At 65.5% G+C, this 55627-nt stretch carries 58 protein-coding genes, 1 tRNA gene and 2 pseudogenes (2 of these 61 only partly in view); 19 read left to right on the top strand and 42 right to left on the bottom strand.

The window, feature by feature from the left end; all coding sequences use genetic code 11:
* The 3 genes and pseudogenes from AC50YA_RS04705 to arfA all read right to left on the bottom strand — a co-directional run.
* Positions 1-479, bottom strand: the start of a protein-coding gene (locus AC50YA_RS04705; protein WP_494981195.1) for a LacI family DNA-binding transcriptional regulator. The gene continues 526 nt to the left of window position 1, outside the view; only the first 479 of its 1005 coding nucleotides appear in the window; its start codon is at positions 477-479; the stop codon falls past the left edge of the window.
* 6 nt (positions 480-485) lie between these two features.
* A complete protein-coding gene (locus AC50YA_RS04700; RefSeq protein WP_494981361.1) occupies positions 486-1070 on the bottom strand; it encodes an HhH-GPD-type base excision DNA repair protein in 585 nt (194 codons plus the stop codon).
* A gap of 106 nt (positions 1071-1176) precedes the next feature.
* A pseudogene (gene arfA / locus AC50YA_RS04695) lies at positions 1177-2704 on the bottom strand (arabinosylfuranosidase ArfA).
* Positions 2705-3151: 447 nt separating this feature from the next.
* On the opposite strand from arfA, the gene AC50YA_RS04690 reads away from it, so the two are divergent.
* Positions 3152-4069, top strand: coding sequence for an ANTAR domain-containing protein (locus tag AC50YA_RS04690; protein ID WP_494981194.1), 918 nt, complete (start codon positions 3152-3154; stop codon positions 4067-4069).
* 6 nt (positions 4070-4075) lie between these two features.
* Here the strand turns inward: AC50YA_RS04690 and AC50YA_RS04685 are convergent, their stop codons facing one another.
* The 5 genes and pseudogenes from AC50YA_RS04685 to AC50YA_RS04665 form a co-directional block, all read right to left on the bottom strand.
* A complete protein-coding gene (locus tag AC50YA_RS04685) occupies positions 4076-5065 on the bottom strand; it encodes an Lrp/AsnC family transcriptional regulator (RefSeq protein ID WP_494981193.1) in 990 nt (329 codons plus the stop codon).
* A 98-nt stretch (positions 5066-5163) separates the two neighbouring features.
* A pseudogene (locus AC50YA_RS04680) lies at positions 5164-6422 on the bottom strand (amidohydrolase).
* 13 nt (positions 6423-6435) lie between these two features.
* Positions 6436-7215 carry a hypothetical protein gene (locus AC50YA_RS04675; protein ID WP_494981192.1) on the bottom strand — a complete coding sequence of 260 codons (780 nt, stop codon included), beginning with the start codon at positions 7213-7215 and terminating at the stop codon, positions 6436-6438.
* 23 nt (positions 7216-7238) lie between these two features.
* Positions 7239-7973, bottom strand: a complete 735-nt coding sequence (locus tag AC50YA_RS04670; RefSeq protein ID WP_494981191.1) for a DUF5058 family protein — start codon at positions 7971-7973, stop codon at positions 7239-7241.
* Between the two features lie 207 nt (positions 7974-8180).
* Positions 8181-8253: transfer RNA gene (locus AC50YA_RS04665), tRNA-Lys, on the bottom strand.
* A 203-nt stretch (positions 8254-8456) separates the two neighbouring features.
* On the opposite strand from AC50YA_RS04665, the gene AC50YA_RS04660 reads away from it, so the two are divergent.
* The 3 genes from AC50YA_RS04660 to AC50YA_RS04650 all read left to right on the top strand — a co-directional run bounded on the left by AC50YA_RS04660 (position 8457) and on the right by AC50YA_RS04650 (position 11017).
* Positions 8457-9116, top strand: a complete 660-nt coding sequence (locus AC50YA_RS04660) for a hypothetical protein (RefSeq protein WP_494981190.1) — start codon at positions 8457-8459, stop codon at positions 9114-9116.
* Positions 9117-9384: 268 nt separating this feature from the next.
* Positions 9385-10002, top strand: a complete 618-nt coding sequence (locus tag AC50YA_RS04655) for a DUF47 domain-containing protein (RefSeq protein WP_494981189.1) — start codon at positions 9385-9387, stop codon at positions 10000-10002.
* A 1-nt stretch (position 10003) separates the two neighbouring features.
* Positions 10004-11017, top strand: coding sequence for an inorganic phosphate transporter (locus tag AC50YA_RS04650; protein WP_494981188.1), 1014 nt, complete (start codon positions 10004-10006; stop codon positions 11015-11017).
* 158 nt (positions 11018-11175) lie between these two features.
* On the opposite strand, the gene pstB is transcribed toward AC50YA_RS04650, so the two are convergent.
* The 4 genes from pstB to pstS all read right to left on the bottom strand — a co-directional run bounded on the left by pstB (position 11176) and on the right by pstS (position 15303).
* Positions 11176-11955, bottom strand: a complete 780-nt coding sequence (gene pstB / locus AC50YA_RS04645) for a phosphate ABC transporter ATP-binding protein PstB (RefSeq protein WP_494981187.1) — start codon at positions 11953-11955, stop codon at positions 11176-11178.
* Positions 11956-12034: 79 nt separating this feature from the next.
* Positions 12035-13147 carry a phosphate ABC transporter permease PstA gene (gene pstA / locus AC50YA_RS04640; protein ID WP_494981186.1) on the bottom strand — a complete coding sequence of 371 codons (1113 nt, stop codon included), beginning with the start codon at positions 13145-13147 and terminating at the stop codon, positions 12035-12037.
* The gene (gene pstC / locus AC50YA_RS04635; RefSeq protein ID WP_494981185.1) at positions 13148-14080 is read right to left on the bottom strand and encodes a phosphate ABC transporter permease subunit PstC; all 933 of its coding nucleotides are present in this window, start codon (positions 14078-14080) and stop codon (positions 13148-13150) included.
* 101 nt (positions 14081-14181) lie between these two features.
* Entirely contained in the window at positions 14182-15303 is a 1122-nt protein-coding gene (gene pstS, locus AC50YA_RS04630) for a phosphate ABC transporter substrate-binding protein PstS (RefSeq protein WP_494981184.1), read from the bottom strand.
* Positions 15304-15537: 234 nt separating this feature from the next.
* Between pstS and AC50YA_RS04625 the strand changes: the two genes are divergently transcribed.
* Positions 15538-16665 (top strand): FUSC family protein, encoded by a 1128-nt coding sequence (locus AC50YA_RS04625; RefSeq protein ID WP_494981183.1) that lies wholly within the window; start codon positions 15538-15540, stop codon positions 16663-16665.
* Between the two features lie 69 nt (positions 16666-16734).
* On the opposite strand, the gene AC50YA_RS04620 is transcribed toward AC50YA_RS04625, so the two are convergent.
* Positions 16735-17421 (bottom strand): phytanoyl-CoA dioxygenase family protein, encoded by a 687-nt coding sequence (locus tag AC50YA_RS04620; RefSeq protein WP_494981182.1) that lies wholly within the window; start codon positions 17419-17421, stop codon positions 16735-16737.
* 123 nt (positions 17422-17544) lie between these two features.
* Here AC50YA_RS04620 and AC50YA_RS04615 point away from each other — a divergent pair, with 123 nt between their 5' ends.
* Positions 17545-18381 (top strand): AraC family transcriptional regulator, encoded by an 837-nt coding sequence (locus AC50YA_RS04615; protein ID WP_494981181.1) that lies wholly within the window; start codon positions 17545-17547, stop codon positions 18379-18381.
* 101 nt (positions 18382-18482) lie between these two features.
* Positions 18483-19856 (top strand): DNA repair protein RadA, encoded by a 1374-nt coding sequence (gene radA, locus AC50YA_RS04610; protein ID WP_160676896.1) that lies wholly within the window; start codon positions 18483-18485, stop codon positions 19854-19856.
* A 24-nt stretch (positions 19857-19880) separates the two neighbouring features.
* Here radA and AC50YA_RS04605 read toward each other — a convergent pair whose 3' ends face one another.
* Both AC50YA_RS04605 and AC50YA_RS04600 read right to left on the bottom strand, forming a co-directional pair.
* On the bottom strand, positions 19881-21110 hold the full coding sequence (locus AC50YA_RS04605; RefSeq protein ID WP_494981180.1) for a beta-ketoacyl-[acyl-carrier-protein] synthase family protein: 1230 nt from the start codon (positions 21108-21110) through the stop codon (positions 19881-19883).
* A 6-nt stretch (positions 21111-21116) separates the two neighbouring features.
* Positions 21117-22730, bottom strand: coding sequence for a peptide chain release factor 3 (locus AC50YA_RS04600; protein WP_494981179.1), 1614 nt, complete (start codon positions 22728-22730; stop codon positions 21117-21119).
* 359 nt (positions 22731-23089) lie between these two features.
* Here AC50YA_RS04600 and disA point away from each other — a divergent pair, with 359 nt between their 5' ends.
* Entirely contained in the window at positions 23090-24166 is a 1077-nt protein-coding gene (gene disA / locus AC50YA_RS04595) for a DNA integrity scanning diadenylate cyclase DisA (protein ID WP_494981178.1), read from the top strand.
* Positions 24167-24182: 16 nt separating this feature from the next.
* Here disA and AC50YA_RS04590 read toward each other — a convergent pair whose 3' ends face one another.
* On the bottom strand, positions 24183-24866 hold the full coding sequence (locus AC50YA_RS04590; RefSeq protein WP_494981177.1) for a hypothetical protein: 684 nt from the start codon (positions 24864-24866) through the stop codon (positions 24183-24185).
* Between the two features lie 154 nt (positions 24867-25020).
* Between AC50YA_RS04590 and AC50YA_RS04585 the strand changes: the two genes are divergently transcribed.
* From AC50YA_RS04585 to AC50YA_RS04565, 5 genes are all read left to right on the top strand, one after another.
* A complete protein-coding gene (locus AC50YA_RS04585) occupies positions 25021-25995 on the top strand; it encodes an HhH-GPD family protein (protein ID WP_494981176.1) in 975 nt (324 codons plus the stop codon).
* 65 nt (positions 25996-26060) lie between these two features.
* The gene (locus tag AC50YA_RS04580; RefSeq protein WP_494981175.1) at positions 26061-26492 is read left to right on the top strand and encodes a DUF3592 domain-containing protein; all 432 of its coding nucleotides are present in this window, start codon (positions 26061-26063) and stop codon (positions 26490-26492) included.
* 3 nt (positions 26493-26495) lie between these two features.
* Positions 26496-26927, top strand: coding sequence for a DUF3592 domain-containing protein (locus AC50YA_RS04575; protein ID WP_494981174.1), 432 nt, complete (start codon positions 26496-26498; stop codon positions 26925-26927).
* 66 nt (positions 26928-26993) lie between these two features.
* Positions 26994-27455, top strand: coding sequence for a hypothetical protein (locus AC50YA_RS04570; protein ID WP_494981173.1), 462 nt, complete (start codon positions 26994-26996; stop codon positions 27453-27455).
* Between the two features lie 165 nt (positions 27456-27620).
* A complete protein-coding gene (locus AC50YA_RS04565; protein WP_494981172.1) occupies positions 27621-27914 on the top strand; it encodes a DUF3040 domain-containing protein in 294 nt (97 codons plus the stop codon).
* A 68-nt stretch (positions 27915-27982) separates the two neighbouring features.
* On the opposite strand, the gene dhaM is transcribed toward AC50YA_RS04565, so the two are convergent.
* The 5 genes from dhaM to AC50YA_RS04540 all read right to left on the bottom strand — a co-directional run bounded on the left by dhaM (position 27983) and on the right by AC50YA_RS04540 (position 32010).
* Positions 27983-28690 carry a dihydroxyacetone kinase phosphoryl donor subunit DhaM gene (dhaM, locus tag AC50YA_RS04560; protein WP_494981171.1) on the bottom strand — a complete coding sequence of 236 codons (708 nt, stop codon included), beginning with the start codon at positions 28688-28690 and terminating at the stop codon, positions 27983-27985.
* Positions 28687-29319 (bottom strand): dihydroxyacetone kinase subunit DhaL, encoded by a 633-nt coding sequence (gene dhaL, locus AC50YA_RS04555; protein ID WP_494981170.1) that lies wholly within the window; start codon positions 29317-29319, stop codon positions 28687-28689. Before dhaL ends, dhaM begins: the two co-directional genes overlap by 4 nt.
* A gap of 2 nt (positions 29320-29321) precedes the next feature.
* A complete protein-coding gene (dhaK, locus tag AC50YA_RS04550; RefSeq protein WP_494981169.1) occupies positions 29322-30323 on the bottom strand; it encodes a dihydroxyacetone kinase subunit DhaK in 1002 nt (333 codons plus the stop codon).
* Positions 30324-30564: 241 nt separating this feature from the next.
* Positions 30565-31080, bottom strand: coding sequence for an amino-acid N-acetyltransferase (locus AC50YA_RS04545; protein WP_494981168.1), 516 nt, complete (start codon positions 31078-31080; stop codon positions 30565-30567).
* Between the two features lie 417 nt (positions 31081-31497).
* On the bottom strand, positions 31498-32010 hold the full coding sequence (locus tag AC50YA_RS04540) for a VOC family protein (RefSeq protein ID WP_494981167.1): 513 nt from the start codon (positions 32008-32010) through the stop codon (positions 31498-31500).
* A 73-nt stretch (positions 32011-32083) separates the two neighbouring features.
* Here AC50YA_RS04540 and AC50YA_RS04535 point away from each other — a divergent pair, with 73 nt between their 5' ends.
* Positions 32084-32899, top strand: coding sequence for an AraC family transcriptional regulator (locus tag AC50YA_RS04535; protein ID WP_494981166.1), 816 nt, complete (start codon positions 32084-32086; stop codon positions 32897-32899).
* 175 nt (positions 32900-33074) lie between these two features.
* Here AC50YA_RS04535 and AC50YA_RS04530 read toward each other — a convergent pair whose 3' ends face one another.
* The gene (locus AC50YA_RS04530) at positions 33075-35567 is read right to left on the bottom strand and encodes an ATP-dependent Clp protease ATP-binding subunit (protein ID WP_494981165.1); all 2493 of its coding nucleotides are present in this window, start codon (positions 35565-35567) and stop codon (positions 33075-33077) included.
* A 153-nt stretch (positions 35568-35720) separates the two neighbouring features.
* Between AC50YA_RS04530 and AC50YA_RS04525 the strand changes: the two genes are divergently transcribed.
* Complete coding sequence (locus AC50YA_RS04525) at positions 35721-36200, top strand: anthrone oxygenase family protein (protein WP_494981164.1); 480 nt, start codon at positions 35721-35723, stop codon at positions 36198-36200.
* Positions 36201-36222: 22 nt separating this feature from the next.
* On the opposite strand, the gene AC50YA_RS04520 is transcribed toward AC50YA_RS04525, so the two are convergent.
* From AC50YA_RS04520 to lysS, 5 genes are all read right to left on the bottom strand, one after another.
* Complete coding sequence (locus tag AC50YA_RS04520) at positions 36223-36624, bottom strand: PxKF domain-containing protein (RefSeq protein WP_494981163.1); 402 nt, start codon at positions 36622-36624, stop codon at positions 36223-36225.
* Complete coding sequence (locus AC50YA_RS04515) at positions 36585-37184, bottom strand: hypothetical protein (protein WP_494981162.1); 600 nt, start codon at positions 37182-37184, stop codon at positions 36585-36587. Before AC50YA_RS04515 ends, AC50YA_RS04520 begins: the two co-directional genes overlap by 40 nt.
* A 257-nt stretch (positions 37185-37441) precedes the next feature.
* Positions 37442-37771: a histone-like nucleoid-structuring protein Lsr2 gene (locus AC50YA_RS04510; protein WP_494981161.1), complete on the bottom strand. Its 330-nt coding sequence runs from the start codon at positions 37769-37771 to the stop codon at positions 37442-37444.
* 145 nt (positions 37772-37916) lie between these two features.
* Positions 37917-38096, bottom strand: coding sequence for a hypothetical protein (locus tag AC50YA_RS04505; RefSeq protein ID WP_160676808.1), 180 nt, complete (start codon positions 38094-38096; stop codon positions 37917-37919).
* A 2-nt stretch (positions 38097-38098) separates the two neighbouring features.
* The gene (gene lysS, locus AC50YA_RS04500; RefSeq protein ID WP_494981160.1) at positions 38099-39631 is read right to left on the bottom strand and encodes a lysine--tRNA ligase; all 1533 of its coding nucleotides are present in this window, start codon (positions 39629-39631) and stop codon (positions 38099-38101) included.
* Between the two features lie 156 nt (positions 39632-39787).
* Here lysS and AC50YA_RS04495 point away from each other — a divergent pair, with 156 nt between their 5' ends.
* Genes AC50YA_RS04495 through AC50YA_RS04485 form a run of 3 tightly spaced genes read left to right on the top strand, consistent with a single transcriptional unit; the run spans position 39788 to position 42446 of the window.
* Entirely contained in the window at positions 39788-40678 is an 891-nt protein-coding gene (locus AC50YA_RS04495) for an alpha/beta fold hydrolase (RefSeq protein ID WP_494981159.1), read from the top strand.
* 39 nt (positions 40679-40717) lie between these two features.
* Complete coding sequence (locus AC50YA_RS04490; protein ID WP_494981158.1) at positions 40718-41581, top strand: alpha/beta fold hydrolase; 864 nt, start codon at positions 40718-40720, stop codon at positions 41579-41581.
* Between the two features lie 34 nt (positions 41582-41615).
* Complete coding sequence (locus AC50YA_RS04485; RefSeq protein ID WP_494981157.1) at positions 41616-42446, top strand: alpha/beta fold hydrolase; 831 nt, start codon at positions 41616-41618, stop codon at positions 42444-42446.
* Between the two features lie 159 nt (positions 42447-42605).
* Here the strand turns inward: AC50YA_RS04485 and AC50YA_RS04480 are convergent, their stop codons facing one another.
* Complete coding sequence (locus tag AC50YA_RS04480) at positions 42606-44093, bottom strand: DHA2 family efflux MFS transporter permease subunit (RefSeq protein WP_494981156.1); 1488 nt, start codon at positions 44091-44093, stop codon at positions 42606-42608.
* A 197-nt stretch (positions 44094-44290) separates the two neighbouring features.
* Entirely contained in the window at positions 44291-44923 is a 633-nt protein-coding gene (locus tag AC50YA_RS04475) for a TetR/AcrR family transcriptional regulator (protein ID WP_494981155.1), read from the bottom strand.
* Positions 44924-45051: 128 nt separating this feature from the next.
* On the opposite strand from AC50YA_RS04475, the gene AC50YA_RS04470 reads away from it, so the two are divergent.
* Positions 45052-45333 carry a hypothetical protein gene (locus AC50YA_RS04470; RefSeq protein ID WP_494981154.1) on the top strand — a complete coding sequence of 94 codons (282 nt, stop codon included), beginning with the start codon at positions 45052-45054 and terminating at the stop codon, positions 45331-45333.
* A 42-nt stretch (positions 45334-45375) separates the two neighbouring features.
* On the opposite strand, the gene AC50YA_RS04465 is transcribed toward AC50YA_RS04470, so the two are convergent.
* The 13 genes from AC50YA_RS04465 to tilS form a co-directional block, all read right to left on the bottom strand.
* Positions 45376-45624, bottom strand: coding sequence for an ANTAR domain-containing protein (locus AC50YA_RS04465; protein WP_494981153.1), 249 nt, complete (start codon positions 45622-45624; stop codon positions 45376-45378).
* 82 nt (positions 45625-45706) lie between these two features.
* Positions 45707-46633: a 4-phosphopantoate--beta-alanine ligase gene (locus AC50YA_RS04460; protein WP_494981152.1), complete on the bottom strand. Its 927-nt coding sequence runs from the start codon at positions 46631-46633 to the stop codon at positions 45707-45709.
* A gap of 1 nt (position 46634) precedes the next feature.
* Complete coding sequence (locus AC50YA_RS04455) at positions 46635-47525, bottom strand: Rossmann-like and DUF2520 domain-containing protein (RefSeq protein WP_494981151.1); 891 nt, start codon at positions 47523-47525, stop codon at positions 46635-46637.
* Positions 47518-49155 (bottom strand): PH domain-containing protein, encoded by a 1638-nt coding sequence (locus tag AC50YA_RS04450; protein ID WP_494981150.1) that lies wholly within the window; start codon positions 49153-49155, stop codon positions 47518-47520. The genes AC50YA_RS04455 and AC50YA_RS04450 overlap by 8 nt, the downstream gene beginning before the upstream one ends.
* Complete coding sequence (locus AC50YA_RS04445) at positions 49152-49664, bottom strand: PH domain-containing protein (RefSeq protein WP_494981149.1); 513 nt, start codon at positions 49662-49664, stop codon at positions 49152-49154. Before AC50YA_RS04445 ends, AC50YA_RS04450 begins: the two co-directional genes overlap by 4 nt.
* On the bottom strand, positions 49645-50178 hold the full coding sequence (locus tag AC50YA_RS04440) for a DUF3180 domain-containing protein (RefSeq protein ID WP_494981148.1): 534 nt from the start codon (positions 50176-50178) through the stop codon (positions 49645-49647). Before AC50YA_RS04440 ends, AC50YA_RS04445 begins: the two co-directional genes overlap by 20 nt.
* Positions 50179-50181: 3 nt before the next feature.
* Positions 50182-50721: a 2-amino-4-hydroxy-6-hydroxymethyldihydropteridine diphosphokinase gene (gene folK / locus AC50YA_RS04435; protein WP_494981147.1), complete on the bottom strand. Its 540-nt coding sequence runs from the start codon at positions 50719-50721 to the stop codon at positions 50182-50184.
* On the bottom strand, positions 50718-51107 hold the full coding sequence (gene folB / locus AC50YA_RS04430) for a dihydroneopterin aldolase (RefSeq protein ID WP_494981146.1): 390 nt from the start codon (positions 51105-51107) through the stop codon (positions 50718-50720). The genes folK and folB overlap by 4 nt, the downstream gene beginning before the upstream one ends.
* A gap of 11 nt (positions 51108-51118) precedes the next feature.
* A complete protein-coding gene (gene folP / locus AC50YA_RS04425) occupies positions 51119-52039 on the bottom strand; it encodes a dihydropteroate synthase (protein ID WP_494981145.1) in 921 nt (306 codons plus the stop codon).
* A gap of 10 nt (positions 52040-52049) precedes the next feature.
* Positions 52050-52694: a GTP cyclohydrolase I FolE gene (folE, locus tag AC50YA_RS04420; RefSeq protein ID WP_252601775.1), complete on the bottom strand. Its 645-nt coding sequence runs from the start codon at positions 52692-52694 to the stop codon at positions 52050-52052.
* Between the two features lie 10 nt (positions 52695-52704).
* Entirely contained in the window at positions 52705-54771 is a 2067-nt protein-coding gene (gene ftsH, locus AC50YA_RS04415; protein ID WP_494981144.1) for an ATP-dependent zinc metalloprotease FtsH, read from the bottom strand.
* 269 nt (positions 54772-55040) lie between these two features.
* A complete protein-coding gene (gene hpt / locus AC50YA_RS04410; protein WP_463918294.1) occupies positions 55041-55592 on the bottom strand; it encodes a hypoxanthine phosphoribosyltransferase in 552 nt (183 codons plus the stop codon).
* Positions 55593-55622: 30 nt separating this feature from the next.
* Positions 55623-55627 carry the 3' end of a tRNA lysidine(34) synthetase TilS gene (gene tilS / locus AC50YA_RS04405; RefSeq protein WP_494981143.1) on the bottom strand. It continues 1066 nt past the right edge of the window, so 5 of the gene's 1071 nt are visible here — the last part of the coding sequence; the start codon falls outside the window, past its right edge; it ends in the stop codon at positions 55623-55625.

The following is a 55627-nucleotide window of genomic DNA, read 5'->3' as shown; positions in this document are numbered from 1 at the left end:
TTTCTCATGGTGACCAGATCCAGCCGGGGATCCCGAATGTGCTCCCCCAGCAGCACCACGGGCTTGGTGCCGCGGTGGGAGGCGACGGCGTCGGCCCCCATCACCAGGGGCGTGAACAGCAGGCCGTCGGTCAGCTGCCGCAGCGGACCCTGCAAGGCACCCAGTTCGTTGGCCTCCAAAGCGCCGGACTGTTCCACAAACACCCGGTAGCCGCGCCGCTGTGCCGCCGTCATCACCCGGGAGGCCAGCTCCGCGTAATACGGCGCGGCGAGGTCGGACAGCACCAGGCCCAGCATGTGTGTCTTCCCCGAGCGCAGGCTGCGGGCCGCCAGGTTCGCCTCGTAGCCCAGTTCGGCGATGGCGTCCTGTACCCGCTGCCTCGTAGCCGGCCGGATGAACTCGTAGTCGTTGAGCACGTTGGACACGGTCTTCAGCGACACCCCGGCGGCGCGCGCAACATCGTTCATGGTCACTGCCATGCGCGGTCAGCCTTTGGCAGCCTTGGCCGCCGCCTTTGCTGCCTGCTTGCTGGCCCGCACCTTGGCGAGCGATTCAGGACTTACGATGTCCGCAACCGAAAGGAAGGCATCCTCCTGGCCGTAATGGCCGGCGGCCTCGCGCCAGCCGGGCGCCTCCAGCCCGCGCTGCTTCCCCAGGAGCGCAAGGAAGATTTTTGCCTTCTGCTCCCCGAATCCTGGCAGTGCCTGCAGCCGGCGCAGCACCTCTGGGCCGTCGGGGTCGCCTTTGGTCCAGATCAGCGTCGCGTCGCCGTCCCAGTCGTGCTGGACGGTTTCCGCGAGCGCCTGGACGCGCCCCGCCATCGAGCCGGGGAACCGGTGCACCGCGGGGCGTTCCTTGAACATCTCGACGAAGGCCTGAGGTTCATACGCGGCCACCGCGGCCGGTTCGATGGACCCGATCCGGGACCGGATCTTCTCCGGCCCGGCAAAGGCTGATTCCATGGTTACCTGCTGGTCCAGCAGCATGCCTGTCAGCAGCGCAAACGCGTCATCGGTCAGCAGTTGGTCGGCGGCCGGGTCACCGGTGATGTGCAGTTCCATGGCCCTCATCTTTCCACCTCCCGCGGCTTGCGTCATGACCTGGAGTTTTTGTCCACTTATTGGGACTTTGCCGGTGGTTTACGCGCATTATCTGGACAAAAACTCGGCGGTCGGCCTAGGAATCGAGGGCCAGCCGGATCATGGTCCAGGACACCGCCGGGAGTTCTGCGGTGAGCCGGCCGCCGTCGGCCTTGACGCTCACGTTGGCGGCGGGCAGGACCGACGTCGAATCCTCCACCGTTGCCTGCCAGTACGGGTCCTTGTTCGCGTAGGTGACCGCCTCCACCACGCGGACGCGGCCGAGGCCCGCGACGGCGGCGTCCAGCGTCAGGGTGTCTGTGGCCGAGCGGTTCACGGCGAAAATGACCGCCTCGCCCGCTGCGGCGTCCAGGGTTGCGACAGCCGACAGGGCAGAAAAGTCCGTTGTGGTGCCGCCACTGACCAGCGGGGATTCGACGGCGAGCTGCAGCACAGTGCCGGCGGCGTGGCGGCTGGCGAGGGCAAAGGGGTGGAAGGTGGTCTGCTTCCAGGCCCGGCCTCCCGGTTCGGTCATGATGGGGGCAATGACGTTGACCAGCTGGGCCAAGCTGGCGGCGTGCACGCGGTCGGTGTTGCGCAGCAGGGTGATCAGGAGATCCCCGACGACGACGGCGTCCGCCACCGTGTATTTGTCCTCCAGCAACACCGGGGCAACGGGCCAGCCGGCGCCGGTCGGTGCCTTTGATTGGGCGCGGCTCATGTGCCAGACATTCCACTCGTCAAAGGAAATGTTGACCTGTTTGGTGGATTTCCTGACGGACTTCACATGCTCGATATGGCTCACGATGTCCCGGATGAAGGACTCCATTTTGTGCCCGGCGGCCAGGTGTCTCCTGCAGGTCACCGGTGTCCTCAAAGTACTGGTGGGCGGAGATCAGGTCCACGACGTCGTACGTCTCAGTCAGCACCACGCGCTCCCACTCGCCGAAGGTGGGCATGGTGGGCGCCGAACTGCCACAGGCCACAATCTCAAGGTCGGGATCGATCATGCGCATGCCGCGGGCGGTGTCTGCGGCGAGCCGGCCGTATTCGAGGGCGCTTTTGTGCCCGATCTGCCAGGGTCCGTCCATCTCGTTGCCTAGGCACCACATTTTGATGCCATAGCCGTTTTCCGCTCCGTTGGCCTTGCGCTGGTCCGAGAAGGCCGTGCCGCCGTCGATATTGCAGTATTCAAGCAGGTCCAGCGCCGCCTGGATCCCGCGCGTGCCAAGGTTGACCGCCATCATCGGTTCCACGCCCGCTTTGACCGACCACTTGGCGAACTCGTCAACGCCCATGAGGTTGGGATCGGTGGAGTGCCAGGCGAGGTCAAGCCGTGCCGGGCGCTGCTCTAACGGGCCCACGCCGTCTTCCCAGCGGTACCCGGACACAAAGTTGCCGCCCGGGTACCGGACCGTCGAAACGCCGAGTTCGCGGGTCAGTTCCAGGACGTCCGTGCGGAACCCGTCCCCGTCCGCTTGAGGGTGCTCCGGCTCGAAGATTCCGGTGTAGACGCAGCGTCCCAGGTGTTCCACGAAGGCCCCGAAAGTTCGGCGCCGGACGGGTCCCACGGTGAACGCCGGATCGATGGTGATCTTGCCGGTGGCGGTCTTTGCTGTGCTCATGGTCAGTCCTTTGTTCCAGGCATCTACAACGTTGTAGATAATCATTCTTGGCGCTGGCGGCGTGGGAGTCAAGGAGTCTGGCGGAGGAGAATTCTTCCGCGCAGATTTGAGTAATCGTCCGAAAAACCAAGTACTACCTAATTTGAAAAACAAGTACCGATTACGCGGTTGCCCGGGACCACGCCAGAAGTACCTTCGACTAAGGGCAAAGACTCGCAAATCGCACTGGATTTGGAAGTCTCACTAGGGGGTTGTGAGAAGGATGAATACACGACTCGGCAGCCGCATTTTCCCGTCCCAAAGGGTCCGGGAAGTAAGCGGGGCCGGCGACGAGGAGGTCTTCGAGACCAAGGCCTCTCCCCCAGCCGTCGCCGGCCCTCTAGACTCCACAGTTCGCATTCATCGAACTCCACCAGCCAGATCCCGGCGGCCCATGGGGAGACGGGCATGAAGTCTTCCCGCGCCGAGGCTTCCCAGGCACACGCGTCGGCGGGCAGGCGGCCAGCGCCCGCTCATCAGACCCAACATGTCACCCAGCATGCAGTCCCCCATCCGGGGCCGGCAGCAACTCCGGACCGCAGACCCAACCCGGCTCCGGGCGATCGTCCGGGCCTGGTGCCGGCGGCGAAAGCGGTCACCATCGGGATGGTCGGCGCCGACGGGCTCATCCCCGATTTGGTCACCGGTGCGGAAGAGCTGCCTGACTCCCTGGAGATCCTGGTCCACCTCGCGGCAGCCGTGGTGAGCCGGCTCTCGGGTGTCCCCATCGAATGTGCCCTGGTCCTGAGCCGGGTCAAACGCGCCAGAGCCATCGCTGGAACCGGCACGCCGACCGCAACGTTGGTCCGGCTGGAACAGGAGGTCGGCGAAGGCCCCCTGACGGAAGCCCTCACCGGCACAGGTACCGCGGCCATGAACCATGTGGCCACCGACTTCCGCTGGGCACGCTACAGGCCGTACCTGCAGGACGCCGGGTTCAGCAGTGTCCTGGGCCTCCGGCTTTCCCTGGACGAAGGAACCGAGGCCGCCCTCGCCTTCTTCGCAGCCAGCCCCCAGGCGTTCCCGCTGCAGGTGATCGCCGAGGCCCGCAGCTTCACCGACATCGCGGCCCGCGGCCTCAGGCTGGTCCTTGAGCTACAGTCGGCCAGCACCAGGGCGTCGGATCTGCAGTCAGCCCTGGAAAGCCGCACGTCCATCGACATTGCCTGCGGCGTCATCATGGCGCAGAACAGGTGCTCCTACAACGATGCGATTGCCATCATCTCCAAGGCATCCAGCCACCGGAACATCAAGCTCCGCAAGGTGGCTGAGGGCATCCTGGCGAACCTGCCAGGCGGTGCACCGCATACTCATTTCGAGCACTGACATGGCTCAGGCTGCTGCCGGCACTTCCGGAATCCCGCGGTGGTACCGCACGGTGCTTCGCTTGAAAATCTCGGCATAGATGGACGACTGGACTGAGGCCACGCCGCCCCGTCCCTGCAGATCGGCGAGCAGCGGCCGCAGGTCATCCAATGCCGCCACCGCCACCTGCGCCAGCACCTGCTCGCCGGACGCGGCGACCCACCGCGTGACCGAAAGACCTGCCAGATACTCCGCGGGACCTGCGGTCCCTGCCTGCGCACAGGTGATGCTGATCAGGGATTCGACCGGGAATCCCAACATCGCGAGGTCCGCAACCGCCCGGATGAACAGGACACCAGAGCCCATCATGGCCTCAAGCCTGCGGCTGACCGTCGCCTTGGACACGGACACTTCGGAAGCAAGTTCGTCCACTGTCGCCCGGCCGTTGCGGTGCAGGAGACCGGCCAGCATCCGGCTGGTGTCATCGAACGGTGCGTGGCCGGTCGCCGTCCCGGCCAGACGGCCATCCTCATCTGGGTGCAATGCGGCATATTGTTCTTTATCCAGGACGTCCGGCGTCCAGCCGGAGGGCGTCCGGAAGTATTCGAGCAGCGGCACCATGGTGAAAGACTGCACGCCGTCCACTTCAGCGAGGCGCCGGTAGAGCAACCCGGCCAGGTCCTCGGGGGCGACGAACATCTCCGCCACGCCCTCGTTCGATCCGGACAGCGCGCTGACCCACGAGGACTCTTCCTGGTCGGCGAGCCACGAACAGACCTGCCGCAGCTCCCTGGGAGCCGCCTGCACGCGCAACAGGAAGGCGGCGCGCAAACTTACTGCGGCCGGATTAATGAAGGCGTTGATGCGCACGGCGCCGGATTCGAGCAGTTTATTGCCGCGGCGTGCCACAGTTCTTTCCTGCTGGCCCAGGACCTCGGCGATCAGCCTCCAGGGGGCGCGGCCATTTCGCACGAGCGCGGCCATGATCTGCCGGTCCAGCGTGTCAAGCTGCTCCATCCCGGGTCCTTTCAGCTTCGCTGCCCACCGTCCGGCGCCAGCGGGCGTCGGTCCCGGAACGAACCGGGGCGGCAGTTCGCCTGCCGCCCCGGGGAAGATCAGTTCCGGCCCAGAAAGGCTAGCACTCCGGAAAGCGCGGCCCCTGTTCCACCAACGACGGCGGCGCGTGCGTCCGGCGCAAAGAACGGCGAGTGGTTTCCGGCCGGCGCTGCTCCGTCCTCGAAGAGTTCCTGCTCGAAGGCCCCAAAGGCCCAGAAAACACCGGGAACACCAATCGCGTCGCTGAGCCAGCCGGCGTCTTCAGAACCCATTCCGAGTGGGGCATCAGTCAGTGCAGCCGCGCCGAAATCCGCAGTAAACGCGTCAACCACCCGGCGGGTGGCCGCAGGATCGTTGAAGCAGCGGGGAAAGTTGTTCAGTTCCTCGATGCTCGGTTCCGGCGCAGCCGAAGCAGCGGCCTCGGCGGAGACGATCCGTTTGATAGCGGCGAGAACGGTGGCGCGGGTGCCTTCATCCGGGGTCCGGACGTTGACCGTGAACTCCGCAGAGCCGGGGATGATGTTTTCCTTCAGGCCCGCATGGAAGGTGCCCACGGTGACGACGGCCGGGGTGGACGGCGACAGTTCGCGGGAGACGATGGTCTGGAGCCGCATGACCATGGCTGCCGCGGCAACGATCGGGTCGATCGACTTCTCTGGCTGCGATCCGTGGGCCTGCTGGCCGTGGACAGTAATCTTCCAGGAGTCGGCCAGACTGGTCATGTGGCCTTCCCGGACAATGAGTTTGCCCTGGCCCACCGGCATCACATGCTGTGCCAACACCACCTCCGGCTTGGGGCCCGGCCCCACAGCCCGTCGTCGACCATGGCCCTGGCACCGTACGCCGTCTCCTCGCCGGGCTGGAAGATCAGGACCAGGGTCCCCTGCCACAGGTCCCGGCGTTCGGTGAGGAGAGACGCGAGTGCCAGCGCGGCGGTGATGTGCGTATCGTGACCGCAGCCGTGCATCACCGGGGCCGTGCCGCCGTCGGGCAGTGTGCCCGTGGCCTCGCTGGAGTAGTCCAGGCCGGTCTGCTCGGCGATGGGCAGGCCGTCAGTGTCGGCCCGGAAGCCGACGACGGGTCCCGCACCGTTCTTCACGACGCCCACCACGCCCGTGGTGCCGCAGCGGAAGGACTCGATCCCCAGCCCTGCCAGCCGGGATTCGATGTACGTTGCGGTCTCGAATTCCTGGGCTGAGAGCTCGGGGTGGGCGTGCAGGTGTTTGTAGACGTCGACGTACTCGGCCACAAAAGATTCAGGAACGTCGACGGCGGCGGTCAGCCGGACGCCCGTGGTGGCGGTAGCAATGGTGGTCATTTTTGTTTCCCTATCAGCGGGTGGGTTCGGAGATCCGGGCGGCCGGGGCTGTTTCGCCGGGCGCCGCTTCATCAGAGACGGCGGCGGGACCGGACGGCGGGGTCTTGGACCGGGCGAACCAGGACACGGCGATGGTGATGACGACGGCCAGAGCGGTGGCGTAGTAGGTCAGTGCCGGTACGAGCGGAACGACCACAAACACGATGACGGCCGCAACAATGACGGCCACGATGGTGGTGCGGCGGCTACGCATAGCCATCACACTCTGCAGGACCACGGCGCCGAAAACTGCCGGCAGGATGTAGCCGCGGGCGGTGGCGATGAGCGGCGCCGGGAGCATACCCACCAGCCAGGTTCCCAGGAAACCTACGAAGAGGATCAGTGTGGTGATGTGGATGAGCACCGCGCCGATGATGGCGCTGCCGGCGATGAGTTCCGCCCGGCGCGTGCCCGGCCGCTCGCCGAGATTGGCCTGGGCAACGACGGCGGCGGGAAGAAGCTTGTTGGCGATGTTGCCGATCAGGAACGCCTGGTACATGGCCGAGCGGCCCAGGATGGGGAAGTAGGAGATGGGCTCAATGATGGCGATGACGCCGAAGGTGGCGAGCACGGCCACAACGGCGGTGATCAGTTCCACCGGGGTGATGCCCATGCCCGAGCCGAAGGCGGCATACAGGGCGGCGGCCAGGGAGATGAGCAGCCCGAGCGCCAGGGTTATTGGCCCCCAGATGGAAGTGGTGCGGTCGAATGCTGCAAGTCCCGCGGTTGTGTCAGCGGAAGTCGTTGTGGACATCAGAATGGCTCCTTTCGGGGGTTTCAGGCTGCGGTCATGAAGTAGGCGGCCGCGAGGGCCACCACGATGGAGAATCCCAGGCCCCATTCGCGAAGCCACGGGCGCCGGAGCCTGTGGGCCAGCAGGAGGCAGAGGCCCATGGCCGCCGCTGAGGCGACCATGGTGACCAGGTGCGCCGGAGACTTGACCACCTCCGAGAATGCGAGGGTGAAGAAGGCACCCAGCAGCGCCGCCGTCGGGACGATTGCCATGACCGCCGGGTTAACTTTGCGAAGTTTCGCGTCGCCCTTGCTCAGGATGGGCGTGAGGATCAGTGCGGAGAGCATCCAGGCGAGGCCGCCGATGGTCATGGCGGCGAAGGCGAGGGCAAAAATCTTCTGGGTGTACGTGGGTCCGCCGAGCTGGGCGCCCTGCGTGCCGGCGGAGATGCCCGCGGCGGCGACATCGAACGCGGCCGATCCGACCAGGCCGATGCGGGCAAGCACCGCCGGCGTGCCGAACAGCGGAAGGAGCGAAACGGCAATCAGGGCAACGGCCAGCGACGGCCCGATGGCCGCCACAGCTCCGGAGCGAACCGAGCTGTTGACCTGGGCGGGTGACAGCCCGACGGCCGGCGCCGCTTTCCGGATGGCCTTGAAGTAGATGACCGACTGCAGGATGACTACTGCGAAGACGCCCGCGGCGGCCGCCCAAAGGATCGGGTGGTGGATCAGGGGGGTTATGTCGGTGGAACTTGGATCGACAGCTGTGAAAACCACGCTTGCTCCCTCGCAAAGTGACGAACACCTCAGGTGCCCCAGTGTCGAAAAGATGGACTTTCAGGACATTTCATGCCGTTGTGTTTCATTTGTACAGCACTTAATGTCCATACGTAGATGTCAGCCGCGGCTCGGGAGCGTAAATTCACGCAGGGGCGGTTAACGAAAGAAGACCAGAGACGAGGTGTCTCTGGTCTTCTGCGTGGGTGGGCCCTGTGGGGATCGAACCCACGACCCACGGATTAAAAGTCCGATGCTCTACCAACTGAGCTAAAGGCCCCAGCTGACGGTCAAACGACCGATCAGCCCAGTCCATTTCTGGACGTAAAATACTTTACCCCACACACGGGGCGGGTTTGGCACGCAGGCGTGCGCCGCCGTCGTGCCTTCCGGATTCCGCACGGCGTCACCGGCGCTGGCAAGGTGCATCCTGACTGCGAACAACACTCGATTTCCCGCGCGGCACAGGAGTAGCGTGGGGGCATGAGCGAACAAGCAGGACCCAGTCACAACGGCGGAGCCAACCGGCATCACAAGCCCAAGCCGTTCGCCCCCATCGACTTTGAGCCGTTCGCAGGCGGCCCGGATCCTGCGCGCGTCTCCGAGGCCGCACACCTCGCCGCCCAGGCACTGGTGCGCCACGGACGCGACAGCGACGATCCCGTCATCACCGAACGCCTGGTCAAGCTGACGGACGAACAGGGCCTGGAAGCCATCGCGGAGATGTGGGCGGAAAGCCCGGCGCGCTCCCTGCCGGGCGCCCTCTGGCGGCTGTACGCCCTGCGCGCCGCCACCGTCCAGGACCCCGAACGGATCTCCGTGTACTTCCGCGCGGGCAAGGACACCGCGCAGGTCTCTCACGTGGTGGCCGGCGCCGCCGAACCGCCGGGCGCCGAGGAAATGCGGGCCATGGCTGACGCCATTCTCTCCGGAGCGTTCGACGGCGAGTTCGACGTCGCGCTGGAACGTTCCGCCGCGTTCTGCCGCGTGGTGGCGCTCGGCCAGGCGACGATCGCCGACGGTGCCGAGCACGGCAACGAGGCCCACGCGAGCAAGCTCACGCGCAACTCGCACCAGCTCGTGAAGACCGCCGAGGACCTTGAGCACGCGGCAAATGCCTGGCGGCTGGGCGAGCTGGACTGACCCACGAGTACCGTTCTGTCAATGTTGACTTGGGCCAAGCAACGTAGAACACTGAAACTGGTGTCGAGCCGCGAAACCCCCGGGCTTCAACAAATAGCCGCCTAGAGCGGCCTACCGCCGAGAGGCGTATCCGGTTCGGCACCATTTTTTATGCCTGTTTACAGGCGGCAGGCACGGGCCGGTAGAATCTACACAGCTGCTGGCCTGCGTCAAGTCACAAGTGGGCGGCCCCCGACCCCAGTACATCCCCGGAGATCGGTATCCCAACGTGAAGCTGCGCCTTTTCCCCCAGGAGCCCGCCGGGCTGACCTTGCTTTCCCAGATGGCCCAGCAAATTGTGCATGCCGGCGCCACCATGGCCGAGATCCTGGGCGTGCCCGCCACTGAGCACGCCAAGCTGGTGGACGACATGCACAACCACGAGGCCAAGTCCGCCGAACTGCACTTTGCGTTGCTCACCCACATGCGCACGAGCTTTGTGAACCCGCTCCCCCGCGAAGACATGTACGCCCTGTCCCGCTATCTCAACGAGGCCCTCGAAAAGCTGGATGGTGCCGCCGAACTTGTGTCCCTGTATCAGCTGGACCGCCTGCCGAAGCGGGCCGCAGACCAGCTCGAGATCATCAGCCGGCAGGCTGAACTCACCGTGGACGCCATGCGCCGGCTCGACAACCTCGACGACCTCGAGGACTACTGGATCGAGATCCTCAGGCTCGCCAAACGCGCGGAACGGACCCACCGGGTCTGGGTGGCGGACATGATCCGGGACATGAAGTGGGCGCAGTATTCCCGTAACCGCGACGTCGCCAACCAGCTGGTGGAAGTCACCAAGGACATGCGCCGCATCGCCACCCAGGTAGGCAGCATCATCGTCAAGGAATCCTGACGTGACAGCAGTCATTTTTGGCGTTGTGGTCCTGCTGACCGCAACGTTTGCATTCCTCAACGGCTTCAGGGACGTCTCCACGTCCGTGGCGCTGGCCGTCCGTACACGGGCGCTCACGCCCACAGTGGCCGTCCTGCTGGCCGCCTTCTTCAACTTCATCGGCGCGTTGGTCAGCGCCACCGCCGTAGTTGCCATCAGCCACACCTGGATCCACCTTCCGGATGGCGCAAGCGGTCTCAGCATCCTGGTGGCCGCCTTGGCCAGTGCCTGCGCCTGGGGAGTGCTTATGTGGTGGCGCGGCATCCCCGCGTCCTCCACGCACGCCCTGGTGGGCGGGCTGGCAGGGGCCGGACTCGCCAGCCTGGCCGTGGGCGGCGTGGGAGTAGGCGGCGTTAACCATTCCCTGCTGATCCAGGTTCTCCTGCCGCTGCTGCTCTCGCCCGCCGTCGCCTACATTGGCTCTTACCTGCTGGTTTTCCCGGTGACCTGGGCGGCGCGCTACGCCCAGCCCAGTGTCGTCAACCAGCGCTTCCGCCGCAGCCAGGCCATCGCAGCCGGTGCCGTGGCGTTCGGCCACGGCCTGCAGGACGGCCAGCGCGTGGGTGCCGTACTGCTGCTTGCCCTGCTCGCGGCGGGCTATTCCGACGGCGAGAGGATCCCCCTGTGGGTGGCGCTGGTGTCCGCCCTGATGATCACAGTCGGAACCCTATTTGGCGGCTGGCGGATCTCCCACACCATCGGATACAAGATCACCAGGGTGGACCCGTTGCGGGGCTCCGTGGCGCAGACTTTCAGTGCCGCGATGCTGTTTGTCGGGGCGATCGCGCTTCAGTGGCCCCTCTCCACCACCCACACCGTGACGGCGTCCGTGTTGGGCGCCGGCGAGAACCAGCACTTCTCAGTCACCAACCGGAAGCTAGTCATGCGGATCCTGGCGCTGTGGGTCCTCACCCCCGCGGCAGCCGCGGCCGGGGCTTTTGTCCTGGCGCTGGCGCTGTCACCGTTGGCTGCCTGAGCCTCGCAGTCTTGGCGCGCCCCGCGGCGCAGGCTTTGCGCAGCACCCTTGGCTTAAACGCCGCATCGATTGCAAGGTGCGGTGCTCGGAGCCGGTGGGTGGGCCCACAGCCGCTGGGGTCCCCGGGCGAGCTTGCGAGCCTGGGGAGCGGCTGGGGATTATCCGAAGCGGCCGGAGACGTAGTCCTCGGTGGCCTTCACAGAGGGGTTGCTGAAGATGTTCTGGGTGTTCCCGTATTCGATCAGCTTGCCCGGCTTGCCGGTGCCGGCGATGTTGAAGAACGCGGTCTTGTCCGAAACGCGGGCCGCCTGCTGCATGTTGTGGGTCACGATCACCACGGTGTACTGGTCCTTGAGGTCGTTGATGAGGTCCTCGATGGCCAGCGTGGAGATCGGGTCCAGCGCCGAGCATGGCTCGTCCATAAGGATCACCTGCGGCTCCACGGCAATGGCACGGGCGATGCAGAGGCGCTGCTGCTGGCCGCCGGACAGGCCGGACCCCGGCTTCTCCAGGCGGTCCTTGACCTCGTTCCAGAGGTTGGCGGCCTTGAGGGACCGTTCCACCAGGACGTCGGCCTCACCCTTGGAGATCTTCTTGTTGTTCAGCTTCACGCCGGCCAGCACGTTGTCGCGGATGGACATGGTGGGGAACGGGTTGGGCCGCTGGAAAACCATGCCAATCTGCGAGCGCACCGTCACCGGGTCCACGCCGGGTCCGTAGAGGTTGTCGCCGTCCAACAGGACTTCACCTTCCACGCGGGCGCCTGGCAGTACTTCGTGCATGCGGTTCAGGGTGCGCAGGAACGTGGACTTGCCACAGCCTGAGGGGCCGATGAAGGCCGTCACGGACTTGGCCTCGATAGCGATGCTGACATCCTCCACGGCCAGGAAATCGCCGTAGTACACGTTCAGGTCTTTGACGTCGATGCGCTTAGACATGATGTTCCTTCACTTGCTGGGGTACGGATTGAAGTCTAGGGTTTGGCCGCGAGGACCGGAATGGCCTGCTGAAAAATTTTCAACGGCCGGTCTTGGGGGCAAAGATCCTGGCGATCAGCCGGGCACCGAGGTTCAGGACCATCACCAGGATGATCAGCACCAGGGCTGCGCCCCAGGCCCGCTGCGAGGACGGGTCCGGGTTGGCCGGAGATGTGGGGTTCAGGATCTGGGTGTAGATGAACGTGGGCAAGGAGGCCATCCAGCCGCCGAACACGTTGTTGTTGATGCTGGTGGCGAACCCGGCGGTGACCAGGATGGGCGCAGTCTCACCGATCACGCGGGCGATCGCCAAGGTGACGCCGGACGCGATGCCGGAGATCGCCGTCGGGATCACCACCTTGAGGATGGTGCGCCACTTGCGCACACCCAGGGCGTAGGCCGCTTCGCGCAGTTCGTTGGGGACGATCTTGAGCATTTCCTCGCTGGAACGCACCACTACGGGGATCATCAGGACGGAAAGCGCGACGGCGGCGACGGCACCGGTTTTGGTGCCGGGCCCAACCACGGCGAAGAAGAAAGCTGCGGCGAACAGGCCGGCCACGATGGACGGGATGCCGGTCATGACGTCCACAAAGAACGTGATGGCGCGGGCCAGGCGGCCGTCGTTGCCGTACTCCACCAGGTAAATGGCGGTCAGCAGGCCCACGGGCACGGAGACCACGGTGGCCACCAGGGTGATCTGGACGGTGCCCACCAGGGCGTGGTAGATGCCGCCGACCACGGGGGCGCCGTCTTCGACTGCCCTGGTGTCGTAGACGCCCGTGACGCCATTCATGGAGCTGGTAAGGAAGCCCGGGGCGATAAGCCCGGGAACGCCGTTGACCAGCACCGTCCAGATCACGGAGATCAGCGGGAGCAGCGCGATCAGGAACGAGCCCACCACCAGGCAGGTGGCCAGTTTGTCCTTGGCTTTGCGGGAGCCTTCCACCACGGCGCTCCAGCCCACCAGGCCGGCGGCGAAGAGGATGGCCGAGACGATGCCCCAGCCGAAGGCGTTGAACCCGATCAGTGCCAGGATTGCGGCGCCCACGATGAGCGCGAGTACCAGGACGATATACGGCGCAAAGGCGGGCAACTGGCCCTTGGTCAGACCTGAACGCTGACTGCGCACGGGAGTGAGAGTGGAGGACATTTAGTTTGCTCCCGAGAATTCTTTATGCCGGGTGATGATCCAGCGGGCGATCATGTTGACTCCCAGTGTGATCACAAAAAGGACCAGGCCGGCAGCGATCAGCGTGCTGACCTTCAGGCCGCTGGCTTCGGGGAAGTTCAGGGCGATCTCCGCGGCGATGGTCTGGTTGCCGGACGTGATCAGGCTGGCGGTCAGGGCGCCGGAGGAGAGGACCAGGGCAACAGCCATGGTCTCGCCCAACGCACGGCCCAGGCCAAGCATGACGGCGCTGATGATGCCCGGGCGGGCAAACGGCAGGACCGACATTTTGATCATTTCCCAGCGCGTGGCGCCGAGGGCCAGTGCGGCTTCCTCGTGGAGCTTGGGCGTCTGCAGGAAGATTTCGCGGCTCAGGGACGTGATGATGGGCAGGACCATCACCGAGAGCACTATACCCGCGGTGAGGATGGTTTTGCCGGTGGCGGAGGCGGGGCCCTGGAAGATGGGCAGCCAGCCCATGTTCTCGGCCAGCCAGTTGTAGGCCGGGGAGATTTCCTTGGCGAGGAACGCTGCGCCCCAGGCGCCATAAACCACTGACGGGATGGCGGCCAGGAGGTCCACCACGTAGCCAAGCCCGGAGGCGAGTCTGCGCGGCGCGAAGTGCGAGATGAACAGGGCAACGCCGATGGCGACGGGTGTTGCAATCACCAGTGCGATGACGGCTGCAATGAGGGTGCCAATAACGATCGGCCAGATGTAGGCGAAGAAGCCTTCGCCGCCCTGGATCTCGGCGGCGGGTGCGGTGAGTGCCGGAATGGCCTGGACAACAAGGAACAGGGCCACACCAAACAGGACGGCGAGGATGAGGCACCCGGCGGCCAACGCGGCGCCGGAAAAGATCTTATCCCCGGCGCGGCCTGCGCCCTGGGAACTGCTCAGGGGGGTGGCGGTCATTCCAGACCCTTCGGTTGTGGTGGTGCACAAAAGCTAGCTTACAAAGCCAAGTCCCCGCCCCGCCTTTCGGCGTGGCGGGGAACTTGGTTCAGGGACAGGTACTAGGACTTGACCTTGATGGATTCGATGGCCTTGACGGCCTTCTCGGCGAGAGCCGAGGAGAGCGGTGCGGACTTCGCGGAGTCAGCAGCTGCCTTCTGGCCTGCGTCTGAGACTACGTAGCTTTCGAAGGCCTTGACCAGATCAACGGTTTGCTGCTTGTCGTAAGTGGTGCAGACAACGTGGTAGGAAACCAGGACGATCGGGTAGACACCCTTAGCGGTGGTCTTACGGTCCAGCTTGATGGCGACGTCGGTGGCGGAGCGGCCTTCGACGGGCTTGCCGGCTTCAACAGCCTTGGCAGCGGCGTCGGCGGAGATCTTGACGAACTCCTCGCCAACCTTGATGGAGGCGGTGCCCAGCTTGCCGCCCACAGCGGAGTCATCCGCGTAGGTCACGGCGCCCGGGGTGTCCGTAACGGTCTTTACGACGCCGGAGGTTCCCTTGGCGTTCTCGCCCTGGAGGGCTGCGGGCCAGATGCCGGCAGCCTTGTCGGTCCAGACATCGGCAGCAGCCGCGGCCAGGTACTCGGTGAAGTTGGTGGTGGTACCGGAATCGTCAGAGCGGTTCACCGGGGTGACCTTCAGGTCCGGCAAGGTGACGCCCGGGTTCAGGGCGGCGATGGCGGGGTCGTTCCAGTTGGCGACCTGGCCGCGGAAGATCTTGGCCACGGTGGCGGCGTCAAGCTTCAGCTCGGTGATGCCGGGGACGTTGAACGCCACCGCGATCGGGGAGATGTAGACCGGGATGTTGATGGCGCCGTCGGGGCCGCACTGGGTCTTGGAGCTGGCCAGCTCTTCATCCTTGAGGTACGCGTCGGAGCCGGCGAACTGGGCCGATCCATCGATGATTGCCTTGCGGCCTGCGCCGGAACCGTCCGGGGAGTACTGCACGGTGGCGCCGGAGTTGGCGGTTGCGAAGCCGGCCTTCCAGGCGTCCATGGCTGCGCCGGTGGAGGATGCTCCGATGCCGGTCAGCGTGCCGGTGACCTTGGGGCCGGCAGAAGTCTGGTTGCCTGCAGGCGTATTGCCCGTGGCGTTGTCTGAACCGCACGCGGTGAGCGCGAGTGCGCCGGCGGCGATTACAGCGATAGCCGCGTGGCGGCCGAAACGGAGTGCCTTCACTAGATGTACCCCTTCCAGGGATATTCAGTAGCGGGCAGGGCCGGAGAAGCCCTGCAGCGCGATGCGTACGTTTTGTACCTTTAATGAAGGTATGGGCCGCAGGTAACGGGATGGGCGGCCACAGGTGAACAGAAGATTAACGACGGCGGCATATTGGCTTACAACTGCAGCGTCACCATTGCGCACGTCACACTTTCGGTCTTAGGTGCGCGGGCGGCAAATAGACTGGAGGGCATGGCCGCAGCAGCAGGACTCTCAGCAAGCAGGCGTTTCCTGCGCGGACGCATCCGCACCGGCCTGGTCCGGAGCCGGAACTCACTTGTCCCCGCCGTCCAGATGACCGCATGCGCGGTGGGGGCATACGCCTTCGCCGAATACGTCCTGGGGCACTCCGGGCCCCTCTTTGCCGCCACATCGTCACTGATCGCCCTGGGCTTCTCGCGCGACCCGCGGCTGCGCAGGGTGATGGAAGTGGGCCTCGGCTGCACCATCGGGATCGCCGTCGGTGATCTGCTGCTGCACTGGCTTGGCAGCGGAATCTGGCAGGCCGCCGTCGTTCTTCTGTTCTCCATCCTGCTGGCCCGCTTCCTGGACAGCGGCAACATCTTCACCACGCAGCTGGGGCTGCAATCCTTGCTCGTGGTGCTGCTGCCGGCGCCCGATGGCGGGCCGTTCACCCGCAGCATTGACGCCGTGGTGGGTGGCCTTTTCGCCCTCCTGGTGACGGTCCTGATTCCCAAGGATCCACGCCGGGAGCCCCGCAAGGATGTCCGCAAATTGCTGCACGAGCTTGCCGAGGTGCTGCGGGAATGTGCCACCGCCCTGAGCAACAGCGACTCCACGCAGGCCTGGCATGCGCTGATCCGAGGCCGGAACTGCCAGCCGCTGGTGGACGCGATGCGCCATTCCCTGCGCGCTTCCGGCGAGGTGGCCATGCTCGCGCCGGCCCACCGCCGGCACCGCGACGAGCTGGACCGGCTTGAGAGTTCCCTTGACTTCATCGACCTGGCGCTCAGGAACAGCCGCGTCTTTGCGCGCCGGCTGACCAGCGCCATCAACCACGCCGCGCTGTCAGACAACGCCACCGAGAACATTGCCGACGTGCTCCAGGAAACCGCGGCCGCGATTGATGAACTGTCGCTCGGCCTGGCGGAGATTCATGACGGCGTGCGCCGCGCCCATCTGCGCACGGCTCGGCAGGATTTCAGCGAGATCGCGCTGCGGCTGCACCCCAAGCTGCTGGAGGTCGAGCGGCTTGAGGGTGAGACGGTGGTAATGCTGTTCCGGCCGCTCATGGTGGACCTCCTGGAGGCCACCGGCATGGATGCGCGCGAGGCCCGGGACGTGCTGCCTGCGTTGTAGCATTCGCCCAGATGGCACTTCGCGCCAGTCCCGATGCCTGACATCGGCATGTGCTGTCATCTCGCGGGGTCAGAGCCCGTCCTTGTAGTTCCAGTGTTCCTGCCAGCGCCAATCGATCGGCTCGCTAAGCCGCTGGTAACGGATGTCAGTGGACAGGCGCATGGTTCCGTCGCGCTCCACGTTATCGAGTGCCGCATGGACGATGTGCGCTGAGTGGACCACGACGTCACCAACCTCATAGTCGGTCACGAGCCACCGCGCATCGCGTTCTTCGGCCAAGCCGGGTAGGTCAGCAGTGATTGACGCCGCGGGCTTCTTGAGCGTTCCTGCGCGTTCCCCGGCCATCACCCAGTGGTGGCTGCCCTCCAAATAGGTCAACCCCCCGCGCTGCCTGGGACAGTCCCCCAACGGAATCCACATGGACAGGACACGATCGCTGCCCTGCCGCAGGTAAACGAGATCATAGTGTGCCTGCGTGGCGGTTCCGATGCCGGCCTCCCCTGGCTTCGTGGGCCGAATAATCTTGCGCCGGTGCAGGTGGACATCGTCCTCCAAGAACCAGGCAAACCAATCAGCAATCTCTTTAGCGGTGCAGAGAGCCTGGTACTCCGGTCCCGGAACCACGACGTCGAAAAGTCCCCGCCGGAGCCTCAACCATAGGGCCTCACGATCGTGGCGCTCGGAAGGCGGCACGGGTTCCAAGTCACCCCACCGGGCCGCAGATTCGTCCAAAACATATCCATTCGACGTCAACATGCTCCCCAGATTGGCATCCCCGGACAACGAAGTGAATGGATTCTCATGCACCCCTGCTTGGACTTTTCTTCGGCTTTCTGTCCGGCTTGCGCTAAGACTCAGTCGGGAGCAGCATGGGTGGTCATGGACAATTGGTCAAGCTACCGGCTCCCGTCGCCGCGCCTGCGGGACATGGGCCTTGCGTGCCTGGGTGCCGGCGAACAAAGTGGCCAGTTGCCGTCGTTCTCCGGCAGAACATTGAGCACTCATGGCATGGTGATCGTGTCCGAAGGATCGGGCACTTTTCGTGTCAGGGGAAAGGTCTTTGAGGTCAACGCCCCGTCTGTCATCTGGCTGTTCCCCGGGGTGAGCCATGGGTACGGGCCGGGCCCAAGGGGCTGGAAGGAACACTGGATTCTCTTTACCGGGCCCACCGCCAGGGCTTTTGAAGAAATGGGATGCTTCGCCCGAGAGCACCCCGTGGTGCAATTCGACACTGCGTCCTGGCCGGAGCTGCGGGCCACGCTTGGACTTTTCCCAGCCCTTAGGGCTGCGCTGTCCGGCACTGGAACCCGCGGCGAGGTGGAGGCTTCTGTGCTCACTCAAAGAGTCCTGGTGGACAGCCGGGAGCACCACCGGAAGAACCCGGACGAACCCAACGCACCTCACGAACGCCTCTTGGCGGTGCTACGCGACAGCGCCTATGAACCGCTGCGCCTTTCTGACCTCGCCGCAACATTGAAGGTCTCGGACGCCGAATTGCGGCGCTGCATTCAGGCTGCCACTGGCCTTGGGCCGAAGGAGTTCGTCCTTCAGCTCCGGCTTTCGCAAGCTCAATCGCTGCTGGCGGATACGGACCTGCCAGTCCAACGCATCTCTACGCTGACCGGCTACGGCGATCCCGCGTACTTCAGCCGCCTCTTCGCCAGGAAGACGGGGTACTCGCCCAGCAGATTCCGCCAAGAGCACCGCCGGGAATGAACCCGCCGAGATGGCATTTCAATAGTCCCGAGGCCTGACATTGGTGCGTGCTGCCCCCTCGCGGGCCAATACTGTCGGTCCCCGCGACTAACCTTGAACCCATGGCAACAAAGACTTCCCGGGCGTCCAAAGCGCCGGCTTACAAGTGCGCCGAATGCGGCTGGACCACGGTCAAGTGGGTGGGGCGCTGCGGCGAGTGCCAGGCGTGGGGCACGGTTGAGGAAACCGGCGCCGCTGTAGCGCGTACGACGGCGGCAACCACAGTTCTGGAGCCGGCCCGCCGGATTGCCGAGGTGGATGCCACCACGGCGGCTTTCCTGCCTACCGGCGTGGACGAGCTGGACCGCGTGCTGGGCGGCGGACTGGTCCCGGGCGCGGTCATCCTGCTGGCCGGAGAACCCGGCGTGGGCAAGTCCACCCTCCTGCTGGACGTCGCGGCAAAATTCGCCCGCACCGCCCAGGATGTCCTGTATGTCACGGGCGAGGAGTCCGCCGCGCAGGTGAAGCTGCGCGCCGAACGGATCGACGCCGTCGCGGATTCCCTGTATCTGTCCGCCGAAACGGATCTGGGGCAGGCACTGGGGCAGGTGGAGAAGATCGAGCCGCGGCTGCTGATTGTGGACTCGGTCCAGACCCTCAGCAGCGCTGACGTGGACGGCAGCGCCGGCGGCGTCTCGCAGGTGCGTGAGGTTGCGGCGTCCATCATCGCGGCGGCCAAGCGCCGCAACATGACCACTTTGCTGGTGGGGCACGTGACGAAGGACGGGTCCATCGCGGGGCCGCGGCTGCTCGAACACCTGGTGGATGTGGTGTGCCAGTTCGAAGGCGAGCGGCATTCCCGGCTCCGGATGCTGCGCGCCGTGAAGAACCGGTACGGGCCCACGGACGACGTCGGCTGTTTTGACCTGAACGAGAACGGCATCGAAGGGCTCACGGACCCCAGCGGGCTGTTCGTCAGCCGCACCAAGGAGCCCGTCTCCGGCACGTGCATCACCGTGACCATGGAAGGGCGGCGGCCGTTGCTGGCCGAAGTGCAGTCACTGCTCGCCGAAAGCGCCAACTCCCAGCCGCGCCGCGCCACCAGTGGACTGGACAGCTCACGGGTGTCCATGCTCCTGGCGGTGCTGCAGCAGCGTGCCGGCTGCCTCCTGCACAAGGACGATTCCTACGTGGCCACGGTGGGCGGCGTGAAGCTTAGCGAACCCGCAACGGACCTCGCTATTGCCTTGGCCGTCGCGTCCGCGAAGGCCCGCAAACCCCTGCCCATCCGGCTAATCGCGTTCGGCGAAGTGGGCCTGGCCGGCGAGGTCCGGCCCGTGCCCGGCATCAACCAGCGCATCCAGGAAGCACACCGGCTGGGGTTCACGCACGCCGTGGTCCCGGCCAGCCACAACGGGCCGGGACCCGTGCCGGCAGGCTTCTCGGTCCGAGAAGTGGAGCACCTTACGGAAGCGTTGAGCCTGCTGATCGGGTAGGACCCGTTGCCGGCCGGGGCGATGTCAGCTGGCCGTGATCACCAGGGCAACGCTGTGTCCGCCGAAGCCAAAAGCGTTCACCAGGCCGGCGGGGGCGGAGCCGGGCGCCAGCGTGTGGGCTTTTTCCGTGACGATGTTCAGGCTCACCTCGGGGTCCAGCGCCTCGACGTTCGCCGTCCCGGGGAGCTGTCCGGTTTGCAAGGCCTGGACCACCACGACGGCAGCGAGCGCGCCGGCGCCGCCCAACAGGTGGCCGGTGTGGCCTTTGGTGGAGGTCACGGGCACGTCGGCACCGAAAATGGCGTTGATGGCCTGGGCTTCCAGCCGGTCCCCTACCGGGGTGGAGGTGGCGTGGGCGTGGACGAAGCCGATCTCCGAAGCCTGCATTCCGGCCGAGGCCAGGGCCTTCTGCATGACCCGCCGCTGCATGGCCGGGTCGGCGGCGACGATGTCGTTGGCATCGGAGGTGACCGCCCCGCCGGCCACTGCGCCGAGGACGGCGGCGCCGCGCGCCCGGGCGTGGGCCTCACTCTCAAGCACCACAATGCCGGCGCCTTCCGCGAGGACAAAGCCGTCGCGGCCGCCGTCGAACGGGCGCGAGGCGCGCTGCGGTTCGCCGTTGCGAGTGGAGAGTGCCCGGATCTGGGAAAACCCGGTGATGACCAGGTCGAGCACAGAAGCGTCCACGCCGCCGGCGATTACGACGTCGGCCGCTCCGGAGCGGATCATTTCGGCACCTTGGACAATTGCTTCCGCGCCGGACGCGCAGGCGCTGACCGGGGTCCGGGCTCCGCCGCGGGCGCCGAGGTCAATGGAGACCCAGGCCGCGGGGCCGTTGACCATAAGGCGGGTGAGGGTGTGCGGCGAGACCCGGCGCGGGCCGCCGCTGGCGAGCGCACGGTCCTGTTCGAGGGTGGAGCCGAGGCCGCCATAGGCGGAGCCGATCACGACGGCGAACCGTTCGGGGTCGACGTCGGGCGCCCCCGCGTGCTGCCAGGCTTCGCGGGCAGCCACCAGCGCCAGTTGCCCGCACCGGTCCATCCGCTTCAGCTCGCGCGTGGTGAGGTGCACCGAAAGATCCGCGGTGACCTGTCCGGCGATGCGCACGGGCAGCTGCTCCGCCCAGTCCTGATCCAGCGCTGCGATGCCGGACTGTCCCGCCAGCAGGCCGGTCCAGGTCTCCGCCACCGTGGATCCGAGCGGGTTGATAGTGCCGACGCCTGTGATCAGCGCGCGGGGGTGGTCTGCAGACATGGGACGCTACTTTGCGGGGTTGTGGGTGCCGATAGGCACGAGGGTCAGATCGGGGTGGTTCTTCTCGATCCGGCGCAGGGCCCAGACGTCGTTGAACAAGGCGAGGTATTCGCCGTCGGACCGCAACAGCACCTCAGCGCCGGGCACGTTGGCCAGCGCTGGCATGGCGTCCGCCGTCGAAATCCTGGCCATGGAGTACGGCAGGCGTTCCAGCCGCATGGGCGCGCTGAAGTCATGCGCCATGCGGTCCTCCACCACTTCGAACTGCATGGGGCCGACGGCGGCAAGCACCGGCGCCTGGTCGCCGCGGACGTCGGAGCGGAGCACCTGGATGACGCCCTCGTGCTCGAGCTGCTCGATGCCGCGGCGGAACTGCTTGAACTTGCTGGGGTCCTTTGACCGGGCCACTTGGAAGTGTTCCGGGGCGAACAGCGGGATGGCCGGGTATTCCACCGGGCCTTCGAGGAAGAGGCTGTCGCCGACGCGCAGCGTGGAGGCGTTCACCAGGCCCACCACATCGCCGGGGTACGCCTCATCGATGACCTCGCGTTCGCGGCCGAAGACCTGCTGGGCGTACTTGGTGGCGAAGGACTTTCCGGTGCGGGTCTGGGTGACCACCATGCCGCGTTCAAAGACCCCGGAACAGACGCGAATGAAGGCGACGTGGTCGCGGTGGGCTTTGTTCATGCCGGCCTGGACCTTGAAGACAAAGCCGGAGAAGGACGACTCAACGGGGCGCGGGCTGCCCTCAACGTCGGGGCGCGGTGCGGCGTGCGGTGCGAAGTCGACCAGCGCGTCCAGCAGTTCCTTCACGCCGAAGTTCAGGGCGGCGGAGCTGAACAGGATGGGGGTGGCGGTGCCTGCATGGAAGGCTTCGACGTCGAATTCGAGGTTGGACTCGATGACCAGGCCGGCCTCGTCGACGGCGTCGGTCCAGTTGCTGCCCTGCGTCTCCGCGGCCTCTTCAGGTGTGAAGTACTCGGTCAGCGCGATGTTGGCGCCGGAATTGTTGCGCTGGAAGCGGGCGAAGCGGTCCTGGCGGAGGTCCCAGACACCGCGGAAGTCGCCGGAGATGCCCACGGCCCAGGTCAGCGGCATGGGCTGCAGGCCGGTGCGCTCCGTGAGCTCGTCCATCAGCGCCAGCGCGTCCAGGCCGGGCCGGTCCCACTTGTTGATCACGGTGATGATGGGCAGGTTGCGCTGCTTGCAGACCTCAAAAAGCTTCATGGTCTGCGTTTCCAGGCCCTTGGCGGCGTCCACGAGCATCACTGCGCAGTCGACGGCGGCCAGGACCCGGTAGGTGTCCTCGGAGAAGTCCGCGTGGCCGGGGGTGTCCAGCAGGTTGATGACGGTGTCCCGGTAGGAGAACTGCAGGGCGGCGGAGCTGATGGAGATGCCGCGGTCCTTCTCCATCTGCATCCAGTCCGAGACCGTTTCCTTGCGGTTGGCCTTGCCGCTGGAGGCGCCGGCGGTCCCGATCACCTTCGCGTGCAGGGCCAAGGCCTCGGTGAGGGTGGACTTGCCGGCGTCGGGGTGCGAAATGACAGCAAAGGTCCGACGCCGGGCCGCCTGTTTGTGAATCTCGTTGACCCGGGCGGGGCTAAGGACATCTTGGGACACGGTGCTACTTTCGCTGCGATGGGGTTACCCCAAGGCGCTCGGCAGGCCTCAAGGGGAAGCATGGCTCTGGGACAGCCAAGTTCCAAGTTTATCGCAGCGCGGGAAGCAGCCGCTCTGGATCACCTCCCTGCCACCTGGACGGTGCGCGAAACGCCTCCCGGACAGCCGCCGTCGAACGCGTTCCCGAGGCACTTGGCGGCACCCCCTAACGAGGCACTTTGGGGCTTGTCCGTGCGGTTGTTGCCGCTTCTTACCTCTATCATTGAGCTTGCGGGAAACTGAGTACTTTTGATCCTGCCGGCTGAGTGTAAAACCGGCGTACCTGCGGGCGGCAGTCTGCACCTTTGAAGGGAACACCTATGGCTCGGAGCCCCGAAGAATCGCTCAAGGCGACTCTGGGCAGAGTGGCTCCAGGCACGCCGTTGCGCGATGGCCTGGAACGCATCCTACGGGGGCGGACCGGTGCGCTGATCGTGCTGGGCTCGGACCGGACCATCGATTCCATCTGCTCCGGCGGCTTCGACATCGGCATCGATTTCTCCCCCACAAGGCTCCGCGAACTGGCCAAGATGGACGGCGCCATCATCTGCGACAAGGACGCCGGCAACATTCTCCGGGCCGCGGTCCAGCTGGTTCCGGACTCAAGCATCGAAACGCAGGAATCCGGCACCCGGCACCGCACAGCGGAGCGCGTGGCCATTCAGACCGGTGTTCCCGTGATTTCCGTCAGCCAGTCCATGCAGATCATCGCGCTGTACGTGAACGGGCTCCGGCACGTGCTGGAAGGATCCGAAAAGGTCCTGGCCCGCGCCAACCAGGCCCTCGCCACGCTGGAACGGTACCGTTCGCGGCTGGACCAGGTGACCAGTTCCCTGTCCGCACTGGAGATCGAGGCCATGGTGACGGTCCGCGACGTCGCGGTCACCCTGCAGCGCCAGGAAATGGTCCGCCGGATCTCCGAGGAAATCTCGCAGTATGTCCTGGAACTTGGCGAGGACGGCCGGCTGCTGTCCCTCCAGCTCGATGAGCTCACGGTGGGCCGCGGCCCGGGCAGCGACGTCATCATCCGCGACTACGGCGGACCGGACGCGTCCGCCGAGGACATCGAACGGGCCGTCAGCGCGCTGGTGAACCTTGGCCCCACGGAGCTGATCGACCTGGGCAAGATCTCCGGGATCGTCGGTTTTGCCGGCGGCGAGGCCAACCTCGACGCCGTGGTGCAGCCCCGCGGTTACCGGCTGCTGTCCGGCCTCAAGGCAGTCCCCAAGGCTGTTGCCGACCGCCTGGTGGACCACTTCGGCGGCCTGCAGTTCCTGATGGCGGCCACCATCGACGACCTCATGACTGTTGACGGCATCGGCGACCAACGCGCACGCACCGTCCGCGAAGGCCTGAGCCGCATGGCCGAAGCCAGCCTGCTGGACCGCTTCCTCTAGGATTCCAGCGAAAGCGTCAGTTGAGCTGGAACACGGACTTGGGGCTGGCCCTGGACCCGAGCTTTGCCGTGAAAATGTAGTACGCCCCGCCGGCCCCTGGCTTGGCTTCGATGGGGCTGCAGCCTTCCAGCGTGCGGTTACGGGCCCACGGGAAGTTCGCCGTCTCGCTGGCGCCCGGAGCAATCGTCTTCACAAGGTCTTCGCTTTTGGCCTGGCAGTCCTTGGACGAGAAGATCCTATCCGCGCCGCTGGTCACCAGGTACTCCATCTGGGACGTCCCGATGTTCACCTCGCACGGCATGGTTCCGCCGTTGGTCACCTTCAGGGTGAGCAGCGGGTTCTCATCGGGGCCGTAGGCGGCTTTGTCGGTCGAAGCGGACACCGTCACCAGGTTTTGGTTGCAGGAAGGCGTGGGCGTCGGAGTGGGTTCGCTGCCCTCAGTTTCCGACGGCACGGCGCCGGGGGTGGGGGCGGATTCGGTGGCACCGTCGGTGGAGGATGCCGGCTCGGTGCCGCTGAAGGCACCGGCCACCGCAAAGCCACCGAACGTGAGGGCCACCGCCATCAGAAGGGCGGTTCCCACAAAAAGCCGACGGCGTCGGTAGACGGCTGCGCTCGGCTGCCGGGTAGCGCCGGAACCGCCCCGGGAACCGGATGCGGATGCCGTTTTGTGTGGTGATGAATTGCCTTGCCTGCCCATCCTTCTAGGCTAGAGAACGCGCCGGATTCTGCCGTCCCACCACGCCGGTTCCCCGGCCAACGCTAAGGTCACAGTTTGTCCGCGGGAATCTTCGCGTGGGCTCCCGGGAATCCACTACAGTGTTGGAATCGACGCTACAATCCTTTCCCCAGCCATGCCCGCGGACGCCTCGTCCTGCACGGATGAACTCCGCCCCGACCAGCTCGCCGCGCTCCACGGCAAGATCACCGGCTGGTTCGCGGAGACGGCGAGGGACCTGCCCTGGCGCGAACCGCACTGTTCACCGTGGGGAGTCCTGGTCAGCGAGATCATGCTGCAGCAAACCCCCGTGGTGCGGGTGCTGCCGGTCTGGCGGGAATGGCTCGAACGCTGGCCCAGCCCCGCCGGGCTCGCCGGCGAGCCTGCAGGGGAAGCCGTCCGCTCCTGGGGCAGGCTCGGCTACCCCCGCCGGGCACTCCGCCTGCACGCGGCCGCCGCGGCCATCGTCCGCGACCACGGCGGCAAGGTCCCTGGCAACTACACGGAGCTGCTGGCCCTGCCCGGCGTGGGCAGCTACACGGCCGCGGCCGTTGCCGCCTTTGCCTTCGGACGCCGGGAGACTGTGGTGGACACCAACATCCGGCGTGTGCACGCGCGCCTGGTTTCCGGCGTCGCGCTCCCGTCACCATCGCTGAACGCTGCGGAGATGCGGCTGGCGGCGGAACTGCTGCCGGACGACGTCGGGACCTCCGTGCGCTGGAACGCTGCGGTGATGGAACTGGGGGCGCTGGTCTGCACGGCGCGTGCGCCCAAGTGCGCGGACTGCCCGGTGCGGGACGCGTGTGCGTGGCTGGCCGCCGGCGAGCCACCGCCGTCGTACGTTCCCAAAGGACAGGCGTGGCACGGCACTGACCGGCAGGTCCGGGGTGCCGTGATGGCTGTTCTGCGGCTTGCGGACGCCCCGGTGCCGGCGGAAATGTTCCAGCGGGAGCCTGCTGACCTGGGCTTCGCGGCGGACGGAATCGGCGTACCCCTGTCCGCACTGCACCGACTGAACTGCGCGCCGGAACAGCTGGAACGTGCGATTGCCGGCCTCCTTGACGACGGCCTGGCCGAGCTTCACCAGGGCGGTTACCGGCTGCCTGCCTGAGACGCCTTTAGGGCGGTCAGTGCCTGGATGGCATACTTTCTGGTGACTCGAACCGGGGGAAATTCATGAGAATCGTGTTGTACGTTATCTGGGCGCTGTTTGTTGCGGGTGTCATTTTTGCGCTGGTCCGTTCACTGCGGAAAACCAAGCGGCAGGAAAAACTGATCGCCGGCTGGCCAAAGGTGCAGGCGACCGTCACTGGAAACGTTGCGGGCTGGACACATGGCGGAGGCGGCTCAACGCGGAGCCGGCGCTTCTACCCCACGTACCGGTTCGCCGACCCCAACGGGACCCTGTATGCAGGCGAATCCGAGGTTTCGTACGCCAACCAGCAGGCGCCGGGATCGCTCCTGGCGGTGGCCTACAACCCGGCGAATCCCAACCAGTCGTTCCAGGTGGCGTCCGAATCCAAGATGGTGATCGGGTGCCTGATGCCGGTCTTCGCATTTTTCGCGCTGCTGCTGTTCTGGGTCGCCGGCGCCTTCCCCCTGGGCTGACCCGTGGACTCCCTGAAACTGCTTTTCATCGTGCTGCCCGGGCTTTTCCTTGCCGCGGGCCTGCTGCTGATGGGGCTGTCCCTGGCCGCGTCGTTCCGCCGGAAACGTTCCACGGCGGGGTGGCAGGAGGCTTCGGCCACCGTCACGGGAAACCTGCACGGCACGGACGGACCCGCGGGCAACGGCCGGAACCGGTTTGCGCCGTCGTACGAATTCGCGGACGCCGGGGGCAAGCGCTGGCTGGGGCAGTCCAATATCTACAGCCAGGACCAGGCGATCATCGGCACCCACATCCCAGTGGTCTACAACCCGGCCAATCCCGCCGAATCCACGCTGCCGGTCTTCGTTGTTGCCAAGGGCCGGCTGGCCACGGGTCTCATTATGGTGATCTTCGGAGCAGCAGCCATAACAATGTTTGCGTCACTTTCCTGGTAGCAATGCCGGCTTCCGGCTCCGGATTTACGCTGAAGTATGGGCAAACCCGGGATACTTCTGGCACTGATGACGACGACGGTACTCACCTCCGGCTGCTACTACTACCCCGTCCCGGCGCCGTGCCCGATGATTGCCCAGGCGTCAGTGGTCTCGGTGACCGTTCCGCTTTCCTATGTTCCCCAGGTGGGAACACTGCGCCTCAAGGCGTGCCAGGACGGCGTGTGCAAGGAAGACAACGTGGAGCTGTTTCCCGGAACGGCATCCATTGACCAAGGCTGCACACCGGACGGGGTCTGCTCTGCCACGGCTTCCCCGGACGGGACCATGATCGGGATGCTGATGCTGGAGTCCCTCACGGAGGCCCCGATGGCGCTGACCGCCACCGGTACTTCTCCGGGCGGATCGGCCCTCCCTGTGCGCACCTTGGATTTCCGGCCCCGCGGCGCCTACCCCTACGGGGAGCAGTGCGGAAGGTTCGTCACGGCGTCGGTGATTCTCGACGCCGGTGGCCTGCGACAGGCCGCGTGACTCGTGGAGGCCCCTTCCTGGCGGGCACCCGTCCGAATTGCGTCTTGGCAGACAAGGCCCCGCCAGACCTGCCCTTGACTTCCGCTCAGGACACTTCTACGGTCTGTATTACTAGCATCGGCAACGTTGGATTTACAACATGTTCGCCGCCGGGAAGGGGTTACGATGCCACTTTCAGATCGGGAGCGGAAACAGCTCGAGGAGCTGGAATCGGGCTTGGCGGCAGACGATCCGCGGCTCGCTGAGGAACTCTCGTCCGGCTCCGTGGGCATGAGGTTTGGGCGCCGTACCTACTTCGGTGCCATCGCATGCCTGATCGGCCTGGTGTTGCTTATTGTCGGGGTCAGCACGCAGATCATCGTGATCGGCGTCGGCGGCTTCCTCCTGATGGGAGCCGGCACGTACCTGCTCGTGGACAAGCGCTCCTTCAACCTGGGCCGCAGCAGCCAGGTCAAATAGGAAGCTGACCAGGCCGGCGTTCCCGCCTGGCTGGATCCAGGCCAGCCACGACCGCATCAGTCCACGGCCTACGGCTCGCCGAAACCCGCCTGCACCAGGCCGCCGACGTAGTTCAGGGCACGCTCGGCATCCGGCCCCCACGCCTCGATGTGGAGCATGGATCCCTTGCCCGCCGCGAGCGTCATCAGCGATGTCATGGAGGCGCCATCCACGCCGTTGACCGTGACTTCGGCATTGAGGGACGCCAGGCCGCCCGCGATCTTGGCGGCCGGACGGGCGTGCATGCCGGCCTCATTCACCAGTTCGAAGTCGCCGGTGAAATCCGGCCCCGGACCGGTGACGGACCCTTCGGTGACGGTGCTTGCGGCGAGCGTGGGCGATGCGTCCGCCACTTCCGGCCCCAGTCCATAGACCGCTTCGGCGGCACGTTTGACTGCTTTTACATCGGCGCCGCCCTGGGCGGCCACGGCGGCAGCCACCAGGCCTTCCACCAGGGGCGCGTCCGCCAGGAGCACACCGGCGGGCTCCTCCACGAGCTCCAGAGCCGATTCCGCCGTCATCACCGCAGATCCCAGGTCCGTCAGGACCACCACGCCATCACCCCCGGCCGCCTGGTCCAGGGCCGACATGACCTTTTCCAGGCTCGTTCCGATCCTGCCGTCGGCGGTGCCCCCGGCGGCGAGGATTACGACGTCGGGCGCCATCTGGGCGGCAAGCTCCACGGCGCCGTCGGCAATTTTTTCGCTATGGGACACCACCACCAGTCGCACCGTCACGCTGCGGCCCCAACGGCGGCCCGGAGAATGAGGGCGCTGGAGGCGGCGCCCGGATCGCGGTGGCCCGCGCTCCGCTCCCCCAGGTAACTGGCGCGGCCCTTTCGGGCCACGAGCGGGTCGGTGGCCACGGCGCCGGCCTCGGCCGCCTCGGCTGCCGCGACCAGCACTCCAAGGACGGTGCCCGCACCATCCGCCGCGGCGGCCTTCGCTGCCTCAACCGCGGGGGTCCAGGCATCAACCATGGTCTTGTCGCCCGACTCGGCCTTACCCCGGGCCACGATCCCGTCGCGGGCAGCCGCCAGCGCATCGGCAAGGCGCCCCGGATCAATCTCGGCGGAGTCTCCCAGAGCGGTGGCGGCGCGCAGGAACGCAGTTCCGTACAAGGGTCCGGCGGCGCCGCCCACTTTGGACATCAGGGTCATGGCAGTCAGTTTCAGGGCCGCGCCGGGTGTCTCAGGCTGGGCTTCAGCCAGTTTATCCAGTACGGCCTGGAAGCCGCGGTCCATGTTCTCGCCGTGGTCAGAATCCCCGATCGCACGGTCCAGTTCGATGAGCCACACCCGGTTTTCCGCCATGGCCTTGGCACAGAGAGTCAGCCACCTGACGGCCCAGTTCACGTCCAGGACCACGGCTACACGCCCCAACGCAGGGCTGCGGTGTGCACGGGTGCATCCCACAGCTGCGTCAGTTCATCGTCGAGCCGCAGCACAGAGATGGAGCAGCCCTGCATTTCCAGCGCGGTGATGTAGTTCCCCACCAGCGAGCGTTCGACGACGGCCCCGCGTTCTGCGATCACCTGGGCAGCGCGGCGGTAAACGATGTACAGCTCGCTCAGGGGGGTGCCGCCCATGCCGTTGACGAACAGCAGGACTTTCTCGCCGCCGGTGATGCCCAGGTCGCTGAGGACCGGGTCCAGCAGGCGGTCGGTGATGCCGTCCGCGTTCTCCATCGGGATCTTGTGCCGGCCGGGCTCGCCGTGGATGCCGATGCCGATCTCGATTTCATCATCCGCAAGGTCGAAACTGGGCTTTCCGGCATGCGGGACTGTGCACGCTGAAAGCGCCACACCCATGGTGCGAACGTTGCTGTTGACGCGGTCACCGATCGCGGCCACGGCATCGAGGTTGTCGCCCCGTTCAGCCGCGGCGCCGGCGATTTTCTCCACCAGCACCGTCCCACCCACTCCGCGGCGCCCCGCGGTGTACAGGGAGTCCTCCACCGCGACGTCGTCATTGACCAGGACCGTACGGATGTCCACGCCTTCGGCCTGCGCCAGTTCCGCCGCGGTCTCAAAGTTCAGGACGTCGCCGGTGTAGTTTTTCACGATATGGACGACGCCGGCGCCCGAGTTGACCGCTAGCGTCGCCGGAAGGATCTGGTCCGGCGTCGGCGAGGTGAACACCGCCCCCGGCACGGCGGCGTCGAGCATTCCCAGCCCGACGAAACCGGCGTGAAGCGGCTCGTGGCCGCTGCCTCCGCCGGAAACGAGTCCGACCTTCCCGGCCACTGGCGCGTCTTTGCGCGTGACGTACTTCGGATCGGCGGTGACGGTCACGAGTCCCGCGTGGGCCAGACCGAATCCCTCGACGGATTCGTCAACCACGGAACGGGGATCATTGATGAGCTTTTTCATGGCAGAACTCCTGGGGTGTGGGTGCTTCCTGGAGGATGCACTTTGACCCTACTACCGCCGCATGAAGTCCGGTAGCCTGCGCCGATTCGGTGGAAGCGGTAAGGGACAGCCCCCAATGACTGTCCCTTACGGCAGGCCCCACACTGCAACCCTGTCAGTTTATCCATCAATTCGACATAAAGCTATTTATGTCACAGGGTGCCTTCTTGCCGCGGTCGCCCGGGCCTGCTGATTCGAGTGTCTAGAGGGTCTTGATCATGCGGGTATTGCCCAGGGTGTTGGGCTTGACCCGCGCGAGGTCCAGGAACTCGGCAACGCCTTCGTCATGGGAGCGCAGCAACTCGGAGTAGACCACCGGGTCCACTGCCGTCTGGTCGGCCATGACCTCGAAGCCGTGGCGCTTGAAGAAATCCACTTCGAACGTTAGGCAGAAGACCCGGGCCACGCCCAGCCCGCGGGCTTCGGCCAGCAGGCTTTCCACCAGTACGTGCCCTACCCCTTTGCCGCGCCACGCGTCCGATGCGGCCAGCGTGCGGACTTCTGCGAGGTCTTCCCACATAACGTGCAGCGCCCCGCAGCCGATGACTTCGCCGTCGTCGGCTTCTGCGATCCGGAACTCCTGGAGGCTCTCGTAATAGGCAACCGTCTCTTTCGCCATCAGGATCCGCTGCTCAGCCAGCGGCGCCACAAGGCCCTTGATGGAGGCCACGTCACTGGTGCGTGCAGAACGGATATGGAAAGTGTCGGAGTCGGTCACTCCACAATCCTACGGTGGCGGCCGGCTGGCTTGGGGCGCTCCCGTACCGGCGCCATTTGCCGCTTGCTGCTCCTTCGTCGCTCTGACGCAAGCTACACAAATGCCCCCGGCACCCTCGCTTCGCTGGCCGCTCGCCTATGCTCGACGCCGGACTCACCACCGGGACGGAGGGTAAAGCAAAGGCCCCGCCTCTCCTTTAGGGAGTGGCGGGGCCTTGGCCGTCTTGCGTTAGACGCTCGGCGCGGCGCCGAGCCTGGGGGGGGTCCGCCGGTCCCCGGTCGCGCTGCTGGCACTGCTCGGACTGCCGAGTGCGGCTACATCTACCAAGGCAGGAACCCGGGCTGCCCGAGGGGGACGTCCCCTCGACACCCGGGTAGACCTCACGCGTGCCCGCGTCCCGCTGCCTTGGACCGAGGCTCAGCCTTGCTTGGAGGCCCAGTCGGCGACGCGCTGCGTACTTTCCTCTTCGGAGAGGTCCTCGACGCGAGTCATGATGGACCAGCGCACACCGTAGGGGTCCCGGATGCTAGCGAATCGGTCTCCTGACACAAATGTGGACAGCGGCTCCCGAACGGTAGCCCCTGACCGCTCGGCGCGCGCAACGAGAGCGTCCGCATCGGCGCAGTAGAAGCCGATGGAGTAGCAATCATCGTCGCCGTTCGGCGCCGGAACGAGGTGGTAGTCCGGGTTGGGCTCTCCAATTTGGAGTCGCCCCTGACCGAAGTCAAGTTCGGCGTGGACGACGATTCCGCCGATCTCGGTGACATTTACTGTGCGCGCGCCGAAAACGTCCTGGTAGAAGGTGATTGCCTCCTTGGCAGAAGGGATCGCAAGGAACGGCGTGAGGTTCGTGAAGCCGTGCGGGATACCGGATTTCGTGTGCTTGCCATCGGCGGCCTTGGTCAGTTCGGGGCTTGTAGTATCAGTCATAGATCTCACGGTACGCACAGGTCCGCTCAGCGGCTTGGAGAATTGCGACAGCCTGGATAAGGAGTGTCCTCCCATGGTGGGTTCGTTCAAGGGAATCCTCTACCCGGCCCGGCTTCCCACGTTTCACCGCGTGCCTGCGCCTGAGGCCGTCACGAAGCTGGTGCAGTGGTTTTGGATCCCCGAGTGGGACATTGAGCCAGGGCACACGTCACGCCAGCACCTGATCGCGTTCCCGACGTCCAACCTTGTGGTCCAAAAGGATCTCGTTGAGTTCGCAGGCCCAACAACCCGTCGATCGCATCGCGATCTCACGGGCCGGGGCTGGGCGGTTGGGGCCCTCCTACGTCCCGCGCTGGTTCCACGTTTCACGGATGATCCGGGGAGCCTGCGGGATTCCCAGCTGCCACTACCGCTCGCGGATCTGCATGCCTCAGTGTCGGCGGCGATGAGGGGAACCGATCCAGTGGAACGTCGACAACGCGCGGTGGAGGCTTTCACTGACTGGCTAGTAACGCAGAGTCCAGAGGTATCCGAGGAAGGCATTCTTGCCAACGCGATGATGGACATTATCGGAACATGCGCCGACGTGACCCGCATTGAAGTCGTTGCTGCGCGTCTATTTGTTTCGCCGAGAACCCTTCAACGGGTAGCGCGGAAGTACATCGGCCTGAGCCCGTCCGCGCTCATCCGAAGGCGCCGCCTGCAAGAGGCCGCTGACCGGTCACGGACCGACCCGGCGACAGACCTCGCGGCGATCGCCGCCGAACTCGGCTACGCCGATCATGCCCATCTGACGAACGACTTCCAAAAGTTCCTAGGATTCACGCCAAGCACTTATCGACGATCAGTCCTCCAGGACCAGGCCGAGAATCATGACGACGATGGATAGCTGAGGGCCCAGTGTCTTGCGCCTGAAATTCGGTTCGTAATTACGGAATGGGATATGACGAACGTTGGGCGGATCTGGAAGGCCTTTGAGCTCAAACCCCACCGCGCAGACGGTTTCAAGCTCAAAGGCCCCGCCCGCTCTTGGTGGGAGCCGGCGGGGCCTTGGCAATCTTGCGTTAGACGCTGGGGGCGATCTCCGGGATGCGCGGCTTGGCGTTGCCGGCGAAGGTGAACTTGGCGTCGTCGCCGTCGCCGTCCACATCCACCATTACGATGTCGCCCGCGTGGAGCTCGCCGAACAGGATCTTCTCGGAGAGCTGGTCCTCGATCTCGCGCTGGATGGTGCGGCGCAGCGGCCGGGCACCCATGGCGGGATCGTAGCCGCGCGTTGCCAGGAGCACCTTGGCCTTGGGCGTGAGCTCGATGCCCATGTCCTTGTCCTTGAGGCGCTTCTCCAGGCGGCCAACGAACATGTCAACGATCTCGATGATCTCGTCCTGGGTGAGCTGCGGGAACACCACAACGTCATCCACACGGTTCAGGAATTCCGGACGGAAGTGCTGCTTGAGCTCCTCCGTCACACGGGCACGCATCCGGTTGTAGCCGGTCTGTGTGTCTGTGCCGGACTGGAAGCCGGTGGCAACGCTCTTGGAGATGTCCCGCGTGCCCAGGTTGGTGGTCATGATGATCACGGTGTTCTTGAAGTCCACGACGCGGCCCTGGGAGTCGGTCAGGCGGCCGTCTTCCAGGATCTGCAGGAGTGAGTTGAAGAGGTCAGCGTGCGCCTTCTCCACCTCGTCGAACAGGACCACGGAGAACGGACGGCGGCGGACCTTCTCGGTGAGCTGGCCACCCTCTTCGTAGCCGACGTAGCCCGGGGGGGCACCGAAGAGCCGTGAAACAGTGTGCTTTTCGGAGTACTCGGACATGTCCAGCGTGATGAGGGCGTCCTCGTCACCGAACAGGAATTCCGCCAGGGCCTTGGCGAGCTCGGTCTTGCCGACGCCGGTGGGACCGGCGAAGATGAACGAGCCGCCCGGACGCTTCGGGTCCTTTAGGCCTGCACGGGTACGGCGGATTGCCTGCGACAAGGACCTGATGGCCTCGTTCTGGCCCACCACACGCTTGTGCAGTTCGTCTTCCATCTTCAGCAGGCGCGAGGACTCTTCCTCAGTCAGCTTGAAGACCGGGATGCCGGTGGAGTTGGCCAGCACCTCGGCGATGAGATCCTCATCCACCTCGGAAATGTCATCCATGCCGCCGGACTTCCAGTGGCGTTCCTTCTCGGACCGCTCGGTGATGAGCTTCTGCTCCTTGTCCCGGAGCGAAGCGGCGCCTTCGAAGTCCTGGGCGTCGATGGCGGATTCCTTCTCCATCTTCAGCTTGGCGATCCGCTCATCCATGGCCTTCAGCTCCGGCGGGGCGGTCATCCGGCGGATGCGCAGCCGGGCGCCGGCCTCATCGATCAGGTCGATGGCCTTGTCCGGCAGGAAGCGGTCCGAGATGTAGCGTTCGGAAAGGTTCGCCGCCGAGGTGAGGGCGCCGTCGGTGATGGTGACGCGGTGGTGCGCCTCGTAGCGGTCACGCAGGCCCTTGAGGATCTCGATCGCGTGCGCGACGGAGGGCTCCTTGACCTGGATCGGCTGGAAACGGCGCTCCAGCGCGGCATCCTTCTCGATGTGCTTGCGGTACTCATCCAGGGTGGTGGCACCGATGGTCTGCAGTTCACCGCGGGCCAGCATGGGCTTCAGGATGGACGCAGCATCGATGGCACCTTCAGCGGCACCCGCACCGACCAGGGTGTGGATCTCGTCGATGAAGAGGATGATGTCGCCGCGGGTGCGGATTTCCTTGAGGACCTTCTTCAGGCGCTCTTCGAAGTCACCGCGGTACCGGGAGCCGGCCACCAGCGAACCGAGGTCCAGGGTGTACAGCTGCTTGTCCTTGATGGTTTCCGGGACGTCGCCGCGGACAATCGCCTGGGCGAGGCCTTCGACGACGGCGGTCTTGCCGACGCCGGGCTCACCGATCAGGACAGGGTTGTTCTTGGTGCGGCGCGAAAGGACCTGCATGACGCGTTCCATTTCGGATTCGCGTCCGATCACCGGGTCCAGCTTGTTCTCGCGCGCAGCCTGGGTGAGGTTGCGGCCGAACTGGTCCAGGACCACGGAGCCGGCGGGAGTGCCTTCGGGCTGGCCCGGACCGACGCCTGCGCCGGTGGTTTCCTTGCCCTGGTAGCCGGAGAGGAGCTGGATGACCTGCTGGCGGACGCGGTTGAGGTCTGCGCCCAGCTTGACCAGCACCTGGGCGGCAACGCCCTCACCCTCGCGGATGAGGCCCAGCAGGATGTGCTCCGTGCCGATGTAGTTGTGACCCAGCTGCAGGGCTTCGCGCAGCGAGAGTTCCAGCACTTTCTTGGCGCGTGGGGTGAAGGGGATGTGGCCGGACGGGGCCTGCTGGCCCTGGCCGATGATCTCCTGTACCTGCTCGCGCACGCCGTCGAGCGAAATGCTCAAGGACTCAAGAGCTTTGGCGGCAACGCCCTCACCTTCATGGATCAGACCCAAGAGGATGTGTTCGGTACCAATGTAATTGTGGTTCAGCATGCGTGCCTCTTCTTGGGCAAGCACAACCACGCGACGGGCACGGTCCGTAAATCGCTCAAACATTTCGCCACACTCCTAGCTACGACGTACCTTGATGCTACGTGGCAGACCCCCTCTTGGGGAGCGTGTTCGCCACAGGGGAAACATGACGTGTTCAACCTCCCGTCACTCTGCCCCGCTTGGATCAATGCAAGAACCTCAAGCAAGGAGAACGTCATGGAAGTGATCACCCTGCTCATGACTGCCGCGACAGTAGCCCTCGCCGGGATCGGCGGGCTCTACTACTCCTTCGCATGCTCGGTGATGCCGGGGCTGCGCGCCACCGATGATGCGACATTTGTCAGTGCCATGTCCCGGATCAACGCCGCAATCCAGAATCCGGTGTTCGCGCTGAGCTTCGTCGGAGCCTTCCTCTCATTGGCGGGCTCGGCAGCCTTCTCATGGGCCAACGGGCTTGCCAGCGCACTCCCCCTCTCTGTGGCACTGACCGGCTACACGGCCACGCTGGTCATCACCTTCGGGGTCAACATCCCCTTGAATAATGGTCTCGGCCGGGCGGTCGCGTCCGGAGACGCTGCGGCCGCCAGAAGAGCATTCGAACGCAGGTGGTCGCGGTGGAACATCCACCGCACGTGGCTGTCGCTGGCCGCGCTGGTAGCGCTCAGCGTTGCATGGGCAGTGTTGGTTCAGCCGTGAGGCCTGCCCTGTCCGGGGCGGCCTACTTCCGGAAGTCGAACAGCGCCGTGTGTGATGTCCCGTCGTTCAAGCCCAGAGTGAACTGCCGGCACGTTCCTGCCGAGGCCTTCTGGGTTTTCCACACGTACGTGTAGGTATCGGAGCCGGCTGCGTAGCTCAGTGAGCTGCTTCCCGCGGCGACAGTCTGTTCGATCTCGTCCAGGACTGCGCCACCCGGGCAGGCAATAGCGGACGACGACGGCGCTCCCGCCGCCAGGATGCCCAGCCCCCGGTTCCCGCTAAGCCCGAACTTAATGGGAACCGCGGCACCTGCCTTCATCGAATTCAGGGCACCGCCGTTGTCGACTGGCTGCAGGAACCCGCGGAACGGCCAATGCGGCTGGCCTACGGCGAATGGTGAGAAGGAAGCGGTCCGGCCGTACACCTTGCCAGTTCCGCTGAGTGCGGGGTCGGTGATGTCCGCCCAGGCCCCAGGGCTCCTGACATGGAAGAGGATGTGCGATGCAGCACAGTCCAGCTCTCGGAATTCCAGCTGGAGGCGCCGGTAACGGAGTCCACCACAATCTCATCCGCCGTCGCGAACGTGTCCCTGTCCTGATAGCCGAGCAATTCCGCGAAAGCGCCGTCATCACGGCCTGAAGATGCTGTGTACCAGCTTTCAAGGAACCCGGCGGCGGTGGCCCTGATCTTGTAAGTTCCATCCGTCAGATCGAACGACGTACTTGCCACGCCCGAACTCGCCGTTTGCGGGATCGCAAGCACAAGGTCGCCATCAATGGCGTTGAAGACCTCAAAGGTGACGTCGGTGGCAATTGCGGGGCCCGGACTCGCATTGATGCTGGCTAGGAGTTCCGTCGAATCCAGGACCACGCTTAAGCGCACTTCATCATCTGCAAACGCCGGAGCGCCGAGGGGCGCAGCCAGCAGCAGGACCAGTGCCGCCAGGACTGCCGTAAATCGCCGAGACCCGCTAATTACGGACATTCCAGTCTCCAGTCACGCACCGATTCGAGTGGCGAATTCGAGCGGGCGTCCCAGACCGAAGGCTCAAACCGAATCGCCGGCTCATCCCAAGGAATTTGCGCGACGATTAGCCCAACGGTACGCCCGGAGGCCGTTAGTCAGCAAGATTTTCGCGCATACTCATTTCCGTCTTTGCGCATTCACAATTGGCATCAAAAAACCCTGCCCCCACCCGAAGGTGAAGACAGGGCCTAATGCGCAGCCGGAGAGGCGGAAGGTCAGGAATTTGCCTTTTGGTAGGCTTCCTGGATTTCAGCCTGAATTCGGCCCCGGCTGTTAACGGTGTAGCCGTTATCCCGTGCCCATTGGCGGATCTGCGCGGAGTCGTTGGCGCGGGGGCCTGCAACCGCTTTGGTGCGGGTGGCTCTGCCGGCCGAGGTCTTGCGCCCGGCGGCAACAAAGCGCTCCAAAGCAGAGCGAAGCTCAGCCGCGTTGGCCGAGGACAGATCGATTTCGTAGCTGACCCCATCGAGGCCAAAACGGACGTTTTCGTCCGCAGATCCCCCATCCAGATCATCGACGAGGATGATGTTTACTTTCTGTGCCATTAAATATGTCTTCCTCTTGGAAAGGTTCGGTTGTCAGAAAATGAGGATGTTCCTGTTAAAAGTATGAACCTCTTTATGGCAACGCGTCAAAGCGTCGAATCGTTCCTGTGGATATCCACAGGAACCCGCAGAAAGTTCTTTCGAGCTATTTGTCCGATTCCGGGTTCTGCTCGTTCAATGGCACACCAGAACGCGATTCCGCCTCGGCCTGGGCCTGCGCTTCGGCCTTACGCTCGGACTTATCGGCATTGAAGATGGATTTCATGGCGAACCAGAAAAGCAGGCCAACCACCAGTGAGGGCAGGAGAACGGCTACATATTCCATGGTCAGTGGCCTTCGGGCTTGAGAAGCGGGAAAAGGATGGTTTCGCGGATACCGGCGCCGGTGAACAACATCACCAGCCGGTCAATACCCAAGCCGATGCCGCCCATGGGCGGTGCGCCGTATTCGAGGGCCCGCAGGAAGTCCTCGTCCAGCTGCATGGCCTCGGCATCGCCCGCGGCCGCGTGCCGGGACTGCTCGGTGAGCCGCTCGCGCTGGATGACGGGGTCGATCAGCTCGGAGAAGGCCGTGCCGCGCTCCATGCCGCCGATGATGAGGTCCCAGGCTTCGATCAGCCGGCCGTCCTCCCGGTGCGGGCGGGCCAGCGGCTGGGCAGACGGCGGGTAGTCGTACACAAAGGTGGGGTTCAGCAGCGTGGGTTCCACAATTTCGCCGAACAGCTCCACGGCCAGTTTCTCGGCGTCCCACTTCGGGTCCACCTTGACCTCGTGCTTTGCCGCGATTTCTCGCAGCACCTCAAGTGACGTGTCCGGCGTGACTTCCTGGCCAACGGCGTCGGACAGGCCCGGGTAGACCGAAACCCAGGCCCAGTCGCCGTCGAGGTTGATCTCCCCGGCTTCGGTCTGGAGGGTGCGGCCGACACCCACGGCGTCGGCGGCGTCGAGGATGATCTCCTTGATGCGCTCGGCCATGACGAACTGGTCCGCCCAGGCTTCGTAGCACTCAAGGGTGGTGAATTCGGGGCTGTGAGTGGAGTCCACACCCTCGTTGCGGAAGACGCGGCCCATGTCGTAGACGCGGTCGATCCCGCCCACAACAGCACGCTTGAGGTAAAGCTCGGTGGCGATGCGAAGGGTCATCTTCTGGTCGAACGCGTTCATGTGCGTCTCGAACGGGCGGGCCAGGGCACCGCCGTGGACCAGTTGCAGGATGGGAGTTTCCACCTCGACGTAGCTGTGGCGGTGCAGGCTCTCGCGGATGGAGCGGGTGATGGCGGCGCGGGTGTAGACCATTTCCCGGGCTTCGTCGCGCACCATCAGGTCCACGTAGCGCTGGCGGACGCGGGTTTCCTCGTTCAGTTCCGCGTGGAGCACCGGCAGCGGGCGGAGTGCCTTGGAGGCCATGGACCAGGACTCGGCCATAACGGACAGCTCCCCGCGGCGGGAGGAAATCACTTCGCCCTTGATGAACACGTGGTCGCCGAGGTCCGCCAGCGCCTTCCAGTCCGCGAGCGCTTCCTCGCCCACGTTGGCAAGGCTGATCATGGCCTGGAGCCGGGTGCCCTTGCCGTCAACGCCGCCTTCCTGGAGCGTGGCGAAGCAAAGCTTGCCGGTATTGCGCACAAAAACCACTCGGCCGGTGACGCCCACAACGTCGCCGGTGGTCTCGTCAGCCTCAAGGTGCGCGTACTTTTCGCGGATCTCCGTGAGGGAATGCGTGCGTTCCACACCCACCGGATACGCCTCGGTGCCGCGCTCGATCAGCTTGGCGCGCTTATCCATGCGGATGCGCATCTGCTCGCTGGCGTCGAGCGGCTTTGGGGCATTTTTGGGAGTGGGGGTGTTTTGGGAAGTCACAATCCCCAAGTTTACCGGGAGTTCGCGCCACCGGCTCCCGGCGGACGCCCCACCCCTCTCCCTCCGAGTTTTTGTCCAGATAACGCATGTTTGTGGGCTGTTTGGAGGGATTATCTGGACAAAAACTCCCGACGGAGGTGGGCATAGACTCGGGCTGTGGAGACGTGGAAAGTTGAGGCGGAGGACGGCGGGCGCCTCGACGTGCACTCGTTCCGCACCCCCGCTGGACTGGACCCGACGAGGACGACGGCGGGACCTCCCGGCGTCGTACTCATCCACGGCACGTTGGTCACCGACGCCCTCTACCGGCCTTTTGCCCGGAAGCTCAGCGTCTTGCTGGGCCGGCCGGTGCACTGCTACAACCGGCGCGGCCGGGCGGGCTCAGCCCCGCAGCCGGCGGATTACTCGGTGAAGACGGAGGTCAGCGACCTTGCGGCCGTCATGCGCGCGACCGGCTCCACGGACGTGGTGGCCCACAGCTACGGGGGCTTCGTGGCGCTGCAGGCGGCCCGGACCCTGCCGGTGGGCCGGCTGGTGACGTATGACGCGGCGGTGTCGCTGTCCGGAAACCTGAGCCGCCGCTGGCGGCCGGAGCTTGAGGATGCCGTCACCGCAGGCCAGCTTAACCACGCTTGGGCGCATCTGGTCCAGGGCCTGGCCACGGCCGGACCGCTGTCCTACCTGCCGCTCGGCGCGCTGCGGATGCTAAGCATCCTCTCCGCCAGGACCAACCTGGGCGCGGAGATGCGCCAGCTGTTGCCCACGGCCGTCACGGAAATGCGTGCCGTACTCGACGCCGACGCCGAACTGGAGAATTTCACCGCCCTCACCACCCCCATCCTGATGCTCAGCGGCGGCTGGAGTCCGGCGTATTTTGCCGAGACGGGCCGGCAACTGGCCGCCGCCGTGCCATCCATTAACTTCCAGGTGGTCCCCGGCCAACTGCACGAGGGACCCATCCGTCCCGGCAAGGGGCTCGCCGTGCGGATTGCCCGGTTCATCAACGGCAGCGACGGCCAGGTCCGGCCGCTGGGGAGGCGCCGGTAGGTCGCTTTGCCGGCTGGGGAGCTGTGCCGCACGCCTAGGATGGGGAGCGTGAAAGAACAGGAAGTCCCCACGCACGACGGCGGCAGGCTGGCTTTGTACAGCTACGGAACCGAGGATGCGCCGGGAGAGCGCCGGGTGGTGGTCATCGGCGGGGCGTTCCTCACGGCCCTGATCTACCGGCCGTTCTCGATGGCCTTGGCCGACGGGCTGGGCGACGGGTGGGCTGTGGATGTCTATGACCGGCGCGGTAGGGGCAACTCCACCGAGCAGCCGGCCGACTATTCCATGGCCACGGAAATCGCCGATGTCCGCACGGTCATGGACGCGACGGGCGCCCGCAACGTCCTGGGCCACAGCCTGGGCGGGTCGGTGGCGCTGAACGCCGTCCAGGAGTTCGCGGGAACCTCCTACGAGCCGGACAAGCTGGCGGTCTACGATGCTGCGGTCAACATCGACGGCAGCATCGACATGTCGTGGCTGGACGAGTTCGAGGCCGCGGTGAACGCCGGCAAGGTGGGGCATGCCATGGCCCGGATGAAAAAGGGCATGCAGCCGGGCACCGCGCTTTCAAGGGTCCCCGAGCCGGTGCTTGCAGGGCTGATGGCCGTGGTGTCCCGCACGAGGGTGAACAAGATGCTCCGGGAGCTGATGCCCACCGGCGTCGGTGAACTGCGGGCCGCGTATGACGAGGCCGAACACGTCAGGAACTTCGCCGTCCTTCCCGCCAACACACATTTTATGGTGGGCGGCAAAAGCCCGAGCTACTACAAGGTCACGGCCCAGCGTCTCCATGCGGCCGTCCCGGGGAGCACATTCGAGCTCTCACCCAAGGGCTTCCACGGCTCCATCCCGGCCGCAGTGAAGGAACTTGTCACCGACATCGCTGAATACTTCAAGGGCTAAGGCATTCCGCAGGTTGCTCGGCTAGGCTCGGATCATGACGAGCGAGAACATCAATACCCCCGACGGCGGCACGCTGGAGCTCTTCTCCACGGGTGCTGAACTGGCGTCCGCCGGCTCCGGCGTGGTTGTGGTGCCGGCCTCCATGGTGACCGCGGCCGACTACACAAAGTTCGCCCAGAAGCTCAGCGCCGCGCTGGGCCGCCCGGTCCACACCTTCAACCGCCGCGGGCGCGGTTCATCGTCGCCGCAGGCCGAGGATTACACGCTGGACGCGGACATCCGGGACCTGGACGCCGTTATGAAACACACCTCCAGCACCGACGTGTTTGGACACAGCTTCGGCGGAGCGGTGGCCCTGCACGCGGCCCGGACCCTTCCCGTGGAGCGGCTGGCCGTGTATGACCCCGCTGTGTCTGTGAACCACAGTGTGAAAGCCGACTGGACTGCTGAATACGAACGCGCCACGGCCGCCGGGGACGATGACCGCGCCCTGGCCGTCCTCACGAAGGGCCTGGAGACCGGGGCCTTCTCCCGGATGCCGCTGTCCATGCTCACCATCGCCAACAAGCTCACCGCCGGCACGCACGTGGGCAAGCAGATGCGCGAACTGATGCGCACGGGCGTCCGGGAAATCAAGGCGATCATCGCCGCAGACATGCCGGCCGAGCCGTTCCTGGAACTGCCCCTGGAAACACTGATTATTGTCGGCGAGAAGAGCCCCGCCTACTTTGGTGTGGCGTGCGGCCAGATCCACGATGTCCTGTCCGGCTCCAGCTACACCAACCTGCAGGGTGCCGGCCACGACGGCGTCCTCCGCGCCCCGGACAAGCTCATCACCGAGCTCAGCGACTTCTTCGCCGGCTAGACGATATGAAGTGAGAGGTGCAGCGGTCCCCGACGCGAACGGACACTTGGCCGCGCCCCCTAAAGCGCGAACTGGCAGCAGATGACCTCAAATCCGGGGGATTTGAGGTCATCTGCTGCCAGTTCGCGCCGTTGCGAGGGGTGGTGGCGGCGGTGTCCGTCAGTGGCCGGCGCCGTGTCCCGGGGCGGCGCCTTCTGTTTTGCGCATCATCGCGGAAAGCACGACGGCGGCGAGGGCTATGACGGTCGCCGTCAGGAATGCTGCGCTCATGCCCGCAACGAGCCCTGACGCGGCCGAGACCACGGCGAAAATGGACACCAGCAGCGCCGTGCCGGCGGCACCGGCTACCTGCTGGGCGGTGCTCATGATTGCCGAGCCGTGCGAGTAGAGATGCGGCGGCAGCGGGTTCAGGCCGGTGGTAAATGCCGGGGTGAACAGCAGCGCCAGGCCGAAGCTCAGCCCCACGTGGAGGGTGACGATCCACCAGACCGGAGTGCCGGCGTCGAGCATTGAGAACTGCCACAGGGCCAGCACCATCAGCACGGAACCGGTAACGGTGAGCGGCAGCGGGCCCACCTTGTCGAACAGCCGGCCGATGAACGGGCCCAGCAGGCCCATCGCCAGCCCGCCCGGAAGCAGCGTAAGCCCGGTCTCCAGCGAACCCAGGCCGCGGATTTCCTGCAAGTAGAGCGGCAGCAGGATCACGCCGCCGAAGAGCGCCATCATGGCCACCACCATCAGCAGCACCGAAACCGTAAACATCCGGAAGTTGAAGGCGCGGAGGTCCAGCAGCGGGGCTTCAACCTTCTGCAGCCCGAGCTGGCGAAGCACAAAGAACGTCAGGCTGGCTACGCCGATGACCAGCGCGGCGATAGCCACGGTGCTCGGACCGCTTTGGCCGCCGTGCCCGCCGCCGATCTGGCTGAGACCGTACACCAGGCCACCGAAGGCAGGAACCGTTAGAAGTACGGAGAGGAAGTCGAGCTTGGTCTTCTCGGTTTCGCCCACGTTCGTCAGGTACTTGGCGCCGATGGCCAGGGCCGCCAGGGCTACCGGCAAGACAAAGACGAACATAAAGCGCCAGGTGAAGTGCTCCAGGATCAGCCCGGAGACAGTGGGCCCCATGGCCGGTGCCACGGAGATGGCGATGCTGACGTTGCCCATGACGGCACCGCGCTTGGCCAGCGGGACGAGGGTGAGGATGGTGGTCATCAGCAACGGAAGCATGATGGCCGTGCCGCCGGCCTGGACGATGCGGGCCAGGAGCAGGACCTCAAAACCGGGGGCGACTGCCGCCAGGGCGGTGCCGCCGGCGAACAATCCCATGGCGAGCATAAAGACCGCTCTTGTGGACAGGCTTTGGAGGATGAACCCTGTGGTGGGGATGACCACGGCCATGGTGAGCATAAAGCCGGTGGAGAGCCACTGCACGGTGGGCGCGTCCACGCCCAGGTCAACCATCAGCCGCTGCAGGGCAACGTTCATGATGGTCTCGTTCAGGATCACCACAAAGGTCGCCACGAGCAAGGTGGCGATGATGGTCACCGATTCGCGGGACATTTTCTCCGGCGCGGAGGACTTCGGCGCCGCCGCACGCGCGGACGGCCCGGACTGTCCGGAGGCGTCCGAAGAGACTTCTGTAGACATGGGTGTTCCCTCAGGGAGTAAGTATGAAGTGTTGCGCGAGCATCGTCGCTGCAGATTCCAACACTCTACCGTCCGGAGTAATTCCGGCGCACGGGTTTTTTCTTCGGCACGGGCGTATTCTGGCCCCCGGCGTAGGCTGCGTGGAGTGAACCCCCGGAGGGTTTTTCGTGGTGCTTAAGTGACCGTTCGCGCCGGGGTCAGCTGCGGTGGTGCGCGATCAGCCAGCCGGCCATCTGCTGGGCCCGCATCGCCGCCATGGCGTCCCCCTCGGTGGCTGAGACGATTGACCCCTTCATGAGGATGTGCCAGGACCGGGCGAAATCCTCCGGGCGGTCCAACCCGGCCTGCTCCGCGAGGGCCTGCACATGGCCCCTGATCCTGGCCAGGTAATCGATGCTGGCCTGGCCCAGCGGATGTGCCGGTCCCATTTCAAGCAGGATGTTGATGAAGGAGCAGGCTTCGAAGTCGTCGCGCAGGAACCAGTCGCCGAAGACGTCGAAGATGGCCAGCAGTTGTTCAGTGGGGGTGGTGCCGCGCAATTTGGCCTGGCCAACGATGGAATCAACTGTCCATAACTGGTCCCGCTGCTCCAGGAACGCCAGGACCAGCGCGTTCTTGGACGGGAAGTGGCGGTAAAACGTTGCCTTGGCCACGCCGGAGCGCTCGATCAGTTCGTTGACACCAACGTCCCGCACACCGCGGCGGGAAAACAGTTCGTAAGCCACAGCCAGGATTCGGCCCCGGGAATCGGCAGGGAGAACTGCCGCCTCGGCGGGCAAATCCGCGGGAACCGGCGTGGGTTCTACAGTGTGGTCTGCATCGAAAATCATCGTAGGAATACTTTACCCCGAGGGGCAGACAGACCAGTCTTACTCGCGGTAATGTTTTCCGGACGCAGTGCTTTGACTCCGATGGAATCCCCTCCAGGGTCCTGTCGGCTTGGTGTAAGGAGGCCCCAATGTCAGCAGAGCGAAGGTTCGAATTTGTCGCGTGTGATGATACTGACCCGTGGATTGAGAGCACCACAGCGTCCGCCGAGGTCAGGCACTTCGCCCGGGAGTCCCTCAGATGGCAGGCACAGGAAATCATCGACGAAGTGCTCAGCGGAACCGCCCCCGGCGAGGAGTTGGCGAGGGCAAGGTTGCGCCGCTGCGTGGCCCAGAACCCGGGCAGGCCCGAACGTGCGCTTCTCCGGCAGCTGATGCTCAACCGCGACCCCGACGGCGAATCAACACAGTAGTGCAACTCCTTCCTCCGCCCGCAAGGCGCACCTTACCCTGCCTTACAACGTGAGACTGCTGTCCACAATGCGCCCGGCGGTCACATGGATGCTCTGGCTGTTGGCGCCTGCATGGCTGGGCAGCATGTTGAACGCTGCATTCATGTCCACGCCGTCGGTGTGGGAAATGACGCCCTTGGCCTGCTCGATCAGCACCCGGGTGTTCAATGCCAGCTGCAGCTGCTCATTTACCAGTGCCGCTTCCCTGATGGTGCGTTCCTGCATGAGGCTGATGGTGGCGACGTCGGGCAAGGGCCAAATTCAGCAAAGCCCGCGCCATGAAAGACGAACAGTGATGAGGAGCTCTGGGGCGCCCGGAACCGGACGCTACATATCAGCTGCTCAGCGGCACGTTATCGATCAGCCGGACCGGCCCCACCTTGGCCGCGATGAGGGCCAGGCCCTCGCCGCGGAACGGGACTTTCCGGCAGTTTTCGGCCAGCGGCTCAAGGGTGCGGGGATCCACCACGTCGAAGTAATCCAGTCCCACCAATGGCTGGGATTCCACCAGGGCCTGGGCCGATTCCAGATCAAGCGGCTGGTGGGCGTTCGCCCGCTCCGCCAGGAGCCGCAGCGCCCGTGACAACACCAGGGCGGCCTCCCGTTCCTCCGCGGACAGGAACCGGTTGCGGCTGGACAGGGCCAGGCCGTCCTCGGACCTGACCGTGGGAACGGCAACAATTTCGACGGGGAAGTTCAGGTCCGCCACCATCCGGCGCACCAGCGCCAGCTGCTGGGCGTCCTTTTGCCCGAAATACGCCCGGTAAGCCGGCAGTCCCCCGCCGCCGGAGGCAAAAGCACCGGCCGGCGGAAGCCCTGCGCCCGGGATCCCGTAGTGCAGCAGCTTGGCAACCACTGTGAGGGCGCCGTCGAAATGGCCTGGCCGTGAGGCGCCTTCCCATTTCTCTCCCAAGGCGCCGGCGGTCACGCGCACCAGCGGCTCGCCGCCGGGATAGACCTCTTCCACCGGCGGCGCAAAGACCAGGTCCACGCCCTGTGCTTCCAGCAGGGCAAGATCGGCGTCGAGCGTGCGCGGGTACCGGTCCAGATCCACCGCATCACCGAACTGCAGCGGGTTCACAAAAACGGACGCCACCACCACGTCGTTCTGTTCGACGGCGGTGCGCGCCAGCCGGGCGTGCCCTTCGTGCAGCGCGCCCATGGTGGGCACCAGGCCCTGCGACCTGCCCGTCTTCTGGGCGAGCAGCCGGGCACTCGCTTCCCGGAGCGCTGCGGCAGTTGTCACCAGTTGCGTGGCCATGTCAGTCTTCCTCTTCCAGGGCCGCGCGGAGGGCCCCTACTTGATCCGCTTTGAGCAGCCCCCGGCTGTTTGCCCGCAGTGCCGTGGCGCGGGCCATGGCGAGGTAAGCCTCCAGCACATCGCCGTGCGCACCGGCGTCGTACTCCCGCAACGCCTCAGCGTGGGCCGCCACCGTCCCCACATCGCCGCGGGCCACCGGCCCGGTCAGCGCCGATTCGCCGGAGGCGAGGGCGTTCTCCAGCGTGGCCCGCAGCAAAGGCCCCAGCATCCGCTCCGGCGCGTCCACGCCAACGTCGCGGAGCAGCTGCGACGCCTGCGCCACCAGGGTGACCATATGGTTCGAGCCATGGGCAAGGGCCGCGTGGTACAGCGTCCGGTCCCCCTCGGCGATGGCCACGGGTTCGGCACCCATCTCCACTACCAGCGCCTGGGCAATGGGCAGCATCGCGGCATCAGCGGTAACGCCGAAAGTGCAGTCCAGCAGTCGTGTCAGGTCCAGGCTCATGCCAGTGAATGTCATGGCGGGGTGCAGCGCAAGGGGGATGGCTCCGGCGGCGCGCACCGGGCGAAGCACCCCCACTCCGAACCTTCCAGAAGTGTGCGCCACGATCTGTCCGGGCTGCCACGCTCCGAGTTTGGCGAGACCGTCCACCAGTCCGGCGAGGGCATCATCGGGCACGGCCAGGAGCACCAGTTGGGACCGTTCCACAATGTCCTGGATCTCCAGAATGGGCACGCCTGGCAACAGCGTCTCCGCCCGTTCACGGCTGGCCTCGGACACCGCGGAAACCCCGACGACGGCGTGCTCGGCCGAGCGCAATGCCGCACCAAGGACTGCGCCCACCTTCCCGGCACCGATGATTCCGACGCCAAGGCGCCCGGGCTTAGCCACGATGCGGGCCTTCCTGTTGGGGACTGGTTTCGACGGGCTCGACCACCGGAGCAGCCTCAACCACCGGAGCGGGCTCAATCACCGGAGCAGCCTCAACCACCGGGGTTTCGCTCCCCAACCGCTCCCTAACCTCGCGAGCTCGGTCAGGGAACCCTGCGGTCGTGGCCCCAGGCTCAACCACCGTTGCCAGCCAATGTTCGCTGGTCTGCCGCTTACGGGCGAGCCGGGCGCGGGCGGACTGGGCATCAAAAAGGGCCCGGGCCTCGTCAAGTCCGGCCTGGGTGAGCCGCGGCGAGACCGGCCCCGCTGTGGTGTGCAGGACAAGGTCCGCCACACGGAACCGCCGCGCGAGCGGACCTTGGTGCAGTGCCATTGACTGGGTGCGCTGGTGCGGGACCACCACCAGTTCCCGCCACCACCGGCCCGAGCGGATCAGCAGTGCGGTGTCAGTGGTGGCGAAGCCGTTGCGGCGCCAGCCCAGCGGAGCGAGGAACCTGCCACGGTGCGGCGTGGTGACGAATCCGCCGTCGGAATCCAACCCCGAGAGCCCGGCAACGAAGATGCGTCCGGGTTCCGGCGTTCCGGGATCCGGCAGCACGAGTGCGAGCATGCTCATGACGTCGGGCAGCTTGCCCACGGGCAGCAGTGTGGTCCGGGACGCCGTCTCGCCGTTGCTTCCGGCGGCGCCGTAGCCGGCCACGTTGACCTGGATCCGGTACCAGCCGAAGATCCGCCACAGCGGGGACTGGGCCACTTTCAGCGCCTGGACCCGGCCCGGGGGCAGCGTCTGCGCCTGCGTGTCCAGCAGCCCGTAACGGAGCCGGATCCCGTCCGGCGAAATGGCCGCGGTGAAGTTGTAGCCCTTATTAAAGGAGCCCCAGTAGCTGGCGGCAAGGCCCAGCACCGCCGGGATCAGGTAGAAGAAGAAGCCGCGGTTTTCCGTCACGGCGGACAGGATCACGGAGGCGATGCCGCCCACCACCACGAAGAAGCTCTGCTCGCTGAGAAGCAGGGAACCGATAAGGCGCGACGGCGGCACCGACAGCACCGGGTATTCGGGCGCCTCGGGTGCGGCTTCCTGTGGCCGGGCCGGGTCCGGGACAACGCCTGCGGCCCGTGCCAGGATGGTGGCCCGGAGCTGGCGGGCGTCGTCCATCCGCAGGTAGGCCAGTTTGACGGCTGATTCACCGGCGTCGGCCACCTCGAACTTAAGTTCGGCCAGGCCGAAGATCCTGGCCAGGAGGGGCTGCACGATGTCGATGGCCTGGACGCGGTCCAGCCGGGCCTGCCGCTGCTGCCGGAAAAGGAAGCCGGAGTTGACCCGAACATACCCTTCGGAGACCTGGTACTTGGTGAAGTACCAGGTCAGGATGAAGCCCAGCACGGTCACTACCAACACGATGCCGCCGCCGGCCACCAGCCAGGGTGCCCGGCCCGCGAAGTCCTCCTCAAAGAGAGGACGGCCCTGCAGCAACCGCTCGAAAATGTCCCGCCCGAAGAAAAACCCTATGGCCGCCAGTGCCACCCAGCCGCGCACAAAAGGCGACGCCGGATGCACACGCAGCCACTCGCCGTCGGGCGCTACCGGAACCGCACTCGGCGCGCCGGCCTCCGGAACGTTTGACGTCACAGCCCTGCCAGCCTCGCTTCGCCGCGGGCGGCGAGCTGCTCGCGCAGGCGTGCCCCCTCCGCAGCGGGCAGGCCGGGGATGCTGGCGTTGGTTCCAGGTGAGGCTGTGTGGAGTTTGAGCGTGCAGAGGCCCAGCCCGCGTTCCACCGGGCCCACGCCAATGTCCACGTACTGCATGCGGCCGTAGGGAACCGTCATGGTCCGTTGGAAGAAAATTCCGCCCCGGATCAGCAGGTCATCGTCGCGCTCGGCATAGCCGATGGCGCGCACCTGGCGCGGGATCAGCAGCAGCCGCCAGATGGCCAGGACCAGGGTCACCGCCGGGACAGCGATGGCCAGCCACAGGGGCGGCCACCGCCACGAGCCGAGCAGGACAAAGACGAGTGGCAGGGACAGGACAATCACCGTGACCAGGTTCCCGATGGCCCACTGCACCAGCCGCACGGTGACGTATTTCGGGGATACCCGCTGCCAGGTAATGCCTGGTGGATCAATCGCCTCTGTACGCATATTCGCCTTCCCCTGCGGCTTCGCCGCGTACCCCCCGGCCGGGTTTCCCGTCACCGGGCGTTGCATCGGTGTCTTCGGGCGGGATCTTGCAGAACCGCTCTACCAATAGGCCGACGACGATCATCACCAGACCGCCACCGGCGATCGCAATTGCGACCCAGGTGATGCCTTGGTCGCTGCGCAGGTTCCAGATCCGCAGCTGGTCCAGGAAGATCCCGGCGTGCCAGCCCAGCAGGACCGTGCCCGCGTAGGCGCACGCCTGGGCGAGGACCAGGGTCCTGGCGGCCAGGATCGGGTCCAGCGCCTTCTTGCGTTTGGTGCTGTTGCGCCACCGGAGCACGCGGATGCCAAGAACCAGGGTGATGGCAACAATCACGCCCATGGTGGCCAGCGCGGTGGCCGGAAGAACCGGTGTGGCCATGCTGTACCGTGTGGTCACCACGGTGGCAGACCAGCCAGCCACGGTCAGGACCACGCCGATAAGCAGCAGGCGGAAAGGGTTGATGGGCTTCACCGGTTACTCGACCGCCCCGGCTGTGGGGGCGCCGTCGTAATCGCCGAAACCGTCGAACGGGGCGAGATCGCCAAAGTCGGGGGCGCGGGCAGCCAGCTCGCTGATGCGTTCCCCGCCCAGGGTGGCCGCCGGCTCGATGAGGGACCACGGATACAGCACAAAGGCGCGTCCGGCGGCACGCGGGTGCGGCAGGGTCAGCACCGGGTCGTCACTGGTGAGGTCGCCGTAGGTGATGATGTCGACGTCGAGCGTCCGGGGTCCCCAGCGCACTTCACGAACGCGGAGGTGCTTGTTTTCCACCGCCTGGCAGTGCTTCAGCAGCTCCGCCGGGGACAACGTGGTTTCCACGGTGATGATCATGTTCAGGAAGTCGGGCTGGCTGGCCGGGCCGCCAACGGCTTTGGTCTGCACCACCGGGGAAACGGCCTGCAGGCGCACCTCCGGCGGGTCCACCAGGTCAGCAACGGCCTCGGACAGGGTGTCGTTCCGCTCGCCCAGGTTACTGCCGAGGGCCAGGACGGCTTTGGTGTATCCGCCGCTCATGACCGCTGCCCGTCCTGCCAGGCACTGTGTGTCCTGTTCCGGTGCACGCTGACAGCCACATCGCCGAAGGGGACTTCGATGGGTGCCTTGGGCTTGTGCACGGTGATGTCCACTGCCTGGATGGTGAATTCGGCGAGCAGGCCATCGGCGATCCGGACGGCCAGGGCCTCGATCAGGTTCAGCGGCTCCCCCGTGATCCAGTCCTTGATCCGCTCAGCCACCTCGCCGTAGTGGGCGGTGTCCCGGACGTCGTCGGATACTGCGGCTTTGGCGAAGTCCAGGTGCAGCACGGCGTCCACCACAAACGGCTGGCCTTCGCGGCGCTCGAAATCGAAGACGCCGTGATGGCCGACGGCGGTGACGCCGCTCAGCGTGATCCTGTCCATGGGTGCCCGGCCTAGGTGGTGGTAGGGGCGGCGGCCATCCGCGCGGCCACCTTGACGGCGTCAAGGCTTGGACCGACGTCGTGCACACGGACGGCCCAGGCCCCCCGGAACGCGCTGATCGCGGTGATGGCGGCCGTGGCGGCGTCGCGTTCCTCGGGAGCGGCGGACTTGCCGGCGACGGTGAGGAGTGTGCCCAGGAAACGCTTGCGGGAGGCGGCCACCAGGACCTTGTGCCCCAGGCTATGCAGCTGGTCCAGGTGCTGCAGGAGCTCCCAGTTCTGGGCGTCGTTCTTGGCGAAGCCCAGGCCCGGGTCAACGATGATCTGCTCTTTGCTCACCCCGGCTGCGTAGAGCTTGTCGCGGACGCCGGCCAATTCTGCCACCACTTCGCCGGCCACATCCTGGTATTCGGCCAGGGAGTTCATGGTGCGGGCGTCGCCGCGGCGGTGCGTGAGGACATACGGCACCTTGGATGCGGCTACGAGCTCGGCCATCTCCGGCTCGATGGTCAGCCCGGAAACGTCGTTGATGATGGCGGCGCCGGCCTTCAGGGCAGCGGCGGCCGTGGAGGCATGCGTGGTGTCGATGCTGACCAGGGTGCCCGCCTTGACCAGGGCTTCGATGACGGGGATCACCCGGCGCTGTTCTTCCTCCGGGCTGACGTCCTCCGCGTCGGGGCGCGTCGATTCGCCGCCGACGTCGATGATGTCCGCTCCGGCGTAGAACATCCGAAGGCCTGCCGCGATGGCAGTGTCAGCCGTGGCGTGCTTTCCGCCGTCGCTGAAGGAGTCCGGTGTGACGTTCAGGATGCCCATGACCAGGGTGCGGCCGGTGGGCAGGTCGGCGAATTTCGCGGCGGGGCGGGGTTTGCGCAGGATGGGCAGCGGAGATGTTGCGGGCCCGGTTCCCGGGGCTGCAGCTAGTGAGTCCATGGTCTGTTACTTACCTTCCGAGGATGAGGCTCATGGCTTCGGCACGGGTGGCCGGGTCATGAAGCTGCCCGCGGACCGCACTGGTGACGGTCTTTGCTCCGGGCTTGCGGACACCGCGCATGGACATGCACATGTGTTCGCATTCGACAACGACAATCGCGCCACGCGGCTTGAGGTGGCTGACCATTGCTTCGACGATCTGGGTGGTGAGCCGCTCCTGCACCTGGGGGCGCCGGGCGTAGATGTCCACGAGGCGTGCCAGCTTGCTGAGCCCGGTCACTTTTCCTTCGTGGGAGGGAATGTAGCCGACGTGGGCCACTCCGTGGAACGGCACCAGGTGGTGCTCGCACGTTGAGTAGAACGGGATGTCCTTGACCAGGACCAGTTCTTCGTGGTCCAGGTCGAAGGTGGTGGAGAGGACGTCCGCAGGATCGAGGTGCAGCCCTGAGAACACCTCGGCGTAGGCTTTGGCCACCCGCCTGGGGGTGTCCACAAGGCCGCCGCGGTCCGGGTCCTCGCCGATGGCGAGGAGGATTTCACGGACGGCCGCCTCAATCCGGGGCCGGTCCACCTTCTCGTGCTTTTTGTGGTGGGATCCGTCCTCCGCCGGGTGTCCGGCGGAGGCGGGAGCGTCGTCGTCGTCGAAGTGAGTCACAGAAGAAAGCTTAGCCGTGCGTGGCGTCAGGCCCGGAGTCGGGGATGCCGCCCTGGAACGCGGCGTCATCCGGGACACCCTGCGGGTGCAGCGGGAGCGCGTCCAGCGGTTCCTCGAGGCGGGCGTGCTTGGCTTCCTCCTGGGCTTCGCGCTCAGATTTCTCCAGGCGGGATTCCACGGGGCCGGCCTGCTGGACCGGACGGGTCTCCTTGGAAAGCCACACCTCGCGGAAGTCACGCTTGCGGATGTCCGTGAAGATGTGCGCGATTTCGGCCTGGTTGAGGGTCTCCCGTTCCAGGAGTTCCAGGGCCAGCTGGTCCAGGACGTCCCGGTTTTCGGTGAGGATGGCGTAGGCCTCGTCATGCGCCTGGTCGATCAGGCGGCGCACTTCCTCATCCACCACGTAGGCGATCTGGTCCGAGTAGTTCCGCTCGTGGCCGGCGTCGCGGCCCAGGAAGGGTTCGCCGCCGCCCTGGCCCAGGCGTACCGCACCGACTCGCTCGCTCATGCCGTACTCGGTGACCATCTTGCGGGCCGTGGAGGTGGCCTTTTCGATGTCATTGGAGGCTCCCGTGGAGGGATCGTGGAAGACGATCTCTTCCGCCACGCGGCCGCCCATCGCGTAGGCCATCTGGTCCAGCAGTTCGTTGCGGGTGATGGAGTACTTGTCGTTCTCCGGGACCACCATGGTGTAGCCCAGGGCGCGGCCGCGGGGCAGGATGGTGATCTTGGTGACCGGGGCCGAGTTCCGCAGGGCAGCCGCCACCAGGGCGTGTCCGCCCTCGTGGTACGCGGTGATTTTGCGCTCGTGTTCCTTCATCACGCGGCTGCGCTTCTGCGGGCCTGCCATCACGCGGTCGATGGCCTCGTCCAGGGCGCGGTCATCGATGAGGTTGGCATTGGAGCGTGCGGTCAGCAGGGCGGCCTCGTTCAGGACGTTCGCGAGATCCGCGCCGGTGTAGCCGGGGGTTTTCTTCGCCACGGCCTTGAGGTCAACGCCCGGGGCCATCGGTTTGCCCTTGGCGTGCACCTGCAGGATCTGGTCGCGGCCGATCAGGTCCGGGGCGTCCACCGAGATCTGACGGTCAAAACGGCCCGGACGCAGCAGGGCCGGGTCCAGGACGTCGGGGCGGTTGGTGGCCGCAATCAGGATGACGTTGGTTTTGACGTCGAAGCCGTCCATCTCGACCAGGAGCTGGTTGAGGGTCTGCTCGCGTTCGTCGTTGCCGCCGCCGATGCCGGCACCGCGGTGCCGGCCGACGGCGTCGATCTCGTCGACGAAGATGATAGCGGGCGAGTTGTTCTTGGCCTGCTCAAAGAGGTCGCGGACACGGGAGGCGCCAACGCCGACAAACATTTCCACGAAGTCCGAGCCGGAGATGGAGAAGAACGGCACGCCGGCCTCGCCGGCGACCGCGCGGGCCAGGAGGGTCTTGCCGGTTCCCGGGGCGCCATAGAGCAGCACGCCCTTGGGGATCTTGGCGCCCACGGCCTGGAACTTGGCCGGTTCCTGGAGGAACTCCTTGATCTCCTGGAGCTCCTCCACAGCCTCGTCCGCGCCGGCAACGTCCACGAACGTCACCTGCGGCATGTCCTTGTTGACCATTTTGGCCTTGGACTTGCCGAACTGCATGATCTTCGAGCCGCCGCCCTGCATCCGGGTCATCAGGAACCAGAACAGCGCACCGAGGAGAATGACAGGGATCAGCAGCGATAGCAGCCCGGAGAACCAGTTGCTTTCGATCGGCTGATCCGTGTAGCCGTTCGCCGGCTTGGCAGCAGTGACGGCCTTGACGACGTCGGCGGCGCGGGCATCAACAAAGAAGAACTGGACGCTCTTGCCCTTGTCCTGCCCGTTGACATCCAGGGTGTCCTTAAGTGTCAGGTCAACGCGGTTTTCGCCGTCGAAGATCTTTGCCTGCTCAACCTTGCCGCTGTCGGCGAGGAGCTCAAGGCCCTTGTCCGTGTCGATCCGTGCCGCACCAGCGGGAGCCAGTGTTGCAAAGGCCACGAGAAGCATGGCGATCACAACAACGATCCAGATGCCCGGGCCCTTGAAGAAACTCTTAGCTTTCATCTGTTCGGGGGCTGGCCCCGTCCCTCCTGGTAGTGCTGCACGGCGAGTGGATCTGCGCGCGTGTGGTGCTGCATCAGCTACTAGCTATACACCGTTCGGAGTAATTCACGCACGGTACCACTCAAAAGTTCCCTCTGGGCGTAGCGGTTCCGGGGGCGCCCCGGCAGCCGCCCAGCGGTCTGCCCCGCTGGCTTAAATGCAGCGAGATGGCATGTCACGGCAATGTCCAGTCCTGGGACTGCCGTGAAATGCCATCTCGGCGGGAGTGGTTACTCGTAAACGTGCGGGGCGAGGGTGCCCACGAAGTCCAGGTTGCGGTACTTCTCGGCGTAGTCCAGGCCGTAGCCCACCACGAACTCGTTGGGGATGTCGTAGCCGACGTACTTGACGTCGATCTCCACCTTAGCGGCCGTGGGCTTGCGGAAGGCGGTGCAGATCTCCACGGATGCGGTGCCGCGGGATTCGAGGTTGGTCTTGAGCCAGGACAGGGTCAGGCCGGAGTCGATGATGTCTTCGACGATCAGGACGTCCTTGCCCATCAGGTCCGTGTCCAGGTCCTTGAGGATCCGAACAACACCCGAGGACTGGGTACCGGAGCCGTAGGAGGACACTGCCATCCAGTCCATCGAAACGTGGCTGTGGAGTGCACGGGCGAGGTCGGCCATGACCATCACAGCACCCTTGAGCACACCGACCAGAAGGATTTCGCGGCCTTCGTAGTCCTTGTCGATCTGCGCAGCGAGCTCGCCGATCCGCTGTTGGATTTGTTCCTTGGTGTAGAGAACGTGCTTGAGGTCTGCCTGGACGTCGTTTGAATCCACCAATGGCTCCTGTGTAGATGCGGGGTGCGACTATT

The sequence above is a fragment of the Pseudarthrobacter sp. RHLT3-21 genome, assembly GCF_059383495.1.
The sequence above is the reverse complement of the archived record's forward strand: the minus strand, read 5'-3'. Positions and strand labels throughout refer to the sequence as shown.

Excerpts from the sequence above, each read along its gene's own strand:
- AC50YA_RS04700 (WP_494981361.1), bottom strand. The coding sequence starts at position 1,070 with ATGAGGGCCATGGAACTGCACATCACCGGTGACCCGGCCGCCGACCAA.
- AC50YA_RS04690 (WP_494981194.1), top strand. The coding sequence starts at position 3,152 with ATGAAGTCTTCCCGCGCCGAGGCTTCCCAGGCACACGCGTCGGCGGGC.
- AC50YA_RS04685 (WP_494981193.1), bottom strand. The coding sequence starts at position 5,065 with ATGGAGCAGCTTGACACGCTGGACCGGCAGATCATGGCCGCGCTCGTG.
- AC50YA_RS04675 (WP_494981192.1), bottom strand. The coding sequence starts at position 7,215 with ATGTCCACAACGACTTCCGCTGACACAACCGCGGGACTTGCAGCATTC.
- AC50YA_RS04660 (WP_494981190.1), top strand. The coding sequence starts at position 8,457 with ATGAGCGAACAAGCAGGACCCAGTCACAACGGCGGAGCCAACCGGCAT.
- pstB (WP_494981187.1), bottom strand. The coding sequence starts at position 11,955 with ATGTCTAAGCGCATCGACGTCAAAGACCTGAACGTGTACTACGGCGAT.
- pstA (WP_494981186.1), bottom strand. The coding sequence starts at position 13,147 with ATGTCCTCCACTCTCACTCCCGTGCGCAGTCAGCGTTCAGGTCTGACC.
- pstC (WP_494981185.1), bottom strand. The coding sequence starts at position 14,080 with ATGACCGCCACCCCCCTGAGCAGTTCCCAGGGCGCAGGCCGCGCCGGG.
- AC50YA_RS04625 (WP_494981183.1), top strand. The coding sequence starts at position 15,538 with ATGGCCGCAGCAGCAGGACTCTCAGCAAGCAGGCGTTTCCTGCGCGGA.
- AC50YA_RS04620 (WP_494981182.1), bottom strand. The coding sequence starts at position 17,421 with ATGTTGACGTCGAATGGATATGTTTTGGACGAATCTGCGGCCCGGTGG.
- AC50YA_RS04615 (WP_494981181.1), top strand. The coding sequence starts at position 17,545 with ATGGACAATTGGTCAAGCTACCGGCTCCCGTCGCCGCGCCTGCGGGAC.
- radA (WP_160676896.1), top strand. The coding sequence starts at position 18,483 with ATGGCAACAAAGACTTCCCGGGCGTCCAAAGCGCCGGCTTACAAGTGC.
- AC50YA_RS04605 (WP_494981180.1), bottom strand. The coding sequence starts at position 21,110 with ATGTCTGCAGACCACCCCCGCGCGCTGATCACAGGCGTCGGCACTATC.
- disA (WP_494981178.1), top strand. The coding sequence starts at position 23,090 with ATGGCTCGGAGCCCCGAAGAATCGCTCAAGGCGACTCTGGGCAGAGTG.
- AC50YA_RS04590 (WP_494981177.1), bottom strand. The coding sequence starts at position 24,866 with ATGGGCAGGCAAGGCAATTCATCACCACACAAAACGGCATCCGCATCC.
- AC50YA_RS04585 (WP_494981176.1), top strand. The coding sequence starts at position 25,021 with ATGCCCGCGGACGCCTCGTCCTGCACGGATGAACTCCGCCCCGACCAG.
- AC50YA_RS04580 (WP_494981175.1), top strand. The coding sequence starts at position 26,061 with ATGAGAATCGTGTTGTACGTTATCTGGGCGCTGTTTGTTGCGGGTGTC.
- AC50YA_RS04570 (WP_494981173.1), top strand. The coding sequence starts at position 26,994 with ATGACGACGACGGTACTCACCTCCGGCTGCTACTACTACCCCGTCCCG.
- AC50YA_RS04565 (WP_494981172.1), top strand. The coding sequence starts at position 27,621 with ATGCCACTTTCAGATCGGGAGCGGAAACAGCTCGAGGAGCTGGAATCG.
- dhaK (WP_494981169.1), bottom strand. The coding sequence starts at position 30,323 with ATGAAAAAGCTCATCAATGATCCCCGTTCCGTGGTTGACGAATCCGTC.
- AC50YA_RS04540 (WP_494981167.1), bottom strand. The coding sequence starts at position 32,010 with ATGACTGATACTACAAGCCCCGAACTGACCAAGGCCGCCGATGGCAAG.
- AC50YA_RS04535 (WP_494981166.1), top strand. The coding sequence starts at position 32,084 with ATGGTGGGTTCGTTCAAGGGAATCCTCTACCCGGCCCGGCTTCCCACG.
- AC50YA_RS04530 (WP_494981165.1), bottom strand. The coding sequence starts at position 35,567 with ATGTTTGAGCGATTTACGGACCGTGCCCGTCGCGTGGTTGTGCTTGCC.
- AC50YA_RS04525 (WP_494981164.1), top strand. The coding sequence starts at position 35,721 with ATGGAAGTGATCACCCTGCTCATGACTGCCGCGACAGTAGCCCTCGCC.
- AC50YA_RS04515 (WP_494981162.1), bottom strand. The coding sequence starts at position 37,184 with ATGTCCGTAATTAGCGGGTCTCGGCGATTTACGGCAGTCCTGGCGGCA.
- AC50YA_RS04510 (WP_494981161.1), bottom strand. The coding sequence starts at position 37,771 with ATGGCACAGAAAGTAAACATCATCCTCGTCGATGATCTGGATGGGGGA.
- AC50YA_RS04505 (WP_160676808.1), bottom strand. The coding sequence starts at position 38,096 with ATGGAATATGTAGCCGTTCTCCTGCCCTCACTGGTGGTTGGCCTGCTT.
- AC50YA_RS04490 (WP_494981158.1), top strand. The coding sequence starts at position 40,718 with ATGGGGAGCGTGAAAGAACAGGAAGTCCCCACGCACGACGGCGGCAGG.
- AC50YA_RS04485 (WP_494981157.1), top strand. The coding sequence starts at position 41,616 with ATGACGAGCGAGAACATCAATACCCCCGACGGCGGCACGCTGGAGCTC.
- AC50YA_RS04480 (WP_494981156.1), bottom strand. The coding sequence starts at position 44,093 with ATGTCTACAGAAGTCTCTTCGGACGCCTCCGGACAGTCCGGGCCGTCC.
- AC50YA_RS04475 (WP_494981155.1), bottom strand. The coding sequence starts at position 44,923 with ATGATTTTCGATGCAGACCACACTGTAGAACCCACGCCGGTTCCCGCG.
- AC50YA_RS04470 (WP_494981154.1), top strand. The coding sequence starts at position 45,052 with ATGTCAGCAGAGCGAAGGTTCGAATTTGTCGCGTGTGATGATACTGAC.
- AC50YA_RS04460 (WP_494981152.1), bottom strand. The coding sequence starts at position 46,633 with ATGGCCACGCAACTGGTGACAACTGCCGCAGCGCTCCGGGAAGCGAGT.
- AC50YA_RS04445 (WP_494981149.1), bottom strand. The coding sequence starts at position 49,664 with ATGCGTACAGAGGCGATTGATCCACCAGGCATTACCTGGCAGCGGGTA.
- folK (WP_494981147.1), bottom strand. The coding sequence starts at position 50,721 with ATGAGCGGCGGATACACCAAAGCCGTCCTGGCCCTCGGCAGTAACCTG.
- folB (WP_494981146.1), bottom strand. The coding sequence starts at position 51,107 with ATGGACAGGATCACGCTGAGCGGCGTCACCGCCGTCGGCCATCACGGC.
- folP (WP_494981145.1), bottom strand. The coding sequence starts at position 52,039 with ATGGACTCACTAGCTGCAGCCCCGGGAACCGGGCCCGCAACATCTCCG.
- ftsH (WP_494981144.1), bottom strand. The coding sequence starts at position 54,771 with ATGAAAGCTAAGAGTTTCTTCAAGGGCCCGGGCATCTGGATCGTTGTT.